The organism is Croceitalea marina (genome assembly GCF_042684265.1).
Taxonomy (GTDB): Bacteria; Bacteroidota; Bacteroidia; order Flavobacteriales; family Flavobacteriaceae; genus Croceitalea; species Croceitalea marina.
On record NZ_JBHULB010000017.1, the window covers coordinates 1 to 57,125 of the forward strand.

Below are 57,125 nucleotides of genomic sequence, written 5' to 3' on the forward strand. Positions count from 1 at the left end.
TCTTTAAAATGTAATCTACAGGCCTCCTCGTCCCCGAAATGAGCACTAAACGTAAATAAATTCATAAGCCAAGTGATTTAGGTTCAGTCAAATATAATAAATTATGAGTAATTACGGATATTCAATTTTTAGTTTTCATAAACCAGAAACAATTGCAGAATGGTTAAAAAAAGGAAAAAGTCTTCGAGAAAGACTTTTAACAATTCCTGCACTAGATGGAACAGGACTTCGTCCTGCTCAAATCGTTGCAGTTAATAATCTGGAACACTCTTTTAAAAAGAACAGACCAAAAGCCTTGATTCAAATGGCGACAGGTGCCGGAAAAACATTTACAGCCGCAACTTTTGTGTATCGTTTGCTAAAACACGTAGACGCAAAACGTATTTTGTTTTTGGTTGACACCAAAAACCTTGGCGAACAAGCAGAACAGGAATTTATGACGTTTCAGCCCAATGATGATAATCGAAAATTCACAGAATTGTACAATGTTCAGCGTTTATCATCAAGTTATATTGCTTCTGATAGTCAAGTTTGTATTTCAACTATACAACGCCTCTACTCTATTTTAAAAGGTGAGGAATTAGACGAAAGTGCAGAACTAGATAATCCAAACGAAAATTCTTGGCTTCAAAACAAAATGTCCAAAAACAAAGCTGTTCCTGTTGAGTACACCCCAAAAGTGCCTATTGAGCAATTTGACTTTATTGTGATTGACGAATGCCATCGCTCAATTTATAACCTATGGAAACAGGTTTTAGATTATTTTGATGCTTTTCTAATTGGTTTAACTGCAACTCCAGACAAAAGAACCTTCGGTTTTTTCAATGAAAATGTAGTGAGCCAATATACGTATGAAGAATCAGTAACAGATGGTGTAAATGTGCCTTATGATGTGTATACTATTGAAACTGAAATTTCTCAAAAAGGAGAAACCATAAAAGCAGGTTGGTTTGTTGACAGGCGAGATAAACTCACTCGTAAAAAACGTTGGCAACAAGAAGATGAAGACACCGAATATAAACGCAACGATTTAGATAAAAAAGTCGTCAATCCTAGTCAAATTAGAAACATCATTCGTGAATATAAAAAGGCATTAAAAACGACTATTTATCCAAAGCGTGTTGATTCAACTGGTGAATACGAAGTGCCGAAAACCTTAGTATTTGCAAAAACAGATAGTCACGCAGACGATATTATAAAAATCATAAGAGAAGAATTTGACGAAGGCAATGATTTTTGTAAAAAAGTAACTTACAAAATTGAGGAAGACCCAAAATCGGTTTTGAATCGTTTTCGAAATTCTTATTATCCTAGAATAGCCGTTACGGTAGATATGATTGCTACGGGAACCGATGTAAAACCCTTAGAAGTTTTGCTGTTTATGCGCGATGTGAAAAGCATCAACTATTTCGAGCAAATGAAAGGGCGTGGTACGCGAACGATTAACAACGATTCGTTGCAAATGGTTTCTCGCACGGCGAAAAACAAAACGCATTTTGTGATTGTAGATGCTGTGGGCGCAACCAAATCTAAAAAGACGGATAGTCGACCTTTGGAAAGGCAAAAATCGGTACCCATGAAGGATTTACTAAGTGCCGTGACGATGGGTGTTGCGGATGAAGATTTGTTTCTATCCTTGGCAAACCGATTGATACGTTTGGAGAAACAGTTGACCGAAAAAGAAAAAGAAAAATTGTTGGAATATTCAGGTGGTAAGAACTTAAAACAAATGACCAAGGAATTGATTATGGCCTTCGACGCTGATGAGATAGCGACCAATGCACAAGCTGAAATCGATAAGATTCCTGTTCAAGATAGAACTCCTGCGGATATCGAGAGCAGCCGAAATGAAGCGCAACAAGAACTAATTATACAAGCGGCTACTACTTTTAACGGGCAATTAAATACCTATTTGGAAAACGTTCGCAAAGAGCACGACCAGATTATTGACAGTATCAACATTGATACTGTCACCAAAAGCGAATGGGATACCACTTCGATTGATAAGGCTACCGAAGTGGTCAAAGATTTTACGGAATACTTGGAAGCCAACAAAGATGAGATTAAAGCGCTAAGTATTTTCTATAACCAACCGTATAACCGTAGGGAGATAACTTTTAAGATGATAAAAGATGTCTTTGATAAGTTAAAACTTGAAAAACCAGTACTAGCTCCAGAAACGGTCTGGAACGCTTATGCTACTTTGGAAGAAGTAAAAAACGAACAGCCCAAAGACGAGTTAACAGCCTTGGTATCGCTTGTTCGTAGGGCCTGTGGCATTGACAAAGAACTACAACCTTTTGACAAGACCATTGAGAAGAATTTTAACGAATGGCTGTTCCAACAGCATGCCGGAAAGCACAACCGTTTTACGGAAGAACAGCTAGACTGGCTTCGAATGATTAAAGACCATGTGGTAAGCAGTTACCATATCGCTTTAGATGATTTAGATTATACCCCTTTTGATGCCCAAGGTGGAAAAGGCAAAATGTATCAGTTGTTCGGTTCCGAAATGAATAGTATTATTGAGGAACTTAATGAAGTATTGGCAGCATAATGACTGAACAAGAATTGCAACATATCATACAACAAGGTGAAGGTTTTTACACTGAATTTAAACGCAACGTAAATACCGACATCAAAAAAGAAATGGTCGCTTTCGCCAATGCATCTGGGGGCAATATTTTTATCGGAGTTGATGATGATGGAACGGTTCCAGGAGTTACGATTACTAATGCCTTACTTTCTAAAATTCAAACGTCAGCAACAGATTGCGACCCTTCGATTGCCATTGAAATCGAAAAAATTGGCAACAAAGTGCTACAGATAAAAGTACTCGAGGGCACTTCGAAACCATATCGCTGCACCACTGGCTTTCATTTACGTGTAGGTGCCAATTCTCAAAAAATGACCACGGATGCCATCATCGAATTTCTAGAAAAAGAAGGCCGTGTCCGTTTTGATGAACAGCTTCGGCAAGACGTTCCTGTGAAAGAAAACTTTGATTTTGCCAAATGGATGGACTTTGCGCAATTAGCGAAATTGGGCGAACCGACTTTGGAGCCAATGTCTGCGTTGAAAAGTTTTGGAGCGGCTAAAGAAGTGAGCGGGATTGACTATTTTACCAATGCAGGCGTATTGTTATTTGCCAAAGACACCAAGCAATTTTTACCCCAGGCAGTGGTGAGTTGTGTGCTCTATAAAGGCACGGAAAAAGTAGATATTCAAGACCGAAAGGATTTTGATGGCGATGTTATTTCAAATATCGATGCCGCCATGCAATTTGTAGAGCGACATATTAATGTTTCCGCCAAAATTGAGGATACGCAACGTCAAGATGTTTGGGAAGTCCCAAAAGTAGCCCTACGCGAGGCTATTGTCAATGCCGTAGTGCACCGGGATTATTTGGAAAAAGGCGCGCGTGTCATGGTAGAAGTTTTTGATGACCGTATCGTAATTTCCAATCCCGGGGGCTTGCCCAAGGGTTTGGCAGAAAAAGATTTTGGAAAATACAGCCTTACACGAAATTCGGTCCTGGCCAATTTGTTATTGCGTACCAATTATATTGAAAAACTAGGTACGGGAGTGGGTAGAATAAACAAGGTATTGGCTGATGCCGGACTTCCTAAAGCTACTTTTGCTTTTAATACATTTTTTACAGTAGTTTTTAGTAGAGGAAAAGGTGGTCAGAAAGGTGGTCAGAAAGGTGGTCAGAAAGGTGGTCAGAAACTTACTACTAGACAACAAGATGTACTTAATCTAATTGCTGAAAACCCTTCAGTTACTAGAGATGAACTTGCGAAAACACTTGGCATTAACACTTCGGCCATTCAAAAACATATGGAGAAATTAAAAGATAAAGGGGTAATTGTACGTGTAGGTGGAGATAAAGGTGGACATTGGAAGATAACGGAAGATTAGGACGTCAAAAACAATGATATAATGAAGATTGAAATAACAAATGTGCTGAAAGTCCCCTTTAATCTATTTGCAGTATGATAGATAAAGATTGGGTAGAGGGTACTTTAGGGGATATTTTTGAAACAGTTACCGGCAATACTCCTTCTAAAAAAGACAAGGATAATTATGGTTCTGAATTACCATTTATCAAGCCTCCTCAAATTAAAAATAATATTCTTAAAAACTACTCAGAGTTCTTAAGTAAGAAAGGAAAAATAAAAGCACGGATTCTTCCAGTCAACTCTATTTTAGTTACCTGCATCGGAAATCTAGGAAGAGTTGGAATGAATAAAATTGAGGTTGCATTCAATCAACAAATAAATGCTATTAAACCTCTAAAAGAAGTAGAACCAAAATTTACTTTTTATCAAGCTCAAAGTATTGGGTTCAAGAATCAATTAGAAAGACTTAGCACATCAACTACTGTTGCATTAGTAAATAAAACTAGTTTTAATTCTGTAAGATTCAAAATTGCTCCACTCCCTGTCCAACGGGCCATCGTTGCCAAAATAGAAGAATTGTTTAGTAGTTTGGATAGCGGTATCACCGACCTTAAAAAAGCACAAGAGCAGTTAAAAGTGTATCGGCAAGCGGTGTTAAAAAAAGCATTTGAAGGGGAGTTGACGAAAGAATGGAGGCAAGAAAACAAATTACAATTTGACTGGGAAAATACAACTACAGGAGAAGTAATGACTGATATTAGTTCTGGATCAACGCCAAAAGCAGAATTTCTATCTACAAAAGGTGAAATACAATTTTTAAAAGTTTATAATTTAAATTTCGATGGTTCTTTAAATGACCAAAAAGATCCAGCATTCATATCAAAAGAAATACATAGAACTCGTAACAAAAGAGCTATTACCAAAGCTGGAGACGTGCTAATCAATATTGTCGGACCACCGTTGGGTAAAACTTCAATGATTCCTTTGAGTTCAAAATTAGAATTCAATATTAATCAAGCTATTGTGAGATTTAGATCTAACGAAAAAATATTGCCCAAATTTCTATCTTTCTTTCTTCAAAATCCTGAAACTATTAATTGGTTAGAAGGAACTTCAAAAGCAACAGCTGGTCAGTATAACGTAAAGGTTACAACTTGTAGAGTAATTCCAATTTCATTACCAAATGTTTCGGAACAACACCAAATCGTCAAAGAAATAGAATCGCGCCTATCAGTATATGACCAAGTAGAACTCACCATCAAAGGAAGTTTGAAAAAAGCCGAAGCCTTACGGCAAAGTATTCTCAAAAAAGCTTTTGAAGGCAAATTGTTAAGTGAAGTTGAGATTGCTAAATGCAAACAGGCCAAAGATTATGAGCCGGCAAGTGTTTTGTTGCAGCGGATAAAAAAAGAAAAAAATGGATAAAAAAATTCAACGCCTAATTGACGGCTCAAGTGAACTAGCCAGACATTTTAATAGTGAAGACCCTTGGTATTGGAAATTCCCAAAAGAATACATAGATAATAACAAGCATTTAAGGTCATTTCTTGAAATCAACAAAGATGTTCAGGTAATATCATTGTTCAAAAAAAAATACCCTTCGCTTGATACTCATGGCGAAAATTACAAAGTTCCCTTAGTCAATATTTCTGACGAAGAGTTTATTGTTCATGATTCTGTTCGTTATATTCTGTACAACTATTGCATCTCATTATTACATAATGACCTAAAACAATATTGCTCAAATGTTAGAAATACACCCGGGCTAAGAAGAGATGATAATGGTAACGAAAGATATTCCTATCCGTATCCAGATGAGTTTACAGTACGAGACCTATTTTTAAACAATATTAATTGTCCCTTAGCACTCAACAATTTAATTACTAGAAATTTCAATATTCGAACCTTTTTAGGCGGGCGCCATACCATAAACCTAGGGTATATTGAAATGCTGATAAAGAATGCTGAAGAAACTTACGATTATTCCAAATTAGAATTTTAATGACAGACTCAACCATAATCTCAAAAATCTGGAACCTTGCAAATGTACTTCGTGATGATGGCGTAGGCTATGGCGATTATTTAGAACAGATTACTTATTTGCTATTTCTAAAAATGGCAGATGAATTGAACAAACCACCTTATAACAAAGGGTTGCCATTTCCAAAACTCAAAGACGTAGAAGGTAATGAAATTGAAGATGCCGACACTTGTAACTGGGAAACCCTATCAGGCAAAAGAGGTGCAGAACTAGAAGCTTTTTACAGTCAATTATTGCGTACGCTATCCACCGAAAAAGGCATCTTGGGTCAAATCTTTACCAAAAGTCAAAATAAGATTCAAGATCCTGCAAAACTTTTAAAAGTCATCAACCTCATCGACAAAGAAAACTGGTCTATGATGGGTACCGACATCAAAGGCAAGATTTATGAAGGTCTTTTGGAGAAAAACGCCGAGGACACCAAAAGTGGTGCCGGGCAATACTTTACGCCAAGGTCTTTGATTCGAACTATGGTAGCTTGCGTGCAACCCAAACCCATGAAAACCATTGCTGACCCTGCTTCCGGTACCGGTGGTTTTTTCTTGGCTGCTTATGATTGGATAGTTGCCAATCATAATTTAGACCGCCAAGAAAAAGAATTTTTAAAAAACTACACTTTTCACGGTAACGAAATTGTAGCGAGTACACGAAGAATGTGTTTAATGAACATGTACTTGCATAATATTGGCGAAATAGACGGAAACAGTTTTATAAATGCCAATGATGCATTGATTGCCGATGATGGAAATCGCTATGACTATGTTTTGGCGAATCCGCCTTTTGGCAAAAAGAGTAGTATGACTATTACCAACGAGCAGGGAGAAATCGAAAAAGAAGACCTCAGCTACAATCGCCAAGATTTCTGGGAAACCACTTCCAATAAGCAATTGAACTTTTTACAGCACATCAAAACCATGCTCAAGATTACCGGTGAGGCAGCTGTGGTGTTGCCAGACAATATTTTGTTTGAAGGAGGGGCTGGTGAAGAGGTACGTAAGCAACTCATGAAAACCACTGATTTGCATACCATTTTAAGACTTCCCACAGGTGTTTTTTATGCCCAAGGAGTCAAAGCCAATGTGCTGTTTTTTGATAACAAACCTGCCAGCAAAGAAGCATGGACCAAAGACATCTGGATTTATGACTATCGTACCAACATTCATCATACCCTAAAAAAGAAACCCATGATGATGGGCGATTTGGAAGATTTTGTGAAGTGCTACAATCCTGAAAACAGAAACAAAAGAAAAGCCACCTGGAGTGAAGAAAACCAAGACGGTAGATGGCGAAAGTATTCTTATGATGAAATTATAGCTAGGGATAAAACCAGTTTAGATATTTTTTGGTTAAAAGACAAAAGCCTGACAGATTTAGACAATCTGCCAGACCCTGATATTTTGGCTACGGAAATTATTGAGAATATTGAATCTGGGTTAAACAGTTTCAAAGAGATTATCGAAACTTTAGCTGAGTGATATTTTTGATTCAAAAAGAGAATAAGTTTTCTTTTCTTTCAATCAAATAATCACGATTTCTAAAAAAGAACTTTCTCATTCTTGTATATTGGCCAGGTGAGAAATGATTAATACAACTATCAGGATTATATCCCATTAAATTAGTAGTATCATCGGTTTTGTCATCATAAGTACATGTATCGCAGGTTACACAATCAATATCTTTTTCGCAATCATTTCCCATATTATTTATGCATTTTCCACAACCCTGAAAATGGCAGTAGCGTTGAGGTGGTGTGTCAACAACATAATCGCCTGGTGAGTTACACCCATTGTAGTTAGTATTATCACAATCTATCATTGTAGAATTACTATGAAACGTATGCAATAAACCAAAGAAATGACCCACTTCATGTACCAAAGTTTTTCCCATCATTTGATAACCAGAATCAGGATCAACCCTATTATTCAAAGAATTTTTTGTTATTAATACATGATCAAACTTTGTTAAATAGACATCGCTTTCAAAAGGTAAAGTGGCTTGGCCTAATACTTGCGTGTTTTCATTGATATAAACATGCAATGCACTTGGGTTTTCCCATTCAATAGTATTTACCATATTTTTATATATAGTATCAAAAACGGTATTTCCTTTGCTTGTACGGAAACTTTTGGCCCATTTACTATTGGTATCTCGGGAAATTGTTGATAACGTAAAGACTATATTAATTGAGCTAAAAAAATCATTTAAAATTGAAATTTGTTCTTTTAAGTTATTCTCGGTTGGTGTCCACGTATTCTTATTACTATTAATTATATGAAACTCAATTGGCACAAAGTATTTTCTTGGCAATAAATCTGGTATTTTCATTCTCGAATTAGTGGAAAAAGCCTTTAAAGCACTTGTGTCAGCGGAATCAAATGTCCCACACCTTCTTCCTTTTTTTTTGATAGTATCTAACTCGAATACCGCTGGTGTCTTTCCGAGATTAATTGTATCCAGTCTTTTTAAAGATTCAATTTCTAACTTGAAAAGTTGCGAAATCTTACTCTCATTGAGTTTTCCAAATCTCTCCTCAAGAAGTTGAGTTCCTTTATTTTGATTAGGCTCAACCCTTATTGTCGCGAGAATCTCATTTAAATCGCCACTTTTGCTCGATTCTGATATAAAATTATTAAACTCTTCTTCTGTTATTTTGCTTTCACTAGAACATGCCAAATCACAGGAAGATAAAAGAACTAATAAAAATAGTATAGTAAACTTTTTCATTTCTATTTTTTTGATAAATCAATACTTAAACCAAAATAAAACTTAGGACTGCCCGAAAATTTGAAAGAGATATCATCTTCTATTTCTGTAGTACCAGATACTTGGTCACCAACCTTCAATTCATTTAGTTCAGGAAACCAGGTAAATAGTACTCCAGTTGAGAGATTAATTCTATCAACTAAATCAATACCTATCCCGGTAAATAAAAGTGGCTTTTCTTTTGATGGCCCTACTCCTAATTGTAAAAAAACCGGTAATTCATTTAATGAGTTAAAGTGAAAATCCAGGTAGGTCGCGATACTTAATTCGCTATCATTGTCTTCTCCTTGAGTAATTATCGTATTCCCATTTTCATCCATATCGGTTCCGTATGTTGGAAAATTAAGGTCAGTAAATAAAATTCCTGAAGATACTTTTGGCACTAAAAAACTATATTTTCTAAAAATCAGCTTATAACTTTTGGTTTCCTTTTCTGACAATAATTTGGTCTTTTTATCAAAATCAAACTTTGTAAATTTTAAGATTACTTCATTTAATTTTCTTCTTTCTGGGATTTTGATATCCTCATGTGCCATTTGATTAAGGGTACTTACATTCCCAAATTCATTTTTTTTCAAAGATTTAAAAGGTTTTTCTAATAGATCATAGTGTTTTATTGAACTATCGACGGTGGACTTTATACTGTTGATTTGTGTTTCTATATTAACTAGCTTTTGCTCAATAATTGCGACAAGACTGCCATTTCTATCAGAAACTACTTTTTGGAGGCCGTATAACTCAGTCTTTAGTTTAAAAAAGGCACTATCTAAGCCCGTAATTTCTTCTTGAATTGATGTTTTAAGTTCTTTATTCAATCCTATTTTGAGTTCATTAGCATCAAAAGAATTTATTTCTAAAAGGCGGTCGAAAAGTTTATTCAATGATTCTTCCAAAGAGATAACTGTTCGCGAAATTGAAAACCCTTGCATTGCTTGTAAATATTTTTCGTTCTCGGTTTTCGTATCAAATTCAGCGTCGAATACTTTTATAAACGCAAATAATTCTGCAAGTTCCGGATTAGTAATCTTGTAATTTATTTCAGTTTGTTTATCCTCCTGTAACGGTTCACCATTTTTTGATTTTAATTTACTTTTAACAACTAAATCGGCATTTGTTTTTGCAATAGTGGCTATATCACTAAAACCAATTACGCCTGCAAAAGGAATTATCGAAGAATTTATTACTTCATCTGCTGCAGCATAATTTGGATCTTCTTTTATATTTTGCTCAACTGAAATACGATATTTCAAAGGATTTAAGAATTGCGAAGTCAACTCAATTTGATTCGTATTCTTTGCTTGAAAAAAATTAGTTTCTCCTAGAGTTTCTTTTTTCTTTGCATCAATTGCAATCTTGATTGCACCATTCTGCAAGTACACATTTAGCTCATTTTGCACCAATTTACTTTGTAATGCTTCAGTAACGGTATTTTCTTGTGCTGTAATAAAATTTAATGTTATCAATAAAAATAAAGCACAATAAAAGGTGGTTTTCATTAGTCATGGTTTAAAAAGTTATTTTGGTAAAATTAGATTGGGTTCTCTAGTAAAGTAATCCCCATACATAGGTATTTTTACCCTAAATCATTATAAATAAGACTATTGAAAAACAAAAAATGGAGCCAAAGCTCCAAGTAGATATGTAGAAGGGCAAACGGTAGCTTCGAGTAAATTTTGTAACCTTTTTTGGGAGCAAAATTTGTATCGAGAAGCCTGGGTGTTCCAAAAAGTTCTCGATACAACGTCTCTTTCAGGACGCCACTCGAACTGACAATGTGATATTAAAACTCATACTTCTTCTCCACCGCATACCTTAACAACTCCCCCGCACCACTAAGGCCCAGTTTACGAATCATGTTTTTACGGTGGGTATCTACAGTGCTTTTACCAATAAAAAGCTGGTCCGCAATTTGGTGGCTGGTATGGCCTTTGGCAATCAGTTGTAAAATTTCGCGTTCGCGTGAAGAGAGCACACTTTTAGAGCTGTTCTTTTCGGCATTTGGTAGGTGAATTTTTTTATCGTAATAGGTTTTGCCACTGGCTACCGTGCGTATGGCTTCTAAAACAATCTCAAGACTGCTGTTTTTTAAAATATAGCCCAGTGCCCCAGCGGCCAGCATCTGCTTTACGGCATCGTCTTGGTCAAACATGGTAAAGGCAACCACTTTGGTATAGGGCAGTTCTTTTAAAATAGTTTTGGTGGCCTCTATACCATCTAACTTGGGCATACGAATATCGCAAAGCACCACTTTAGGTTGTTTGAGGCGCACCAGTTTGAGTAGGGCTTCGCCATCATTGGCATGACCAATCACCGAGATATCATCTTCGTACTTTACATACGATTTAATGCCGTCTATAAGGGCTTGGTGGTCTTCGGCTATCGCTACAGTAATCATACAGGTATATCTATTAAAATGGAGGTGCCTTTGCCCAAAACACTATCCACAGTAAAGTTGCCTTCTAAATGTTCTACGCGTTTTTCAATAGTGGTCAAACCCATGCCTGTTTTGCTTGTATCTATTTTAGTACGGTCAAAACCTTTACCGTTATCTTCGATAATAATATTCAGGGTATCCTTATGTTGAGTGAGTTGAATACTTACTTTGCTCGCCTCCGCATGTTTGATGGTATTGGCTACCAGTTCTTGCACCATACGAAAGAGGTTGAGCTCTAAAGAGTTTTCTAATCGGTCACCCATGCCAAAATCTTCGACTACTACTTCTAAAGCATTGGTTTCCGTAATGACTTGAGCCATTTTTTTAATGGCGGGTAAAAGCCCTTGGTCGCTCATGACCCCTGAGTTTTTGCTGTGCGCCATACTCCGAACTTTTTGGTAGGCTTCTTCCAACAGTTTTTGGGCGTTTTGTAGTGCAGGGTCTTTTTTACTCACTTTAGAATTGTCAAAATGCAACTTTATCGTGGCCATTAAACTGCCCAAATCGTCATGCAGTTCATTGGCCACCCGCTGACGTTCTTTTTCCTGCCCGGCAATCATGGCATCAATACTAACCAACTCTTGTTCTTTGAGCAGGTTATCAACCCGTTCTTGTTTTAGAAGTGCTTCTTGCTCTGCCAATAGGCGTTTTTTAGTGGTATTTTTCTGGAATAGCACGGCTATACCAGTACCAAAAAGCAGGGCCAAACAGGCTGCAATTAACCAGTTTCGATTGGCTCTGACTTTCTGCTGTTCTTCAAGAATTTGTTTTTCTTTTTCAGCGGTTTCATATTTAGTTTGAATATCTTTTACATCCTTTGCTCTTAAAATCAAATTAAGGCTATCTTGAAGCACACTTTTCTTTTGCAGATAGTAAAGGGCGCTATCCATTACTCCTAAGTTAAAATATACGCTATAATAATTTTTATAAATCAAAATTTTATCTTGTTCATCTCTTTTTGGGATAGCTTTATGATTGATTTTATTTAAATAATCCAACGCTAAATAGAAATTTTTATCATCTAATTCGAGAGAACCTAAATTATAACTCAAATCATTTCGATTTTTTTGAGCGAAGTAATAAGGAATAGCCTTGTAATGATTTATTGCTTTTTTGTAGTAAAACCTTGCCTTTGCTTTATTATTAATTATAATATCATAATAAACTCCGATTAATTGCGATAGTCTGCCAGCTAAATAATACTTAGAATTACTTTCCGCTAGCGCTAGTGCCTTCAGAGCTTTAGGAAGCGGTTTCAAATCAAGTCTTTTAAAATCATATATTATGCCAATGGCACTTCCAAAATAATAATATTCAGCATAGAGTTTTTCATGTAAATCATAAGCTAATTCGCGATAAGTTTTAGCATAATCATGAAAAGTCATTACATCTTCTTTAGCCTTAAAGTGATATTTTAAAATTCTCTTTAGCGATTCACATTTTAAAATTATATCGTTTTTTTCATTAGCGATATGATAAGCCTTCAAGTAAGCGGCATAAGCGATAGAGTCTGATTTGATTGTCCTATTCTCTTCAATAGAAATATCACCTTTTAAAAGAAGGTAAAAGAAATCTTCTTTTGGACCATCTTTCGGATAAAGCATGTCCTCTATATAATAACTTTCACCTGCAACTAGTTGGCGAAAAGAATTTAGCAAAAAAAGCTCTCTCGATGACTTATTAAAGAACAAACTAGAATCAACTCCTCCTAAATCAAAGGTTCGTATTTTATTAAAAAGGTTATCCGCACTCTTATCAACAATTTTTTCCTGGCCAAAAAGCAGAGTCATCAGAGAAAAAAAAGTAATATGAGTAAGTAAATATTTATTTTTCAGATTATTTTCCAATGAAAGATTCACAAATTCTTGGTCTCCACAAAGGTCCATTCAAATAAGAAATATCTGTTTGAATTGTAGCATCAATACTCAAGCTCTCAATTTCATTTATTTTACCTTTATATTCAAATTCATCTCTAAATTTCCCTGGCGTTTCTATTTTTTCCAGCATTACTTTTATTATTCCAGCTTCCCTATTGGTAGTATAACCATTACCCATTTCTGTTCTGACATCTGTAATCTTAAAACTATCACCCGATAATCTTCTAATTGTCAACTTATTAATCTTTACTCCACGATAAGTATTATTATCAAATTCTTTAAAATCAAACTGTGCCGCCAAAGCAAAAGAATTGCCGCTAGAATCTCTGGGGCTTTCTACGAAAATTGTTTGGTGCTGATGAGTTCTATTTTTATCAATTGATAATGTTAAATAAAAAGTGGTTGCTTCTTCTGTCGGAGGAATATCTTTACATTTATCATTGCGGCAATTCGCAAGGTCATTCTCGCATACTTTCAATTCTTTTTCACACTTCGTACAACAACTATTTAATAAAGTTAATGAACTTAAAATGAAGCTAAATAAAAATAATCTTCCCATAATTTTTAGTTTTTTGGTTTGGTCAAATATTGGTTTTATTCAAATTCTAAAGAATACCCATTGTTAGGGATATTTAAAACTCTTCTAAAAATACCTACTTCTAGGTATTGCTATTTTTTGTTTGGCTCACGTTCTTTATCCCCACTGATCAAACAAGCTCATTAAAAGTAGCAGTGCCAAAGAATCGGGGGAATCTTTGGTTTGCGAACCTAATGGGCTTTTGAATTTAATAAATTGTACTTAAAATACTATAGAAAATGCCGTCTGATGTCAAAATTTAGGGCTGTGATTTACAAATACCGCCCTGAGCTGCCTTTTTCACAAAATCCAATTAAAAAACTATCTTACTCTAAAATTTATCTTCATGAAACCACTTTACCTATTCCTTTTAATTCTTGTTTTTAGTTGTAAAACAGAGACACCCCATACCCATGATACTCCAGAACAAAAAGTTAACCTCAGTAAAACCCATATCGACCCTCGCCAAGGATATTCAGAAGCTGTGGTTGTTGAGGCTAATGGTATAAAAACCATCTATATTTCTGGGCAAGTAGGTGAAGGCGAAGATTTTGAGGCACAGTTTAGAGATGCCATAGCCAAGCTTCAAAAAACCTTGAAGAATAGTGGTGCCAGCTTCACCGATGTGGTCAAATACAGCACCTTTGTAGTAGACTACCAACCCGAATATCTAGATACCTTTAGAGCGGTACGCAAAGAACTTCTTGGTGATAGTGATATGCCTGCCAGTACATTGGTTGGTGTACCCACTTTAGGCGCACCGAACTGGGGCGTAGAGATTGAAGCTATTGCCGTGGTAGCCAAATAAAGGAGATTCTTTACTACGTTCAGAATGACAAAAGAAGGTTTTATCATTCGTTAAACGCCACATTAAAAGCAGCATAAGCAATCTCCTTAAAATCTGAAATCACCTTATTGGCCAAGGTATAGTCTTGATTTTTTGAATGTGGACTTTTAAAAGCTACACAGTAAATACCGGCAGCATGCGCAGCTTTAATTCCGTTGGTGGAATCTTCAATAACCATACATTCTTCTTTTGCATACCCTGATGCTTCTGCGGCCTTTAGAAAAATTTCAGGGTGCGGTTTAGATGCTTTTAAATCGGCACCACTCAATTTGGCTTTAAAATACTGGTTTAAATCAAACCGCGAAAACACATTGTTTATGGTAATCATAGATGCTGAACTGGCCAAAACCAAGGTGAGTTCGTTTTTATGATAGTCCTTGATACACTCCAACACTCCCGAGATCAATTGTAAATCTGGGTCGTTGAAAAAGAGGTGCTTGAAAATACTCCGTTTGATGTTCACTAACTGCTGTGGCGATTGTCTCAGCTTAAAATGCGTCACCAGTGCTTTGCAAATGGCCAAAGTCGCCTGCCCTGTAAAGCTTTCATAGAGGGTGTCGGGCACCCTAATACCGACTTCCCTGAACATACCCTGATAAGCTTTGTGGTGAAGGGGTTCGGAATCGATAATGACCCCATCCATATCAAACAATACGGCTTTGAACATTTTTTTTTTGCGAAGATAACCACAACCTTCTACTTGAGCACGAATCAACCAAGACCAACTTTTAACTGGTACTATTTCCCTCAATCAAAAGGGTGCTTCCCTCATTATGGCTTTTTTAGAACATTGCTTCAAACTAGTTTAGTGGTAAATAAAAACCTTATGAGCTATAAGATAACCATACCGGAACCATGTTCAGAAGATTGGAACAAGATGACAGCAACCCAAAAAGGGGCTTTTTGCAAAAGCTGTGCAAAAGAAGTAATCGATTTTACCCATACACCAAAAAGTGTACTCGCTAAAAAGATTAAAACAGGGGCTAGTATATGTGGTCGATTTAAGCCAGAGCAACTAAACACCCCATTACCAACACTATCTCAAAGCCAGTTTAGACGCAATGCCGCTATGCTTGGTTTTACTTCACTCCTAGCATTGGGTACCCCTTTGGTTGCGCAGCACAGTACTAAACCCACACAAACACCACAGCATTATGTGGTAGGGCGTATTGCCCCCCAAGCTATAAAAACGGAGAAATATAGCATTACTGGGGTTGTCAAAGACCTTAATAATAAGCCTTTGCCCAATACTACAATTATATTGGAAGGAACTGCAACAGGCACAAAGACTAATATGAAAGGTGAATTCAGTATTGAAGTGCCCACTTCAAGAAATCTAGAAAAACAGGTGCTTTGGGTCTCCAATTTAGGTTTTGAAACCCAAAAAATCACTATCGACAAAAACACTAAACCACTGACCATTGAACTCGTCGAAGAGCTTGTAATTTTGGGTGAAATAGCTATTCAAGAATATCCTGAAAAGAAAAATGACACCATCACTAAAGTGAAAAAGCTATTTCGAAAAAAAGGTTCGCACTAATTACTTCTATTATCTTTTAGCTGTCAGTTTAGGCCTATTTTTACGACTTACATGTGGTAAATATGAATAGTTATGGCAATTTACAAAGAAGTAATAAAAGTTGATATAGTCTCCGATGTGGCTTGCCCATGGTGTTATGTCGGAAAAAAGCGGTTAGAAACCGCTCTAAAACAATGGAAAGGTAGCCCTGTAAAAGTAACTTGGCATCCGTATCAGCTTGACCCCAACATGCCTGCAGAAGGATTGGATAGACATACTTACCTCACCAATAAATTTGGAGATATAGAGCGTATTAAACCGATGACCGATAGACTTGTTGAAGCAGGTGAGGAAGAAGGTATTACTTTTAACTTTGGAGATAAATGGTTGGCAGTAAATACTTTGCCGCTTCATCAATTACTTCATGTGGCAGGCGAAGAAGGTTTTAAAGACCGGTTAAAAGAACGTTTTTTAAAAGCCTATTTTGATGAAAACCTTCATCTAAACAAACCTGAAGTACTTGCTTCGATTATGGCGGAATTTGGTTGGAGTATTAAAAAGACCGCTCAAATAGTAGCTGATGAAAATATAGCATATGCCGTAAAACAAGAGATTGCCCACTATCAGCAGCTTGGGGTAAGTGGAGTTCCTTTCTTCATTATCAACGATAAATACGGTATAAGCGGTGCACAACCCGCGAGTGTTTTTTTAGAGGCCTTTGCCCAGGTTTCACCTATTGAAATTATTAGTGAAGGGGATAGTTGTGACCCTGAAACGGGCTTATGCTAAATTGTTAATTAGCTATTCGGCAACATACTTATGTTCTAGTAATAGCTCAAAATCAATTAATTGTAAGGCTTTTTCGTGGGTTGCCTCAAGAACAACTTCTGGGGCCATGCCGGCCTTATAAGCCTGTTTCCATCTAGAGGCACATAAACACCATTTATCCCCAGGTTGCAGACCAGGAAACTGATATATCGGCATTGGGGTACTTAAATCGTTCCCCTGTAGTTTGGTGTATCGCAAAAAATCTTCGGTCATAATAGCACATACTACATGCGTACCAACATCTTCAGGCCCGGTTCTGCAAAAACCATCACGATAGAATCCTGTTTTTGGTTCATAACAACAGGCTTGCAATTCGGTACCTAATACATTTTTATTCACTTGACTATTTTTTAATTTAATGGGGCAAGGTCAAAAGTAACTTCATTTTTAGAAATCTCGATGCACAGCAAATTACCGGTTTCTTGCTAACTCAATGGTTTAATAGAGCTATCAGTATAATAAGATTAAGAACTAGGTAGAACAGGGCCGGTAGCGATTTCATTATTCCATCTCGTATCTTCATCCTAACTGCAAAACCAAGTACCATCAAAACTACAAGGCCAGCACTGGCAACTATCGCCCAAGACCTATGGTAAAAACCGGCCAACAGGGCCAGGGAGGCCACTATCTGTATATATCCGTTTAATATTCTAAATTTTGAAAGACCATACCGTCTAAACTCATTGACCATATATGATGTTGTCAAACAACTGACTCCAAAGCCCAAAAAAGACAAGGCTGAAAAACCGATTAACAGAGTTAAACTTGTTGAGAACTCTGAAAAATTTGCATATACCATCTATTTTGTTTAGCTTTTCGTAAATTTAATTAAACAAAATGGAATTGCTCGTTATAGGAATCAAAATTTTTATTTTCATCAGCACTTTAAATGTCTGGTTATTTCGCTTTAAGAAAAAGACACCGTATCGCGGAAGTTCGTCAAACAGCATGCGTGAAGAATTCGCCGCATACGGACTTTCAGAATCGATAATGTATTTAGTAGGTGGCCTAAAAATTGCCAGTGCATTGGGTTTAATACTCTCTATATGGTTTTCTTGGATAACGCCATATGCGGCCGGTTTGATGGCAGTTTTAATGCTCGGTGCTATCTTTATGCATTTAAAAATAAATGACCCCTTAAAAAAATCATTTCCTGCATTCTTATTTTTAGTGCTTTCTTTATTCTTAATTGTAGTGCATCTCTTTTAGAAAGTGTAATCCTTTAAATTTTATAATGAAGAACATCCCTTCTTGGCTTTTTGAAGCACGCAATAAATGGCAATTTACAGGTACAAAACGGCCAGATTTTGCCGAAGAACCTAAGAAAAATCAGGTTTCTGTTTGGGATTTTCCGAGGCCACCAGCTTTAGTGCAAGTGCAAGAAGAAGTTCGTGTTTTTGCAGGTGAGACTTGTATCGTTAAAAGTAAAAATGCCCTTGCCGTTTGCGAAACGGCAAGTCCGCCAACCTATTACATACCGCCTGAAGAAGTTCATTTGGAGTTACTTGTGCCTATTCCTAAGAAAAAATCACTTTGCGAATGGAAAGGCACCGCTAAATATTGGGCACTTAAGACTTCACCCAACAAAGGTATTGGATGGAGCTATAAGAATCCGTTCTCACCATTTGAAGCGTTAAAAGACTATATCGCATTTTATCCACAAACGCTCGACTGTTTCATCGGAGACGAAAAAGTGCGCCCGCAACCTGGAACGTTTTATGCCGGATGGATAACGGACCATTTAGCAGGGCCTTTTAAAGGTGACCCGGGAACCGGACATTGGTAATTCTAGATTTAAAATTCTCGGAGTTATGTAACTTCTTCGATAGTTTGCATACCTATGCATTGAAAACTTCATAGTTTTTAGTAGCTTTAAAAACACTTAAGAAAAACACGATTCCATGGATATTTTTAGCAAAATCAAAGAAAAACTAAGTCATGAGTTTATAGACATTGTCGAATGGCTAGACTACACAGATGACACCATAGCACACCGTTTTGAGCGTTACCAAAACGAGATTAAAAACGGGGCGAAATTGATTGTTCGTGAAGGGCAAACCGCAGTTTTTGTAAATGAAGGGCAACTTGCAGATGTCTTTACGCCAGGCACTTATGATTTGACCACACAAAACCTGCCTATTTTAGCAACCCTTAAAGGATGGAAGTATGGATTTAATTCTCCCTTTAAAGCAGAGGTATATTTTGTAAACACCCATTTGTTTACCGATGAAAAATGGGGCACCAAAAACCCGATTACTTTAAGTGATGAGCGTTTCGGATTGGTAGAAATTCGCGCTTTTGGTACTTACGCTTTTAAAATTTCCGATGCCGGAAAATTTATTGTTGATATTGTTGGTACCGATAACAACTTCACCAGCTTTGAAATCAATGAACACCTTAAAAGCCTTATAGCGACACGTTTTACAGATACCGTTGGCGAAGCCAACCTACCTATAGAGCTATACGCCGCCAATACTTCTGAACTTTCGGATACCTGCCAAGAGGTTATGAAACCAGAGTTCTTATCCGTTGGTATTTCCCTGGAAAAGTTCTACATCGAAAATGTTTCGATGCCCGAAGACCTCAAAAAAGAGATCTTTGAATACAGTCGTATCGATAAGCTTGATTTGGATAAATTGACCAAATTTAAAACCGCTAAAGCCATTGAAGCTGCGGCTAAAAACGAAGGCGGAACCGCTGGTGCCGGTATGGGCATGGGTATGGGCTTTGTACTTGCACAACAAATGGGTGGGCTAATGAGCCCACAAATGGGCGGTCAGCAACCTGCTGCCCAAGTAGGCGGGGCAATGCCACCACCAATGCCCGTTGCCGTGCAATATTTTTATGCTGTAAACGGAGCACAACAAGGTCCGGTAGGTATTGACCAACTTAAGGCACTTTTTGCAAACAGAACTATTAACAAAGAGAGCTTGGTCTGGAAACAAGGCATGGCCAACTGGGCTGCTTTGCAAGAGGTGGAAGAATTAAAATCCTTTTTAGGCGGCAATACCCCACCACCATTGCCTAATAATTAATCCTATTGTCATTTCGAACCGAATAAAATGAGCGTGAGAAATCTAGATTTCTCAGTCGCTTACTCCTTCGAAATGACCAGTTTTAGTTGAATTCTTGGAAGAACAAAAAACACAACATACCGAACTCAAAAAACCGTGCATTAATTGTGGGGCAGAACTAAAGTACCAGCCCGGCACCAAAAATGTGAGTTGTGACTATTGTGGGCATAAAGAAGAAATAAGCCTTGATGAAAATGGGTTTGAAGAGCTTGAACTTTACCCCTATCTCAAAGAAATGGGGGCGCAAAAGCATAGTGAGGAAATTTCTATGCTCCATTGTAAAAATTGTGGCGCCAATCAGCATGTAGAGGAAAACTACAAATCGCTTCATTGTGTGTACTGCAGCATGCCCTTAATTTTAGAGGATGCCTATAAAGAAGATTGGATTTTGCCTGGCGCGGTACTTCCTTTTCAGATAAATCAAAAAAAATCATTTCAAATTTTCAAGAAATGGGTGAACAGCCTTTGGTTTGCACCCAACAATCTTAAGAAAGCGGCACTGGACCCTCAATTTACCAAAGGGCTGTATTTGCCTTATTGGACTTTCGATGCCCAGTTGAAAGCATCCTATTCTGGTCAGCGTGGCGAATATTATTATCAAACTAAACGTGTGAGAAACGCCCAAGGTAAAACAGTGACCAAACGTGTTCGAAAAACACGATGGTATCCTGCCTCGGGTAATATTGCTGGTTTTGTAGATGATACCTTGGTCGAAGCATCTAAACAAAAAAAGGGGCGTATTCCAAACAAAATTGCGCGGTGGAATTTAAAGCTGCTGCAACCTTTTAGCTCTAGCTTTTTGAGGGGCTTTGTTACCGAAAAATATACTATTCCCCTAAAACAAGGGCATTTATCTGCAAAAGGCGAAGCACAACGCATCGCCGAACGTTGGTGCAGACAAGATATCGGGGGCGATACCCAAAGGGTAACCAGTATGAACATGAAGTTATCTCAAGAAACCTTTAAACATATTTTGTTGCCTGTTTACATAAGTGCCTATCGATTTAATGGCAAAGAATATAATTTCTTTATCAATGGCGAAAACGGCACCATATCTGGTACCCGACCTTATAGCTTTTGGAAAATTTTCTTCGCCGTTATTTTTGGATTGATCGCGATAGGATTGCTTATTTTCTTTTCACAGGGCTAGCCAAAATTGTGACCTCTAATCTAAAACGGTGTCATAAACGTATATACTTAATAACCAATAATTTATTATGATGCATACAAAAAAGTTAAACCTGATTTTGGCATTGGTCATTTTATGCCTAAGCTTTAGTTATTCTTGTAAAGACAATAAAGCTGAGCAAGAGGCCTTAGATAACGAGCTAGAACAAATAGAAGCTGTTGAGCAGACTATTGATTCTACTGTCACCACTGTTCATGCAAAAGCTGAAGAGGTAAAAGAATTATTAAAAGAATTAGATAGTATTTAAAAACAAACAAAAATGAAAAATAATTTAAAAACAATCTTATTAGCAGTGCTCTTGATCGGTTTTGTTGGAGCCGCAAATGCCCAAGGTAAATCTAAAGATAAAGCCAAAGGGAAGGATAAAGTTGAAAAAGTAAAGAAGGTAAAAGACGAGGTTGAAGAAGAAGCCGAAGAAGTGCAGGAAGAAGTTAAAAAGGCAAAGGGCAAGGGAAAAGAAATGAAAGAGAAAGCCGAAAAAATGAAAGAAAAAGGCAAAGAAAAATCTGAAGAAATGCTAGATGATGATGTAGATGTAAATGAGGATGAAATTAAAGAAAAGATTAAAAAAGAAAAAGAAGAAAAAACAAATAAAGGAAATGCTTACGGTAAGAACAAGGGTGATATGTCGGGCAAAGAATTTGGGCAATACAGAGCTTCTCAGGTAAAGGAAAAAATTGAGAAGTCAGAACAATTGCTTGATGAAGATGAAGACACCTTAAAAAGAGGCAGACGCCAAGTTGAAGAAGCCCGTGAAAGACTTGAAAAAGCAAAGAAAGAAAAATCACTTGAACCAGAAATCATCTCTAAAAAAGAGGAAAGCTTAAATAAAGTAACCCAGAAATTGGATGAATTGGAAGTCTCTATAAAAAAAGGGAAAGAAAAATTAAAAGGAAAAGCAGAAGAACTTAAAAAAGTAGGTGAAAACCAAATGTAGGCCTTCTACTGATTAATAAACGTAAAGCCATTACTAGAATTCTAGTAATGGCTTTCTTTTTTGCTATTTTTAAAATCAATTTCAATAATCAAATTATGTATAAAGTCCTTTTTTTGTTCCTTTTTTTAGCTTTGCCAACCATTGCCCAAGAGGCACAAGAGACTGATGATAAAAAAGCTATAACTGCTGTTTTAACTGCGCAACAAGAGGCTTGGAATAATTATGATATTAAAACTTTTATGAAAGGCTACTGGAAGTCTGAGGAACTAAAATTTTATGGCGCCGGTGGCGTGGTAAAAGGGTGGCAAAGTACCTTGGAACGCTACCAAAAGAGTTACCCTAGTAAAGCGCATTTTGGAAAACTTCGTTTTGTATTGAACGATATTTCAAAAATCAATGAAGGGGCATATTCGGTAATGGGGGAGTATTATCTCACCCGAAAAGTGGGTAACACCAATGGCATCTTTATGCTCATCTTAAAGAAAATGGAGGGCGAATGGAAAATTATTGCAGATACCTCGGCAAAAGTAAATTGACCCACAAAAAACTAGTATGAATTACGAATACCTTATGTATGCACATCTTGTTACCGTAGTGCCGTGCATTTTTATTGGGGCATATGTGCTGTTAGCAAAAAAAGGAACCTTAATTCATAGAAAGCTTGGTAAGGTGTACATGGCCTTAATGCTATTTACAGCAGTTGTCACCCTTTTTATGCCTGCGGCCGTTGGGGCACGTTTGCTTAATCATTTCGGTTGGATACATCTGTTTAGTTTCTTAACCCTCTGGACCGTTCCCACAGCTTACACTGCAATACGAAAAGGAAATATAAGGGCACATAAGCGCAAAATGATTCTACTCTATTTTGGTGCAATCGTGATTGCCGGTGGTTTTACTTTGGCCCCAGGCAGATATTTACACGAGTTATTTTTTGGGTAGTTTATTAGTCGGTGAACACCAAACATACCGGACTTGGCACTTTGTATTCTTTCAAAAATTCTAAAGTACCTTTCTCTAAGTCTCTTTTAAAAACAGCAATATTATCGCTTTTTTGATTGCCGACTAATACGAATTTTCCACTTGGGTCCAACGTGAAATTACGAGGAGAATTCCCTTTTGTAGATTCGCTCCCCACCAAAATTATCTTGCCATTTTCAGTATCTACAGAAAAAATGACGATAGTATTTTTACCACGATTAGAGCTATATAAAAACTTACCGTCAGCTGATAAATGAATATCCGCGCACCATTTTGGGTCGTCGTTGGTGGACTCCGTTTGAATTTGATTATAACTGCCTTCGTCATCTCTTTTTAAAACAGAAATTGTGGCATTAAGTTCGTTAAGCACATATAAGTAATTTCTGTTTTCGCTAAAAACAAAATGACGTGGGCCAGAACCCTTGCCCATAGCAATCGTATTTTGATGTGCAGGTACCCAACCATATGTTTGTTTTGAATAGCGCTTTAAGGCATCCAATCCCAAGTCGGCAACAAAGAGTCCGTCTTCATTAAAATGTGCCTTATGAACATGTGGCTTTGCCAAAGTATCCGCAGTTCTGTGGTATATAATTTGCCTATCCCCCAAACTTCCATCTTCTTGCAAATCGAAAATTGCAAGATTACCGCCAGAATAGTTGGAAACTGCTATCTGGCCATCTTCAGAAATAGCGACGTGGCAAGGATGAGCCCCAGCCGAACCTTTGCTATTCAAGACTTTTAATTCTCCTTTATCAATAGAAAAAGAGGTCACACCACCCCCTAAGGAATCATAATGTGCTGTTTCTTGTACAGCAAACAAATTCTTTTTATCCTTTGAGATTGCCAAAAAAGAAGGATTAGGCAGTTTTGCCTTTAATTCTAAGGAGTCTAGTTCACCTGTTTCAGGGTTAAACTGTAAAGTGTAAATACCTTCGCTTGAACCATCGGTATACGTGCCAACAAATAAGGTTTGTGTTTGTGTTGGTTTATTATTTTCAGAGCAGCCCATAACAAATACAAATATTATTAGTACTATAAAAAACTTTTTCATTCTTCGTTTTAATTTGGAAATATTAAAAATAAAGAAACTTAAACTAAAGTGGCTTTAATTTCCTTTCTAAGATAAAGTCCTGTAACAATGGTCGCCAAAACATCGGCAATGGGGAAGGAAAGCCAAATACCAAGTTCCCCAAAATAATTGGGTAGAATTAGTATTAAAGGAATAAAAAAGAAGCCCTGTCTGGTGAGGGTCAAAAGTAATGCCGGTATCGCCTTACCGATTGCTTGAAAATACGCTGCGCCAATGAGTTGCAAAGCGATGATAGGTGTAGCTGCAAACACCCATCTTATGGCATTTGGAGTGTGTTCTAGAACAAAGGTGTTCACTAATTTATCTTCCGCTGGCAAATCAGCCCGGTTGCTTAAAAAAAGTGAGGTCAGTGCTTCCGGGAAAATCAATAAGCCAAGAAACACGATACTGCCCAAAACGGAAGCATATTTTATGGCGGTGTAAATAGTCTCTTTTACCCTATCGTATTTTTCAGCACCATAATTGAACCCTGCAATAGGTAAAAACCCTTGTGTAATACCAAACACAGGAAATAAGGCGAACATTAAAATACGCCCGATAATGGCATAGACCGCTATCATTGCTTCTCCACCTAAGTTGAATAGAATGTTATTCATTAACAGATAGGTAAAACTAATTACGGCTTGCCTTGCTAAAGTGACAAATCCGAGAGAGCCTATTTCTTTCAGAATGGGTATATTAAAACCTAAATGCCCCCAATTGATCTTTAACTCAGAATTTTTAGAGAGAAAGAAGTACAGCACATAGCTAAAAGACATAAAATACGCTGTTGTAGTGGCCCATGCAGCCCCTGCCATACCCATATCAAAAACATAAATGAGCAAATAGTCCATAAAAAGGTTGGCCACAGAAGGGATTATCATGGCATTCATGGCAAATTTAGGTTTACCTTCTGCCCGCATCACATTATTGCCCATCATGGTATAGGCCAAAAATGGAACGCCGTATAAAATAATGATGTAGTAAATTTTTGCAGGTTCAAAAATGCTTCCTTTCGCCCCGAAAATCGGTATCAAATCATTTACATAAATCAACCCAAGAATCACCATACTTATGGTCATTACAAAAGTCAGCGTAATTTGATTGCCAAAGGTTTTTAATGCTTTTTCACGATCAGCTGCCCCCAAGGCACGAGAAATGATACTAGATCCCCCGACACCAATCGACATTCCTAAAGCCGCAATAAAAAAGGTAATTGGCAGCACCACACTAATGGCGGCAATGGCAATGGAACCTATCCATTTGCCTACAAAAACAGAATCAATCAGCACATTCAATGACATTACCAAAATACCGATGGCTGCTGGCACCGATTGTTTTACCAAAAGTTTACCAATGGGTTGTATGCCAAGTTCGTCTGAAGAGATGTTTGCCAAAAGAGCCGCTTTTTAAAGTAACAAAAGTAGCCTAAAAGCCATGACTCTGCTAATTGAAGTTTGAAAGCTTACTCTATCTTTTTCCCATTTATGGATTGCCCATTTTGGTTTAAAGTTAATGCCGCTATTTTTCCATCGGCATCTGCATTAAATTCAATGTTCGCATCAACCACTTTTAAAAAGAACACTGTTTCTGAAGATGGATAGACTCTGAATTTTGGTTGATTGGTTGCTTGTAAAAATAACTTGTTTTCCTTTCGAGTAATAGTTATCTTAAATGTCGGAGCCAATTCATAAACACCAACATATTTTTCTAAAATAGCATCTGACACAGCTACTTCTTCTGGCCTATCTTTTTGATTAGATGCTTTTAAATTTTTAGAACCTCCCAATAAGTATATCCCTAAATCATCGACACTTTCGGTACTATTGGTTAAAACAACCACGCCTGTATTTTTCTCAGAATTGAAGCCAGCAAAAGACTTGTAACCACCTGTTCCTCCATTATGCCATAGAATTTCTCCATTACCAGCATAATGCCATCCTAAACCAATTGAAAAATCACCTGTTTTAGATTTAAAAGCAGTTATATGACTTAATTGCATAGCTGATGACAGTCCCGTACTTGTTCCCATATTGGCTTTAATAAATTTAGCCATGTCTTTTGCTGTGGAACGGATTCCTCCAGCGCCAGCCAAACTAATAATATCCCAATTCTTTACTTCTTCACCGAAAGCATGCCCTTTTGCCAAATGTGCCAACATATTATCCGAAAATGTACGACGTGTATTGTCCATCTCAAGTTCTTTCGCAATCTTTTTTACAACCAGTTCCTCATAAGACTTGCCGGAATGCAATTCTAAAATATGTCCTAAAAGTCCCATTCCGTAGTTCGAATATTCATAAGCTTCACCAATGTCTCTAGTCAGCTGATATGAAGAAAGAAAATCATAAACCTGTTGGATGGAATAATCCTTAAAGGGATTTTCGGCATCTGCAGGAGTAAAATTGTTTGGCATTCTTGGCAATGCCGAAGTATGAGTGGCCAGGTCTATTAATGTTATTTGTTTTTCACCTCTTTCAGGTATTTTAAGTGTATCGGGCAAATATTTAGAAATAGGGTCTTCTAAAGCCATGTTCCCCTTTATAATCTCGTCTGCCAATAAAATGGTGGTGAACACTTTTGATATCGATCCAATTTCATAAACTGTATTCTCGTTTACTCGAGTGCCATTTTCTAGAGCAGTTTTGCCATAACTAAAGAAGTCTACTTTTTCATCTTCGATGAAAGCGACTACGATACTTACATTGTCACCATCATCAACTCTTTTCACTATGCTTTCTTTTACCTCTTTTGAAATTTGTGCAGAGACTCTGCTGCCACAGACAAGAAAGCCTAGAGTTACAAAAAATGATATTCGATATCTCATTGTTTTCAATTTAGTGTTATCAATGAGTAGGTGTTCTTCAGAAAATGTTACATAGACGAGTAATAAAGAACTACGGATGTTATATTGGCAAGGTTTCTTTAGCTTCCCATTCGTTGATCCATTTTGCCATTAAAGCTACCCAGGCATCGCCATCGTTTAGGCAAGAGATATGTTTATAATGTTCCCCACCGGCCTCTTCAAATTGCTCCTTACCTTCCATGGCGATTTCTTCTAAAGTTTCAAGGCAGTCGCTCACAAAAGCAGGTGTGATCACCGCCAAACGTTTTTTACCTTCTTTGGCAAAACGTTCAAACTCATAATCGGTGTAGGGTTTTAACCATGGGTCGCCAGCCAATCTGGACTGAAAAGATGAACTTACTTTATCTTCTGGCAATCCCAAATATGCTTTTACCAATTCGGTAGTATCATAGCATTGATGACGGTAACAAGTGTGGTGTGCCACCGAATTTATACTACAACAAGAACCATCTATCTTACAATGAAATTTTGTTGGATCTGATTTACGTATGTGGCGCTCAGGGATACCATGATATGAAAACAAAACATGGTCGTATTCAAAATCTTTTAAACCTTCTGCGATACTTTCTGATAGCACTTTTATGTAGTCATCGTTACTGTAGAAAGCGGGCATTGTCGTGATTTTCATCTCTGGAAAATACTTTTGCTGATCTTCCATAGCCTTTACCACTACCGTTTCATAAGAAGACATCGCGTAATGTGGATATAATGGCACTAAAAGTACTTCATCAACATTTTGATTTTTGAGGTCTTGAAGACCTTCTTTAATGCTCATAGAGCCATAACGCATGCCTAAAGCAACCGGCATCTCTGTATGTTCCCTTACTTTCTTTGCAAAGCGTTTAGAAATTACGATCAAAGGTGAACCTTCATCCCACCAAATTTTTGAATAGGCCTTAGCTGATTTTTTTGGTCTAGTTTGCAGAATGATACCACGGACCAATAAATTACGCAATAACGGTGGAACGTCTATAACACGTTCATCCATTAAAAACTCATCTAAATAGGGCTTAACATCTTTTGGCGTAGGGCTGTCAGGCGAACCTAAATTGACCAATAAAACTCCTTTCATCAGTATTTTTTTAAAACCTTAAAAATACAACAGCAACTTGATTTTATATTTAAAAGCATAAATAAGTTTTGTTATTGCCGCATAGAGAAAGCCAATCATCGCTTTTGATGTATTTTAGTAGTATGATTCGGAATTTTCTTTTAGTCCTTTTTTTTGGAATTTTCACCATTTCTTTTGCCCAAATAACGTGTTCACCAGCAGATAGGGCCCTTTTCAATATCAAGATGGAAAGCCTAGAAGATATCGAAGCAACTACTTTAGGCGATAGTATTGTTAAAATCGGGAGGTCTTTTTTGGGGACACCTTATGTGGAAAAAACACTTGAAATAGGTGCTATAGAAACCCTGGTTATAAACCTTAGAGGCTTAGATTGTACCACATTTGTGGAAAATGTTTTAGCCTTTACAGCAACCCTTAATACTAATGAAAAACTATTTACAGATTTTGCCAAAAATCTAGAAACCATTCGGTACAGAAATGGAGATTTAGATGGTTATCCTTCTCGTTTGCATTACTTTACAGATTGGATACGAGACAATGAAAAAATAGGTTTGGTAAAAGATATTACCACAGATTTAGGTGGCATTAAACTAGAAAAACCTATTAATTTTATGGGGACACATCGTGATTTATATCCTTTCTTAAAAGACGATGAAAATTTTAAACGAATACAAGAAACCGAAGCGGAACTAGCGAAAGAAGTTCTTTGTTATTTACCCCAAAACGAAATTCAAAATCAAGAACATCAAATTCAGTCCGGTGATATAATTGCACTAGCAACGTCTATAAAAGGATTAGATGTTACACATACGGGATTTGCTATAAAACAACCAAATGGTAGAATTCATTTGTTACATGCTTCAAGTTCTGGAGAAGTAAAAATCACTAAAGAACCTTTAGCGGATTACCTGAAAAATATTAAAAGTAATATTGGTATTCTCGTTGCAAGACCCTTATAAAAATTACCTGTCTAAAATAAACTCGAAGGCATTCTTCATCAATTGCACAAATTCCGCATCTGAATACTTATTTTTTGAATGCCCCATACTGGTGTAAAAACTGATTCCGCCATCTGGCCTTTCCCAATAGTGGGCGGTCATTCTAGCATCGTCATACGAATTGTCACCTGTATCGGAAACACGCAGCAATTCTGTAAAAGAGCTATTGAGATAACCCCCTTCCCAATAATACCATTCCTCATTATCATCCCAAGGAAAAGAAATCATTTTGGTCAGGTCAGTGTTTTCATTTTGAATGGTTACGGTTGCGCCAAAATTATTTGCAGTATGGTTGGGGCCGTTTCTTACGCTACAACCTGTAACATGCTCAGCGTACCAATCCCATTCGCCTTTTCCGCCTCCATTAACCGTTCCGGCCGTGCTGTGTCCATAGGAGTCACTTGCCGCGTGATTGGAAATGAAATGTCCTCCTTGTGCTGCATAAGCCTCTACCACATTTCGTTGAGCGCTATTTAAGGTATTCCCTGAAGTATTGGTAAAGAAAATAACATCAAAATTATTGACGCTTTCCTGGTCGTCAAAAATAGAAGCATTGTCACTAACCTCAACATCAAAACTGAGATCCGTGGCTATTTGGTTAACCATTGCTACAGATTCTTCTTTTGTATTGTGATTAAAGCCCGAGGTTTTCGTGAAAACCAAAATTTTAGCGTTATCCGTTGAATCGTCATCATTAACGGGGTCATCCCCTGACTGTTCTTCATTATCCTCTTCAGCTATGGTCATTTCAGCATCTGAACAGGAAAAGAATAAGAAGAAAATCAATAGATACTTTAGGGGTAAATAGGTAGATTTCATAATGTGGGGCTTTTCTACTAATAGATACGTTAGCACCCGATCACTTGGTCTATATTACCCGTAAAAATTGTGAAATCTACTTTCCCAATCCGCTATGAACGCTTTAAACACCAAGATATGGCACCTAAAAGATGCTGCCTAAAGTCAGGCTCAGCATATGATTCGTTGGTATGTCCTCCACCGGTATAATAAGCGCGCCCTCCGTCAAATTCATGATACCATGCTATCGGATGATTTTCACCATTGGTGCCTCCCTCATAACTGGTTTCGTCCAGATTCATTACAACGGTAACATTAGGATTCAAGTTTTTAAAATTATACCACTCATCCGTACGCTTTATGGCATCATCAAGGTGCGCTGTTGAGCTATGCGCTTTAGTCAAAACATCGATCTTGGCTTCTCTAACATTTGGGTTATTTGGGTGACCGCTAAAGTAACCCCCTACTAACTTTCCGTACCAAGGCCAATCATATTCCGTATCCGTAGCGGCATGAATACCAAGAAAACTACCACCAGCTTTTATATAATTCTCAAAAGCAGTTTGCTCGGTTTCATCCAAAACATCCATAGTAGTACTTAAGAATACCACCAGTTGGTAGTTCGCTAAATTTTCTGGATTAAAGTCTTCTGAACTTTCTGTGCGTAGCACGATAAAATTATTTTTACGGCCCATTTCGCGCAAGGCTTTCACCCCCGTTGAAATACTTTCGTGCCTATAGCCTTTGGTCTTCGTAAATACTAATACCAAATCTGGCTTTTTTGGTGGAGTTTCATTCTTAGTTTCTTGTCCGCTTACGGTCATAACAACACAAAAGATTGCTATAACGATTGATTTGATGAATTTCATTTTCTTAAAAGTGTTTATGTGGTTGAAGTTAAATATTTTTTAGGTGTGGTTCCGTATTTCTTTTTGAAGGATGCTATAAAATGACTTGCCGTACTATAGCCTATTTTTAGGCCTACCTCATTCACATTATACCTTCCGGTTTCTAACATTTTACGGGCATATTCCATCTTATAATCAAAAAGGAAGCCAAAAACCGAATCTCCATAAATTTGTTTAAAACCTTCCTTTAATTTTTTCAAGCTTAGACCGATTTCTTCAGAAAGTTCCGTCAAAGTCGGTGGTTCAGACATTCGCGCAATCATGATTTCTTTTGCCTGCCGTATGCGCCGTACATTGTCTTCATCTGCCAAATAAGGGCACTGCTCTAAATCTGCATCTTCTGTCTTATTAAAATACAACGATATTAATTCGTAAACCTTGCCTTTTACGTATAAACTTTTTATCGAAGGATGAAGACTGTAATTCATCAGTTGACTTAAAACAACAGCCATTGCAGGGGTAAGAACCTCTTGAGAATAATACTTCTTTTCACTGTTATCATCGCTTAAAAAGGGAATATAATCGGCCTCTGAAGAAAAAAGGGAATGAAATTTTCGAATCGTCATCACTACGGAGAGCAACCATGAATCTGGTTCTAAAACCACGTTTAAAGGCAAATCTTTCTGTGTGTTATAAAGCAACAAAGAGTTTTCTTCAGAAACCTCAAGGGCATAGGCACTATCGTTAAATAAAAATTTAGCGTGTCCTTTTAATGAAAAGTGAAACTGAATAAAGGTACTGTCTATACCTCTCTCGATTCGCTTTAATTGGGTTGTATCATTCTGAATTTTAAGCACATAGAAGTCTTGGTCAATTAAAACTTCATCATAAGAACCTTGAGCGATATTTTCTTTCATTTTTTAATCTTCAAAGCACAAATATAGCTATTTAGAATTACTCTAAACAGTAGAATTCTTTAATATTTTTGTCAATAAACACAGTGTTTCACAAAGAATTGGCCCAAAAATACCTCTAAAACTCCTTTTGTTGTTATTTATAGTACCGCTAGCGTTATTTTTTGATTATAGGTGATCGTACTTTTGCAACGCTGTTTCAGTACAATGAAGAATTACCATCTTTCAAAACATAGTTCTTTTTACGCAATTGGCTTAAGCTATAAAAAAGCAGATGCCGAAGTTCGCGGCAAGTTCAGCTTAGATGTACCCAAGATAGATGCTATAACCCTTGATGCCAAGAAAGAAGGTGCTGAAGGCCTAATGGCAATTTCCACTTGTAACCGCACTGAATTGTTCGGTTTTGCGCAGCACCCTTTTCAATTGATCCAGTTACTATGTAAGCATACCAAAGGCACGGTTGAAGAATTTCAAGAAGTGGCCTACGTGTACAAAAATCATGATGCTTTTAATCATTTATTTCATGTTGGCACTGGACTGGACAGCCAAATTCTTGGAGATTTTGAAATCATAAGCCAAATAAAGCAAAGCTTTTATAGATCCAAAAAACACGGGATGTCAAATCCGTTTTTAGAACGGTTGTGTAATTCGGTTATACAGGCAAGCAAACGTATTAAGAACGAAACCGAGCTATCTAGTGGGGCGACTTCTGTTGCCTTTGCATCGGTAAAATATATCTTGAATACCATTCCTGATATTTCAGAAAAGAACATTTTACTTTTTGGCACTGGAAAAATAGGTAGAAATACCTGTGAAAATCTCGTTAAGCATACTGACAATTCACATATTACCTTAATCAACAGAACCAAAGAAAAGGCGGAGGCAGTTGCAGGTAAATTTCAATTGGTGGTAAAAGACTATGGTGATTTACAAACAGAGATCCGTAAGTCTGATATTTTAGTGGTGGCCACTGGAGCGCAGCTACCAACGATATCAAAAGCCGTTATACACTCGAAAAAGCCGTTATTGATTTTAGATTTATCAGTTCCTAAAAATGTGCATGATGATGTCATGGAACTGGACAATGTCACTCTGGTGCATTTAGATCAGTTATCGCAAATTACTGATGAGACCCTGGCCAATAGAAAGGCATACATTCCTAAAGCACATGCCATAATCGACGAGGTAAAAACCGAGTTCATCAAATGGCTAGAAACGCGAAAGTTCGCCCCAGTAATTAATGCATTAAAAGAGAAGTTAATGATGATGAAAGAGGAAGAATTGGACTTTCACTCTAAAAAACTTACCAATTTTAATCAAGAACAGGCAGAATTGGTCTCAGAACGCATCATTCAAAAAATTACCAAGCAATTTGCCAATCACCTCAAAAAACCCGAGGTAGATACCGATGACAGTTTAGCGCTAATTCAAAAAGTGTTTCAGCTTGAAATAGATTCCAAATGAGCAAAGTAATTCGTATTGGAACTCGCGATAGCGAATTAGCACTTTGGCAAGCCACAACCGTACAGCAAAAATTAGATGAACTGGGCTTGAACACCCAATTGGTACCGGTAAAATCCACCGGAGATTTGGTGCTAGACAAACCACTCTATGAATTGGGTATTACCGGAATTTTCACAAAAACCCTCGATGTCGCTTTATTGAAAGGTGACATTGACATTGCGGTACACTCCATGAAAGATGTGCCTACGCAGCTACCAAAGGGTATTGTTAAGGCGGCAGTTCTTGAAAGAGCCGCCACCCAAGACATTCTGGTACATCTGGGTACGGACTTTTTGAAAGGAAAAGGCACCATAGCCACAGGGAGTCTGCGAAGAAAAGCCCAGTGGTTACATCGATATCCTGACCACTCCGTTGTCGATTTACGAGGTAATGTAAACAGTCGCCTTTTAAAACTCATTGAAAATGGATGGAACGGGGCAATATTCGCTAAAGCTGGTCTTGAACGCATAAAGCTATTGCCAAAAGATGCGGTGCTTTTAGATTGGATGACTCCTGCCCCTGCACAAGGGGCAATGCTGATTGTTGGGCTTGAAAAAGAAAAAGAAATACTAGCACAAATTGAACCGTTAAATCACCACAAAACTGATATATGCACTTCAATTGAACGAGAATTTTTGAGAACTTTAGAAGGCGGTTGTACCGCGCCCATCGGAGCTTTAGCCGAAATTAAAGACCAAACAGTATATTTTAAAGGTTGTTTACACTCTTTAGATGGCCAACAACAGTTAGAAACCTTGAAAGAGTGCACTATTGAGCTAGTAAAGGACTTTGGCAAACAATGTGCCTTAGAGATTTTAGAGAACGGCGGTAAAGCCTTGATGGAAAGCATAAAAGATGAGCTCAATACTATCCACTAGACTATTGTCACCTTCCCAGAAAGAGTTGTTGCTTAATGCAAAGCAAAATTTCGTGGACTATAGTGCCATATCCATTGAGTATTTACCTGTTGAAATTGACGAAGAATTCAACAACTATATCTTCACTAGCCAAAATGGTGTAAAAGCTTTTCTTAAAAGTATGCACCACCCTGATATTTATACTAAAAATGTGTTTTGTGTAGGCGAGAAGACAAAATTATTGTTGAAGGAAAACAACCTAAAAGTACTTGAAACGGCAGAAAATGCCTCAAAATTGAGCAAAATTATAGTCCAAAAATATAAAAACAACTCTTTTTTCATTTTGTCTGGCAATTTAAGACGGCCAGAGCTATCCGAAGCATTCAAAAATAATAACGTTCGGTATAAAGAAGTGATTTGCTATAATACTACTCTAAATTACAAGCGTTTTGACAGCACTTTTGACGGCATTCTATTTTTTAGTCCGAGTGGTGTGCTAAGTTTTACCAAAGAAAACAGTTTAACCCCTAGCTGGGCTTTTTGTATTGGAGAAACGACCGCCGAAGAAGCTAAAAAACATACCGACCAGGTGGTTATTGCCAACAAACCAACTATAGAAAATGTATTGGTACAAGCCATTAAACACTTTAATTCCCCCTTATTCATGGGAATTTAAACAAGTAACAAACTATGATCAAAAATGATTTATTTTTAAAAGCCTTAAAAGGAGAAACCGTAGATAGACCTCCGGTATGGATGATGCGCCAAGCGGGACGTTACCTACCGGAATTTATGGCAATTAAAAAGAAATACGATTTCTTTACACGATGCCAAACCCCAGAACTGGCCTCTGAAATCACGGTGCAGCCTATTAAACGCTATGGTATGGACGCGGCAATTCTTTTCAGTGACATTCTGGTAATTCCGCAAGCCATGAATATTGAGGTAGAAATGAAACCTAATTTTGGGCCCTATTTACCAAATCCAATACGAAAGCCTAAAGACTTAGATAGTGTTATTGTGCCAGACATTGAAGACACTTTGGGCTACGTCATGGATGCTATAAAAATGACCAAGGAAAAGTTGAATTATGAAATTCCACTTATTGGTTTTGCAGGTTCACCATGGACTATTTTGTGCTACTGCATTCAGGGGCAAGGAAGCAAGAATTTTGATCTGGCAAAGGGATTCTGCTTTACACAACCCGCAGCTGCACACCAACTACTTCAAAAAATCACCGATACCACTATAGCCTATTTAAAGGAAAAAGTAAAAGCCGGGGTCAATGCCGTTCAAGTATTTGATTCTTGGGGGGGAATGTTGTCTCCGACGGATTATCAAGAATTCTCCTTTCAATACATTCAACAGATAATTGATGCCTTAAAGGATGAAGCCCCTGTAATAGTTTTTGGTAAAGGCTGTTGGTTTGCTCTAAATGATATGGCTAAATCTGGTGCTTCCGCATTAGGTGTCGACTGGACCTGTTCCGCTAGAAACGCGCGCCATCTCAGTGGTGGTAAAATTACATTACAGGGCAACTTTGATCCCTCAAGGTTGTTGTCGCCACCATCGGAAATAAAAAGAATGGTACATCAAATGATAAATGAATTCGGAAAAGACAACTATATCGTGAACCTTGGTCATGGTATTTTACCGAATATTCCCCTAGAAAATGCAGGTGCCTTTGTAGAGGCGGTTAAAGAATATACCGTTTAAGATATTTATGCAAATAGACTTCGATAATTACAGCATTTCTCCCATCCATATCAAGGATGCATGGCGTTTGTGCGATTTAATGGTGTCGAATGCAGATCGGTTTGCCAACTACTTTCCAGGCACCTTAAAAGAAAATCTTAATCCTACGCTTTCAAAATTGTTTGTTGAGAAAAAGGTAAAACAATTTGAGTCAAAAGAAGAATACCTCTTTACTATAAAAGAAAATACCGATAGGACTATTATTGGCTTAATCTATGTAAAAGAGCTTCTAAAAAAAGAAGGACAGGGCGAACTGGCCTATTGCATCGGTTACCAATATGCCGGAAAAGGAATCATCACAAAATCGGTTAGTAAAATTATCGATTGGGCTTTTAAAGAGGCAGGGCTATGCACCTTACAGGTAATCGCAAATCAGAACAATATTGCAAGCACAAGGGTCGCAGAAAAGAACGGTTTTACCTGGCAAAGAACTTTTCCAAAGAACTTTCAATTGCCAAATGGAGAATTCGTTGATATGGAACTTTATGAACTTTATAAAGAGGGAACTGCATGAACCTTTTTAAGACTATAAAGCGAATTAATTTTAAAAGCTTTTGGCAGCTTGTGCTGCTAGGTATTAAAAATCCGTTCTTTATTTATCCTACTTTGAACGCAACAAGAGAATGCCTGGCAGTTTCTACTAAACATTATGGTAGGTTGCATTACCAAAATACCCCGGCAAATGCTTTCAGACATGCATTCTGGAATTATTTAATAGCCAAGAAATGTACCAAATGGTCAGAAAAGACAGATTACATTCTCAACTGGGTTAAAAACATTACCGATTGGCACGAAAACGCATTTAGGAATAGGGAAATGGCCCGAAAAATGGATTTACACAATAACCATGTTGGGCGTTGGCTTTTTAATAAACATAAAGACAAGAAGATTGAAGAAGTAATTCAAATTGTGTTGGAGTTGACCAAAAAGTCCATTAAAATTACCAAACAGGTTTCTTTGGAAAAACATCAATTTTCATTGGTTCATCTAACGGATTAATTATGAAGGATAAATTCTATAATTACATACAACAACTTCAGAACACCATCACTTCTAAGCTTGAAGAAATTGACGGTGCAGCCAAGTTTCAAGAAGATATTTGGAAGAGACCGGAAGGTGGCGGGGGAAGAACACGTGTTATTGAAAACGGTGCCGTTTTTGAAAAAGGAGGCGTAAACATCTCTGCAGTACATGGTGCCTTACCTGAAAGCATGCAAAATTATTTTGGGGTAAAAGATGCCGACTTTTTTGCTTGTGGTTTAAGTCTAGTTTTGCATCCCAAAAATCCAATGGTACCCACAGTTCATGCAAATTGGCGCTATTTTGAAATGTATGATAAATCAGGGAAGTTGGTCGATCAATGGTTCGGTGGCGGGCAAGACCTTACCCCTTACTATCTTTTTGAAGAAGATGCCATTCACTTTCATACTATTTGTAAAGAAGCCTGCGATAAGCATAATGCCGAATTTTACAACAAGTATAAAAAACGCTGTGATACGTATTTTTGGAATGCTCACCGCAATGAGGCTAGAGGCATCGGCGGTTTATTTTTTGATTACTGCAAACCAAATAAAGAAATGGACATTGAAAGATNCATACAAGGAATCTCAGCTTGATTGGCAGGAAATTAGGCGCGGGCGTTACGTAGAATTTAATTTGGTTCACGATAAAGGCACTTTATTTGGATTAAAGACCAATGGCCGTATAGAGAGTATTTTAATGAGTCTTCCGCCCCATGTGCAATGGAAATACGACCATCACCCCCAGAAAGGCAGTGAAGAAGAAAAGTTGGTTGCGGTATTAAAAGAACCCAAAGAATGGGTTTAAACCTGTAATTTTAAGAAAAATTAAAAGATGAAAAAAGCAGTTCACATTCTAGGTCTTCTATTGCCCATTGTTCTTTTTTACGCTTGTAATGAAATTACCGCCGATGATTTCGTGCTAACCGACCACAATACCCCTTTGCATAACATAAGCTACAAGTACTGGTATCCTAAAACTGGTAAAACACTTAAAAAGGATGAAGTATTCGTGGTAAAAGCAGCCAAGAAAGGTGACCAGAAAAAATTATGGATAGTTACCTCTTACGGCAACACTTCAAAAAAAGCCGAACCTATCTATTTAAGGAGGAAAAAAATGGAAAACGGCAATTTTGTTTTTCAAGTCACTTCTTGGGATACAGGCAAAAACATATCGCTCTTTTTAGGAAATATGGTTAATGATTCTACGATACATTTCTTTGGATATACGGACGCGGCCATGGAGTATGCCGCAAAAAGCAATCTTTTAAATGATTTTAAGGGGCATGTTCTTGTCAAAAAGGATAAAATTAGTTTCGATTCGATAGCGGCAAACGACCATAAAGCAGCAATTTTAGACTTTATTACTTCTCTTAGTGATGCCACGTATGAAGAAGATATCATTGTATTCACAGGTACTAATAATGAGCGAAAAATAACATCATTAATCAGCCAATGAAATTAAAAATTTACCAAATAGATGCTTTTACCGATTATGTTTTTGGTGGTAACCCTGCTGCCGTTTGCATTTTAGATGAATGGTTAGATGCTAAAATGATGCAAGCCATTGCGCAAGAGAATAATTTAGCTGAGACCGCGTTTATTGTACAAAGAAATGCAACATATGAACTGCGCTGGTTTACTCCAGAAATTGAAGTAGATCTATGTGGACATGCCACTTTAGCTTCGGCATATGTACTTTATAACTATCATGGCCATTTAGAAAATACCATTCGTTTTTATTCTCATCGTAGTGGTGAGCTACTTGTGCAAAAAGCGAATGATAATTATATGGTTATGGATTTTCCTTCGGACAAAATAGTTGCTATTCAAGGTAATACAGAGATTAATAAAGCTATAGGTTTAACACCTGAACGAACCATAAAAGGTAAGACCGACTACCTTTTGATATACAATTCGCAGCAAGAAATAGAAGAAATTGAACCAGATTTCACATTATTGAACAAATTAGATTGCCGTGGAGTCATTGTTTCGGCCCCTGGTGATAAAGTGGACTTTGTTTCCAGGTTTTTTGCTCCTCAATGTGGTGTGCCTGAAGACCCCGTAACAGGTTCTGCACACACAACCATGACCCCTTACTGGTCAAAAGTTTTTGGAAAAACAGAAATGACAGCTAAACAACTTTCTAAAAGAGGTGGAGATTTGGTTTGTGAGTATTTAGGAGAGCGCGTTAAAATTGCAGGGAAAGCTGTTCCTTATTTAATTGGGGAAATTAATATAAAGCTATAAGATGTAAGATGTAAGATGTAAGATGTAAGATGTAAGATGTAAGATGTAAGATGTAAGATAACGAAATAAGAATCACTTTAAAGCTTTAAGCTTTTCACTAAAAACTTAAGAAATGTACCCACTTATAAGAAATAGACGATTACGAACATCAGACGCAATTCGTCACCTCGTTCGTGAAACCATTATTACCCCCAGCGACTTTTTAGTTCCTATTTTCATTGTGGAAGGAAAAGGTGTTAAAGAAGAAATCGCTTCAATGCCCAATTACTATCGCATGAGCCTTGATGTTCTTGAAAAAGAAGTTAAAGAATTATGGCAAATGGGGCTTTGTGCTGTTTTACTTTTTGTAAAAGTTGATGACCAGCTAAAAGACAATAAGGGCACTGAAGCCTTGAATCCTGATGGACTAATGCAACGCGCCATTAAAACGGTTAAGAATACCTGCCCTGAAATGTTGGTCATGACCGATGTTGCCCTGGATCCCTTTTCTTCTTACGGGCATGACGGTATTGTGGCAGAAGGACAAATATTAAATGACGAGACCTGTGAAATACTGGCCGAGATGAGTGTTTCCCATGCATCAGCTGGGGCAGACTTTGTAGCACCAAGTGATATGATGGACGGTCGTATACTTACCATTCGTGAAGCCCTCGAAGATGAGGGCTTTCAAGATACCGGAATTATGAGCTACTCCGCTAAATATGCCAGTGCTTTTTACGGTCCATTTAGAGATGCTTTAGATTCAGCACCAGTAGATATAAAAGATGTCCCTAAGGACAAGAAAACCTATCAAATGGATTCTGCAAATCGGTTTGAAGCTATAAAAGAAACGCAACAAGATATTGACGAAGGTGCCGATATTGTTATGGTAAAACCAGGGCTTTGTTATTTAGATATCGTACGTGAAATAAAAAATGAAGTTGATGTGCCAGTAGCAGTTTATCAAGTTTCAGGTGAATATGCCATGGTCAAAGCAGCGGCCGAGAAAGGGTGGTTAGACCATGATTCCGTGATGATGGAACAACTAATTGCCATCAAAAGGGCAGGCGCTAATATTATTGCCAGTTACTTTGCAAAAGACGCCGTCAAATTAATGTAGCCAGATTTCCTTAAAATTTGACTACTTTTAAATTGAATACAACTAGCTTATGGGTCTCCTCGTTTTTTACGCTTTTATTTCTATTTTCTTTTCTTTTCTATGCTCTATTCTTGAGGCTGTTCTTCTGAGCATTACACCAACTTTTTTAAATGTAAAAAAGCAAGAAGGTAAAGCTTATGCCAAAGCCTTGGAAGAGATGAAAAAAGATGTCGACAAGCCTTTAATCGCTATTCTTACGCTAAACACCATTGCCCACACTGTTGGTGCTATTTTAGTTGGTGTTCAGGCTAAAGTAGCCTATACAGAACTCTATGGAAGCACAACAAGATCCATTTTTGGAATCGAGTTTACCGAAGACCTAATGGTGGGTGTCGTTTCTACGATAATGACCATTCTAATTTTAGTCGCTTCGGAAATTATACCAAAAACCATCGGGGCAACCTATTGGAAACAGCTCGCCAATTTCACCTCAAAGGCCCTAAAGGCAATGGTCTTTTTTATGAAATGGACCGGCTTACTTTGGGTCCTGCAGCTTTTCACCAAATTAGTTGGGGGCAAAGGACATCATGGAAGTGTTTTTAGCAAGGAAGATTTTACGGCAATGACAGATATTGCAGAAGAAGAAGGTGTTTTTCAAGAATCGGAATCGACTGTTATTAGAAATCTTTTGACCTTTAATGAAATTCAGGCAAAGGATATCATGACCCCAAGAACAGTAATGAAAATTGCCTCGGAAGACACCACTATTCAAGATTTTTTTGACAATAACCGCCCATTTCGTTTTTCGAGAATACCAGTTTTTAAAGATCGTGCAGATAATATCACCGGATTTTTCCTGAAAGATGAGTTGTTGGAAGCCATCATCAATAAAAGTGGAAATAAAACGCTTGGAACTATAAAAAGAGAAATTTTGATTACCAATCGGGATAAACCAATCCCTGAATTGTTTGAAAAATTTGTAGAGAAGAAAGAGCATATTTCTTTGGTTGTAGATGAGTACGGTTCGGTAAGTGGTATCGTTACCATGGAAGATGTTATTGAGACCCTGCTAGGTCTTGAAATTATGGATGAGAGCGATAATGTAGAAGATTTACAGGTTCTGGCCAGAAAAAACTGGGAAGCAAGGGCAAAACGTTTGGGTATTATTGAAGGTTCAAACGAAGTGGAGTAATGGAGACGGCCTATCTACAAACTCCTATAGGCTATGCAGAGCTAAGAGGTGATGAAAACGGATTGGCATCAATAACCGTTTTTGATGGAGATAGCCCCAATGAGATCATACCAGAAGTATTGGAAGATGCCGTGTATCAATTTTCAGAATACTTTGATGGCAAACGGACTGTTTTTGACCTAAAACTAAACCCTGAAGGTACCGATTTTCAAAAAAGAGTTTGGGACGCACTTCTTAGAATTCCCTATGGAAAAACAGTTTCTTACCTAGAACTTTCAAAGAATTTAGGTGATGTAAAAGCCATTCGAGCTGTAGCCGCCGCTAACGGCAAAAACCCATTATGGATAGTGGTGCCCTGCCATCGTGTTATTGGAAGTAATGGAGATTTAACCGGGTATGCAGGCGGGCTTCATCGTAAAAAATGGTTGTTGGAACATGAAAGCCCGGCCAAGCAGCAAAGTCTATTTTAATCCTTCAAAAAATACATCGGTGCAAAAGGTACCGAAACATTTTCTATAAGTTCTCCACCTTCAGAAATTACTAAAACACCGCCGTCGTTCAACTGCCCATCATCAGAAATATAGCCTACGTAAAACTGCTTTTTTACTTTACTATATCCTTGTACGGTTAAAATAAATTGTTTTTGTGCTACCGCCTCCGCTTGCTCAAGAATTGACCTCATATCTATTCTTTCTTCTTCATTTCTGTCAATATCATAAATCGCCGGACCAAAATTTACTGTTGAAGGTTGTGCATATTGAAAGGAATAATAAAGTTTTCCCTCCACTAAATCTACATCGAGCTCACCAGGGCTGAAAAAACGTTCAAGTTGAATCGGTGTCGATTCTAGAAGTGATAAGGTGTCAAAATCATATATCTCTAATTGTGTGTCAATGCCCAAATGGCTCTTGATAACCGCTAGGTTTTTCTCTTCATTGATCAAAAGACTTGGTGAAAATTCGCCGAAGTTTAGCGAGGCCAAAAAGTTTTTAGTGTCTAGATTGTATACCTGTACTTTATATTGATCGCTAACATCTTTATAGGCGATAAATAATTTTCTATCATAGTACAAGGGCTGGTATAAGTTTTCTACATTAAAATCTATCTGTAGGTCAGTGCTTTCAAAACTCGGTATATCGATATTTTTTAATCCTACATTTGTCGAGCCAGACGGATTGTAAAAACCTAAATGAACGGTTTCTTTACTGTTTGTTCCCCAAACAATGGAATTTTCTATGGAATTGGTAAAAAATCTAGGGAACAAATCAACTTTACCTGTATTCATATCTTTAAAGGCGAGTGAAAAATCTCCCCCTGAAAAAGAATAATATGACATTGTATTTTCTACCTGTCTTAAAGTCAAAAAGGTTCCTTCTATACCTAATTCAGAGGATAAATTAACAACATCCAAAGGTGCGGAACCTGAATTATAACGATACTCAAAAAGATTTTCTGCATTCTGACCAATAACCGTAAAGTTAACTGATTCGCTTACCGGTTCTTCAACAAAATTTTCATCTTTCGAGCATCCGATCATCAATATAATCGTCACTAATAGAAAAAAGATTTTCAATTTCATAGCAAGAAATTTAAGCTTTCAATATACAATTAAATGGACGCATAAATTTCTAATTCAGCTCATTTTACTATTTTAAACCTATGTTTTACAAAATAAATTTAGAGAACATTCTATTTCTTGATATCGAAACCGTTCCAGAGAATGCAACTTTTGAAGAACTGTCGGAAGAAAAACAGTTGCTATGGGAACAAAAATCGAAATACCAACGAAAAGACGAGTTTACACCAGAAGAGTTTTACGATAGAGCAGGAATTTGGGCAGAATTCGGTAAAATCATCTGTATCTCGGCAGGTTATTTTATTGATAAAGGAAACGATAAAAATTTTAGGGTGACCTCTTTTTATGGAGATGAGATAAAACTATTAAAAGACTTTAAAAACCTACTTCAAGAACATTTTAACCAAGCCAAACATCTGCTCTGTGGTCATAACGGAAAGGAATTCGACTTTCCTTACATTGCCAGAAGAATGCTAATAAATGGAATTCGACTTCCTTATAAGCTGGATTTATTCGGAAAAAAACCATGGGAAATTCCGCATTTAGACACGATGGAATTATGGAAGTTTGGTGACTATAAACACTTCACATCTTTAAAATTAATGGCCAATGTTCTTGGTATTCCTTCACCCAAAGATGATATGGATGGTAGTATGGTTCGAGATGTGTACTATGCCAAAAATGACCTAGACCGTATTATTACCTATTGCGAGTTGGATGTGGTTACTACGGCACAAGTTTTTCTGCGCCTACGCGGAGATGAGCTTCTTGAAGAAGAGCAAGTGAAAAAAGTATGAACACCGAACTTGATAAAATTATCCCCGTATTGCCGTCTCAAGACATTAAAAGAGACATCGCTTGGTATAAAGAACATACCGGTTTTGAAGTTCTTTTTGAAGATGAGATGTATGCCTGTTTAAAGCGCGAAGGGCTTTCTATTCATTTACAGTGGCATGCAGATACTGAAGATGACCCACTATTAGGGGGTTCTGTGATTCGAGTATTCGTAAAGAATATTCAGCCTATTTTTAAAGAATTCATAGGAAGAGGTACTGTAAATGAAGATAAGCTTCATTTGAATACCCCCTGGGGGACCCATGAATTCGGATTCTATGATTTAAATAATAATGCCATTTTTATTGTAGAGGGAATTAGCTCTTAAAAAATTTAGTGCTCTTTATACCTGAATAATCCTGCACAGTAAGAATATAAAGTCCGGATTTTAAATTCGAAACATTGATTTGCTCGTTGGCCTTGCCTCTCTTTATAGTATTACCAGAAGATGTTGAAATCATATAAACAGCATCTGATGAGGTTTTTGCATCAATATTAATTTGAGAAATAGCTGGGTTCGGATATACAGAAATAGTAAGTTCATCAGTAAAAATTGACACCGCTTCTTTTATTAATTGGGTTGTTACTCCGTTGAATACAAATTCTATTGTCTCACTAAATTCAGAGCTTAAATTGGCAGAACATACCGAACGTAAACGAACTTGATATGTTTTACCTTCTTCTAAACCTGAAATATGCATAGCACTATCCCATGTAAGCTCCGTATTCCAATTTGAGTTATTTTCTTCTTTAAACTGAACTTCATATAAGGTTTCTTCAACGGCGCCCCATGACCATGATGTGCTATTTTCATCCGCCTTATCCAGCTCAATATTTTTTGGGGCCTTCAATTCACATTGAGTCAAAGCTATACCGGAAACTATAAGCGAAAAATCTTGTGCTTCATTTGTAAGTGTTCCTTTATGTGTTATGGTTATGGTATATTCTCCTTTTGCATCTAAAATATCTACCCTTTCAAAAGGATCAACAAAGTTGTTTCCTTTAACTGCATTTGCGTTTGCTTCCGCAGCATTCATTTTCCAAGGAAAATAAGTCTTACCGTCTTTTATGATTCTAATATCTAGGTCGTTTATCAATGCTGCTGTTGGGTTATTTAAATCACCATGGTTGATAAACTGCCCTTCAGGGTCGGTCCAAGAAATAGAGGCTTTTAACGGCTCTGTCTCGTTGGCCCTTACCGTTATTGAATATGATTGCCCGTGTTCTAAACGTTCTTCAGATACTATGGTAGCATATTCATTATTGGTTAAAACCTCGGCAGCTTTTTTAGTGTTTAATATGCCCCAGCCCATCTTATAATCCGGCCCCGCTTCTTGAACGTCATCTGCGGTATGTAAAGCAAGCCCTTTGAGCGTTGCTGCCTTCATATATCCACCATTTAATTCGCCGTAGTATTCTTGAAGTAACAATAAAGATGCGGTAACACCAGGTGCTGCCATTGAAGTGCCCATAGAACTATTATAGCTCTGATTATTTTGTGAGTAGGTTGAATATATAGATGTTCCGTCGCCGGCCAAATCTGGCTTAATACGCCCATCATCAATAGGGCCAAAACTACTATAACCAGAAACGGAAGCGTCTTTTAAATCTCCTTCGCCATCTATTCTTACATCTGCACCGGCGACAACCAATCCGTTTTTTGAGGTAGTGAAACCTAACAATAAATCAAAGCCATCTTGAGATTTTCCATAAATCGGGGCGTTGTTATCTTGTTTGGTCTGCGAGTTTCCAGCTGCGACTACCATTAAATAGTAAGGCGCGTTATACATTATCTTGTCCCAATCTTGAGATACTTTTATATATGATCCAAAATACCAATCTGCAACTCTGCTTGTGTTAATACCATAAGAATGGTTCGATAATAACAATCCATTGGCCGCTGCTTCGGTTACCTCAATCTTATCCCTAGTCCAATCGTGCGTTAATGCCGTAGCTCTATAAGCTACGCCCTTTGCGTTTTGCTTTACTCCCGATGAAACCATTGTACCGGTTACCATCGTGGCATGTGCGCCCAATTCACCACCATTTGAATCTGAATTGATTACCCTTCCATCAAATTCTTGATGGGTCGTCAAGGCTACACCGGCATCCCAAACACCTACCTGCATATCCAAACCGTTAAGGTCTAAATCTAAAGCTCCTCCTTTGTGCAAGGAGTTTGCTCTAGAGACTTTGCTACTCGGCATATTAAGAGTTGTATAAAATAAAGGGGAACCATCGGTGCCAAACTCTGTTAACTCGGTAATTGTTCCGTCATCTGATTTGGTCATGAAATCAAAGTTTTGTGACCTTGACATTTTGTTAATTTGATTCAAAGATGATTTAAATTCACTCTCAAAACTTGAAATTAAAGTAGAAAGTTTCTCTTTATCATAATTGGAAGTGATGACATCTCTCTCGTTCTTAGATTGTGCGAAAAGTGCAGAAAAGCTTAAAACTGCTACTGCAAAGGGAAGTGGATTTTTCGTTTTGGCAACAAATTTGAAATAGTCCATAACTTTAAAATAGGTAAGAATTGGACTACAAATATATTTTTAAAAGTACTTTCTATAGACAAAGAGCAGGAAAATTTCGATGAAACACATGTTCTTTGGCGTTAAGCTGTTGTGAAATGTTTAAAAATTGTGGTGAAAATTCTTACAAATTATTTTTTAGAATGATATAGACCGGAAAGTGATCACTATATCCTCCCAAATACTTTTTACCGGCAAATGTTCTAAAAGGGTTTCCTTTATACTTCCCTTTCCATTCTTTTAAAAATTTAGGGGCATATATCTCCGCTTTTTTAAAACTATGGGTTCCTTTTTCATAGTTCAGAAAGCTATGTGAAATCAAGATTTGATCAAAAAGGCTCCATTCACCTTTATAATTTGCGCTACCACTTGCAGGTGAGAGCAATTGCTGCATTGGATTAATAAACCGATCGGATTCCATCAGCCTTTTAATACTATCGGAATTCGGGTCGTCATTAAAATCGCCCATGACGATAACGTTTGTTATGTCCGTAGTGGCAGATAACTCATCAAGCTTTCTTAAAATGGTATTTGCGGCGGCTACCCTTTTATATGAAGTTAAATCCGCACCATCTCTTCTAGACGGCCAATGATTAACAAACACATGTACTACCTCTTCATGTAATTGTCCCTGCACATATAAAATATCCCTTGTAAAATCTCTTAATCCGTTTTCATTGGTTATTAATAAAGGAATAGTCTGCGCTTCTATTACCCTAAAATGATCTTTATGATAAATTAAGGCGGTATCAATGCCCCTTTCGTCAGGAGAGTCAAAATGAACAAAACCATAGTTCATACCCTTTAACTTACCAGTTCTCAAGAGAGTTGCAATTACATCGTTATTTTCAACTTCCGCTATACCAATTAATACTGGTGGTGTATCAGAGTCGTCCGTACCTATTTGAGCAATTGTTTTCGCAATCTTCTTCGCCTTGATACCAAATTTTCGGTCATCCCATCGTTTAAATCCGTCAGGTGTAAAATCATCATCTAGGGTTCCATTATCATTGACCGTATCAAAAAAGTTCTCAAGGTTATAAAAGGCAATGGTATAGCTGTCATTCATTCTATTTTTAATTTAAATCTACAAGTACCTTGTCGATTACAATTCTAATTTTTTCATTTTCCGTATTCGATATCTATGATAAAGTGGAAGTAAAATAGGTATAAGTGTATATGCGCCTCCAGCATAACCCGCTGCCCTGCCGCCAAAAAAAAGTACTATTAAAATTGATAACACACAAACCGACATTAGCAATAAATATTCATGAATAAAAGTTTTGGTGATATATCTTTCCTTGTCACTAAGCTCAAGTTCATCAGCCTTTTTATTGGCATTTAAATGCATTAAAACTAGAATAAGATAAATTAGCAATAAACCTAATCCAAAACGTATTATAAGATCTTTCCATTGTAATACATTTAAATCGGCAGCGGCTAAATCTCTCCATGCAACTTTTAACGCCTCGGAATTATCGCCTAAATTTCTTTTTAGGGTGGCATAAATTGCCGTGCCAATATAGGAAAAGAGATATTTTAAAGGGTATATGTAAAACAGCAGCATAAAAATGAATAGTGCATTGAGTGCTTTTGTGGTTTTATCATGTAATCCATAATACAAGAAAAAATTACTGTGGTTGTTCCATAAACCTAATAATAGCATCGTACAGAAAATAAAACCTATAAAGCTATACATAGAGGCTTGTAATTCAATATAGGTAGTTGGTACCTGAGAAGAAATTACCAATAGCGTGATAGAGAAACCGAAAACTGCATCCGTCAGGTTTTCTAACCTAGAACTACTTAAGCCTCTATATCGAAACCCATCACTTGAAATTTTCTCTCTTTCTACAAAAAACTTCTTAGCCATAATATTTTTAGCTTTTACCTGGTAAGAACTGGAAAATACGAAAAAGCTATTACAAACATTGTTTAGCTTTGCACTTTACTTGATTTATGCTAGAGAAGAAATCCATAGAGTACGAAAAAGCGGTTTTGATCGGAATTATAAACAAATCTCAAAATGAAGAAAAGGTAACCGAGTATTTAGATGAGCTAGAGTTCTTGACCTACACTGCTGGTGGAGAGGTGACCAAGCGCTTTGTGCAACGTATGGATATCCCTAATCCAAAAACCTTAATTGGTAGCGGAAAGATGGAAGAAGTGCAGACCTACGTTAAAGCAAACGATATTGGCTCCGTTATTTTTGATGATGAGTTGACCCCGGCGCAACAGCGAAATATCGAAAAACTTTTGCGCTGTAAAATTATAGATCGCACCAGCCTTATTTTAGACATTTTTGCACAAAGGGCCCAGACTAGTTATGCACGCACCCAGGTAGAATTGGCGCAATATCAGTATTTGTTGCCACGCTTAACCGGACTCTGGACGCACTTAGAGCGCCAAAAAGGGGGTATTGGTATGCGTGGACCCGGAGAAACAGAGATCGAAACCGATAGACGTATTGTACGCGACCGAATTTCTTTACTTAAGAAGAAACTGGGCAAGATTGACCGTCAAATGGAAACACAACGCGGCAATAGAGGAGCACTCGTAAGAGTTGCCTTAATCGGATATACCAATGTTGGCAAGTCCACTTTAATGAATGTTGTTAGTAAAAGTGATGTTTTTGCCGAGAATAAACTATTCGCAACCTTAGATACTACCGTACGGAAAGTAGTTATCGGTAATTTACCATTTTTACTAAGCGACACTGTAGGCTTTATAAGAAAGCTCCCTACGCAATTGGTAGAAAGTTTTAAAAGCACATTAGATGAGGTACGAGAAGCTGATTTGCTCTTGCATATAGTAGATATATCGCACCCTAACTTTGAAGAACATATTGATTCTGTACATAAAATTCTTGATGAAATAAAAAGTGCGGATAAGAAAACCATTATGGTGTTCAATAAAATAGATCAATATGCTCCTGAAATTATTGAAGAAGATGATTTGGTAACCGAGAAGACCAGCATACATTTTACTTTGGAAGAGTGGAAAAAAACTTGGTACAGTAAAATTGGAGATAGAGCCCTTTTTATTTCAGCCTTGAATAAAGAGAATTTAGATTCATTTCGAAAAAGAGTTTATGACGAAGTAAGAGAAATTCATGTCACCCGTTTCCCTTACAACAACTTTTTATACCCAGAAAATCTCGATGAGTTTTAAGCGGATTACCGTTCGTCGATGCGGTTCATCGATCAAACCTAACCTTTCATTTTCAAGACCACGTTTTAGACCTAATTGACAACATATATTTTTAATTCGATATGCTTGAGCGTAGATTTGAAGTGTTGAATTATTAGTGTTGTTCCCAAATCTTTCACTCCTAATTTGACCATTAAAAGAATTTAATGCCCCAATTTTATACCTACTTAAATAAAAAAGCCTCAACAAATGTTGAGGCTTTTTTGATTTATGTATTTATTATTCTTTTTAGAAGGAATAACTCAACCCAACTGTGTAAAATGATTGTAATTCATTGTCTAAAGTGTCAAAAGTAACAGCATTACCCAATGTGTTTACTTGATAGTTTAAAGCTTCTTGTTTGTTATTACGCAAACCAAAATCAAAACCTACGCCTATCCCTTTCCATAAAGTGTACGAAAAATTGTTTGTCCATGTCCAGTTGCTTAAATCACTAGTTTCATAGCTTGAGAAAATAGACAGATTAGATTTAAATCCGATTGCTCCAATTTTGCGAGTGTAATCCGCTACAATTTTAGCACCTAAAGAAGAGTTAAAAATAGTGTCATCATCTGCAAATACAAAATTGTAGTTTAAGGGATGGATTACAACTATTAGATTTTCTATTGGCGTCCATGTACCACCAACACCTAAATCTAAATACCCTGGATCATTAAAATTGTTCAATAAAGTTGTTCGATACTCTCCCAAAGCGGAAACAGCAAATGTTTTACTTATATTTCTACCATATAAGGACGTCAATTGAAAAACATCTGTAAGTGCTTCAAAATCTTCAGAATCCGTATCGATGTCTTTGTTGTCTAATTTTACCCAACCTAGGTTAAGGTTTAATGAGTTGTTCCAGAAAAACTTCTCTTGCTTTAAGTTCGCAAAAGCGTTACCTGTAATACCTATATTACCTGAACTGTTGTTTGGTGTTCCTTGCGCAAACCAATTGTTGAAATTGGACAAGCTGCCCCCAATAGTTCCGAAAGCACCTTTTCGCCATCCGGGCATACCATCGATTTGGGCTTGAAGTGCATCTACACGACCTTGTATCGGCCCTGTTAAAGCCGCTATTGAATCTTTCTTGGAAGCAATCTGAGCCTCTAGCTCCTCTTTTGTCTGTGCATTTATTAATGCAACTGTAAAAACCATAGCTATGGCCAAAATTGTTTTTTTCATAATGTAAGTGTTTTGTTCATTAGAAACGCAAAAGTAAGAATTGTCACATTCTTTTTAGATATAGGCTCTACTTTCTCTTAAAAAGAGGTACCGAAGAGCAGGCTTCGCCATACATAACACTTTTCGCTACAGTTTGTATTTTGGCAGTTGCCAAAATATAGGCATTTTTGGGTACAGGTTTATTGGAACATCCCTTAATGATAACGGGTTTGTCTTTAAACGTGGTAAGATCTAAATCTTTGAGAATAGTTAGATAAATTGAAGATTCTAAATGTTCTAAATCGCCCACAACTATATTCTTGGCATACGGCCCCAATTTAGAAGCTATAAGCATATAGGCCCACCCGGGAATAATAGCATCGCTTGAACAGGTCAGTGCAATATGGTCACCTTGGTACTGCGTCCAATTATGCTCTTCAACGAAAGCCCTAAATTCTTTTTCACGAAGAATCAGTTCCTCGTACAACCAATCTTTGATATCAAATAGAACACGTTTACCTTCAGGATATAGCTCTTCTAAATCAAAGGTGATCAGTTTGCTTTGGGCAACTCTATTTATGATTTCTTTTTCCATTTCCGGTCATTCCCGCGAAGGCGGGAATTTTTATTTTTTACAGATTCCCGCCTTCGCGGGAATGACAAATCTATAATAACCCCAACTCTAATTTAGCCTCTTCACTCATTAATTCTTGGGTCCATGGCGGATCAAATGTTATTTCTACCTCAACATCTTTAAGTTCGTCTAAAGACTTTACCTTTTCCTCTATTTCGACAGGTAAAGATTCTGCAACAGGGCAGTTAGGCGAGGTAAGGGTCATTAGAATTTTGGCATCATATTCTTCGTTGATAAAAACGTCATAAATCAGGCCCAGTTCATATATATCAACCGGTATCTCTGGATCATAAATTGTTTTTAAAACCCTAACTATCTTTTCGCCTAATTCGGTAGTATCTATTGTAGTTTCTTCGCTCATTTTAATTCAATTGTGTTTGGTAGGCAATTGCGTATAACTTCAATTGTTTTATCATACTTACCAAACCGTTTGCTCTTGTGGGGGATAAATGTTCCTTTAAACCAATCTCGTCTATAAAATCGGTGTTTGCATCTATAATATCTTGTGGTTTTTGATTGCTATAAGCTCTGATAAGGATCGCAATAATACCTTTTGTAATTATCGCATCACTATCAGCAGTGAAAACGAGTTTGTCATCTTCCAATTCTGCATGCACCCATACTTTACTTTGACAGCCTTTGATAATATTATCATCGGTCTTATAGCGCTCCTCTATTAAAGGCAGTGACTTGCCCAAATCTATCATATACTCATAGCGCTGCATCCAGTCTTCAAACATTGAAAACTCATCAACTATTTCTTCTTGAATGGTCTGAATGCTCATTTTCATCTATCTTTTGCTTGCAAAATTAATACATCTGAACGCCTTACTCAACTATTTGAGAAAGTGTTAAGATTTTAGATATAAAAGCTTCTAATTCTTTAGGAGGATAACCATGATCAAAGTCATAATCATATTGACTTTCTTCAACTACAAAACTCGCTGTTGCCATAGGTGCGGCATCATAAGAACTTTTTGATTCATTTGAAAGAACAACATTTTCAAAATCAATCTGATTGAAAATAGCGGTTAGCTCAGTTTGTTGTACTTCCGAAAGATTAAGTTCTCTTTCTTTACCACCCCGCTGTTCAACTACAGATAAGACATTATTTCCTATTGAAATGGCCAGATAAAACCCTCTTGTTTGGGCAACGTAGTCGAATTCAAAATCCCTTTCTTGACAATTGCTAAAACTTAGCATAAATAATAAGGAACCGATAAGTGTTTTCATAGAATTTAAAGCTACAAAAAAGGCATCCAAATGGATGCCTTTTTACTACTTAAATGTATCTAATTATGGTAAAATACTTTCTCTTGCTCCACCTGCGGCAAACAAGGCTCGCATTCTTTCCGATTGACCATTGGTAAACATATACATACATCTATCATCAACATAATCCATATAATTCATAGTCATATCCGTTGTTCTACATTTTGTTGTTGGAAAACTAGGACAACCGTAGTTTGGACTATCTGAAGATGGTGTATCTGCCACGAAATCGTCTCTTTTACATCTACCATCTCCCCATATATGTCTAAGGTTTAACCAGTGACCTACTTCATGGGTCATTGTTCTACCACCATCAAAAGGTGCTGTTGCAGTTCCAGTAGTTCCAAAAAATGCCGTGCCAACTACAACGCCATCGGTAGCAGCATTGCCTCCAGGAAATTGTGCATAGCCCAAAATTCCACCACCAATATCACCTACCCACATATTTAAATGCGTGCTTGGTGTTACTACATCTGAACCGCCTTGAGCATCGAACTTAATCGCATCATTGGTGCCAAATGAAGTTCTAGTGGTCGATTTGCGAATTACCCTATCCAAGGTAAACTGAATATTTACATCACCAACATTAGCTGAAAATAAAGAAGGTACTTGGTTAATATCGTTATTCGTTGCGCTAAAGTCATCATTTAAAACCGCAATCTGACTTGCTATTTGCTGATCACTTATATTCTCTGTGGCGTTATTGTACAATACGTGAACAATAACAGGTATAGTAATTGTACCAAGATTATCATCTACAGGTGGTTCAGGGTCACCGCCTCCACCTCCGTTGCCGTTTCCTGGCTTATCCGGTTTTTTCGAAGCAATAAATTTTCGAACCTGGTATTCAACATCAAACATCTTCTTCTCAAGGCCAGGATTTTCTTTTAATTTTTGATTTAAAACTTTCATCGTGTGACATCCTCTACCTTCATTTCCTTTTCCTGCGGTTGAAGTTTCGTCAGCTTCGTCCGTGTAAACGAAAAAGTCGCTCATGTCGACTTGCACCTCTTGAAAGTCATTAATTTCGGGGGATTGTTCCTTTTCACAAGAAACAGCTACAACAGCACAAAATGCCATTGTAAAAACTACTTTTTTCATAAAATATATAGTTATAATGGTTAATAATGGGCCAGAAGATACTATTATTTAACAATTTGCCAATAAATTGTTAAAAAAAATCGATAAAGTGTAAAAACTATGTTAAGGAGTTGTGGACTACGAAAGCATCATTTTAGCACGTTTTACGCCTTCTACCAATACATTGACCTCGTCTAAGGTGTTATAGAAACTAAAGCTCGCGCGAACGGTACCAGGAATTTTATAAAAATCCATAATCGGTTGTGCGCAATGGTGGCCTGTGCGCACTGCAATGCCCAATTTATCCAATATACTGCCAATATCGTAAGGGTGTATTCCTTCAATATTAAATGAAATTACCGAAGTCTTCTCTTTAGCGGTACCATATATTTTGAGTCCTTCTATTTGTAATAACTTTTGCGTAGCATATTCTAATAGCTCGTGCTCACAACTGGCAATTGCATCAAAACCAATACCGTTCATATAATCCAAGGCAGCACCAAAAGCAATTCCTCCACAAATATTAGGCGTGCCTGCCTCAAATTTATGGGGTAGATCTGCATAAGTAGTTTTTTCAAAAGTTACTTCCGCTATCATTTCCCCACCTCCTTGGTATGGTGGCAATTTATTGAGCCACTCTTCTTTACCGAAAAGCATTCCAACTCCTGTAGGGCCGCAAACTTTATGGGCAGAAACGGTGTAGAAATCAACATCCAATTTTTGAACATCAGCTACTAAATGAGGGGCAGCTTGAGCTCCATCAATTAAAACTGCAGCACCTACCGTATGTGCTTTTTCAATAATTTCTTCAATAGGATTAATCGTGCCTAGAGCATTGGAAATATGGTTGCAGAAAACAAGTTTGGTCTGGTTTGTAAGTAACTCACTGTAAACATCCATAAGCAATTCACCATCTTGGTTCATGGGAATCACTTTTAATTCGGCTCCAGTGCGTTCGCATAACATTTGCCATGGAACAATATTGGAATGGTGTTCCATAGCCGAAACCAAAATTTCATCTCCTTTCTTTATAAGCGATGAAAATCCGTTTGCCACAATGTTAATACTATGGGTAGTACCCGAAGTAAAAATTATCTCATGAGATTTTGCCGCATTAAAATGTTTTTGGATTTTTATTCTTGCTTGCTCGTACTTATCGGTAGCTTCTTGAGACAAGGCATGTACCCCACGGTGAATATTGGCATTATAATTTTGGTAATACGCTGTAATTACATCTATTACCTGTTGTGGTGTTTGTGAGGTAGCTGCATTGTCTAAATATACCAAAGGTTTTCCGTTTACCTCACGCTTAAGAATGGGGAAGTCTTTTCTTAATTTAAGTACGTCTAGCATAGTGTTAAAAATAGAAAACAAAGATACTTGTTCTCGCTCTCAAAATAGTCAGACAGTCCGTATTTTAATAGTTATTTAAGTAGCGTCAAAATTTAAATCCTACTCCAATTCTTATAGTATTATATCCTTCTCCTGAGTTTATTGATTTCAAATCTATAAAATCATATTGGGCTTGTATAAACCATTTATCAGAAATATCATAGATAATCCCGAAATTAAAATTGAATCCGTGAGCTGCATCTGGAGTAAATGATATTCCACTGAGATAACTATAACCTACACCCAAACTAGGTCTTAATTTATCAGAAAAAGGTAGATTAAACTCCGTAAACAATCTGGGCTGGAAGATAAAAATGTTATCATCAGAATTTGCCATCGAAAAAGAGGTATTATCAGTTAAATAGCCAACATTCATTCCGAGTCCTAGACTTAAAAGATCGGTGTTTAGAAATTTATATTTTATGCCCAAATCAATAACAATATCTGATTGGCCTAACCCATTTGCCGGAATTAAGGAAAAATTAGACTCTACATTCCAATTTCTTTCTTGTTGCGCGAAGGTGTTTACAGATACCAGGAATACGGTTGCTAGAAGTAACTTTTTTACCATGTTTTTGATTGTTTTTAGTTAAGACTCCCTAAACTAATCCAATCAATATTTGAAAAAATCTAACGCCTCGTTAAAGCTATCACAAGTAAGCGTTAATAGTAGCACAAGGAATTCTTAAATCAACTAGAAGATGTAATACCCCAAAGAAAGTTGAAAAACCGAGTTGTTGTTTTTAACATCTCCTATACCTCCTCGAGAGATGTTCGAAAAACCTCTGAAATATCCCAATTCTATAAAAATACCCTCTGATATATCATAAGATACGCCTAAGACATCACCATAGTCTAACTCAAAGTCACCACTACCAGAAAGCTTATCTTCTTCTACTGAACCATCTTCATTAGTAACTTTAGAATTTGTTACCCTATTTAAAAGAAACCCAAATTGTGGCCCAAAATTTAGCCCTATTTTATTATCAATCGAAAAACCAAATATTAGCGGTACATTAAGGTAATTTAACTTGTTATTACTTTTAAAACTGAAAGAAGAAAATTCAGAATCAAAATTCCTTATTTCTGAACTGTTAGCTTTTTGCCTATATCCTTGAGAAGAAAATATTAATCTAGGAGAAAAATTAACTCTATCAGATAATTGAAATTTTGAAGTTTATCCCGCATGAAAAGAAATCATATATTTTGGGGGAAAAGTACCATTCTTTCTAAAATCTCCATAAAGACTTGTATAATTTACTCCTCCAATAAAACCTATTTTTTTATCCTGAGCAACTATAAGTTGTGTTGATAGAATAAAAACTAAAAGCAATGGCAAAATCTTAGATTCGCTTATTTTCATTTTTGATTGGTCTATTTTTTAGGAGATTCCTGCTTGCGCAGGAATGACAGTTAATTACAAATCAAACCCAAGATTGACCCCGAGCTTTTTGGCAATTAGTTTGTTGATTCTACCTTTTAATTCAGGAATACGTACGCTTTCCAATACATTATTTGCAAAGGCGTACATTAATAAAGCTCTGGCTTCTTTTTTCGGAATTCCGCGAGATTGTAAATAAAACAAGGCGTCTTCATCTAACTGACCAATAGTGCACCCATGCGAACATTTTACATCATCTGCAAAAATCTCTAACTGTGGTTTTGTATTGATGGTAGCTTTATCACTAACCAAAATATTATTGTTTTGCTGAAATGCATTGGTTTTTTGGGCTATCTTATCTACGATGATCTTACCATTAAAAACCCCCGTCGAATTCTCGCCGTAGATGCCTTTATAGTCTTGGTGACTTTCACAATTCGGTTGAATATGATGTACCAAGGTATGATGGTCTACATGCTGCTTTTCGCCCAGAATAGTAACTCCTTTCATGGTAGAGTCCATATACTCCCCATTTTGGTAAAAGTTTAGGTTATTACGGGTGAGTTTTCCTCCAAAAGAAAAAGTATGCACATTCACATTACTCTTACTTTTTTGGTTGATGTAGGTGTTATCTATTAATGAAGCTGTTCCTGCATCATTCTGAATTTTATAATAATCTACAATCGCATTTTCAGCTGCAAATAGCTCTGTCACTGAATTCGTTAAAACCTCATTTGGGGTAAGACTCTGATGACGCTCTATAATCTGCACCTCGGCATTCTCTTCAACAATGACCAAATTTCTCGGCTGCAAAAGCAAAGAGGCTTCATTACCGGTAGAAAAGTGTAGTATTTCCACAGGTTTTTTAGGCATCTTGTTCTTTG

60 protein-coding genes and 2 pseudogenes (1 of these 62 running past the window's edge) are annotated in these 57,125 nt (G+C 37.1%); 32 read left to right on the forward strand and 30 right to left on the reverse strand.

What is annotated here, in order from left to right:
* Positions 1-103: 103 nt before the first annotated feature.
* The 5 genes from ACFSQJ_RS13025 (at position 104) to ACFSQJ_RS13045 (ending at position 7,418) form a co-directional block, all read left to right on the forward strand.
* Entirely contained in the window at positions 104-2,557 is a 2,454-nt protein-coding gene (locus ACFSQJ_RS13025; RefSeq protein WP_377767388.1) for a type I restriction endonuclease subunit R, read from the forward strand.
* A complete protein-coding gene (locus ACFSQJ_RS13030) occupies positions 2,557-3,921 on the forward strand; it encodes an ATP-binding protein (protein WP_377767389.1) in 1,365 nt (454 codons plus the stop codon). The genes ACFSQJ_RS13025 and ACFSQJ_RS13030 overlap by 1 nt, the downstream gene beginning before the upstream one ends.
* 74 nt (positions 3,922-3,995) lie before the next feature.
* The gene (locus tag ACFSQJ_RS13035) at positions 3,996-5,327 is read left to right on the forward strand and encodes a restriction endonuclease subunit S (RefSeq protein ID WP_377767390.1); all 1,332 of its coding nucleotides are present in this window, start codon (positions 3,996-3,998) and stop codon (positions 5,325-5,327) included.
* Positions 5,320-5,904, forward strand: coding sequence for a hypothetical protein (locus tag ACFSQJ_RS13040; protein ID WP_377767392.1), 585 nt, complete (start codon positions 5,320-5,322; stop codon positions 5,902-5,904). Before ACFSQJ_RS13035 ends, ACFSQJ_RS13040 begins: the two co-directional genes overlap by 8 nt.
* The gene (locus ACFSQJ_RS13045; protein ID WP_377767394.1) at positions 5,904-7,418 is read left to right on the forward strand and encodes a class I SAM-dependent DNA methyltransferase; all 1,515 of its coding nucleotides are present in this window, start codon (positions 5,904-5,906) and stop codon (positions 7,416-7,418) included. Before ACFSQJ_RS13040 ends, ACFSQJ_RS13045 begins: the two co-directional genes overlap by 1 nt.
* Positions 7,419-7,428: 10 nt before the next feature.
* Here the strand turns inward: ACFSQJ_RS13045 and ACFSQJ_RS13050 are convergent, their stop codons facing one another.
* The 5 genes from ACFSQJ_RS13050 to ACFSQJ_RS13070 all read right to left on the reverse strand — a co-directional run bounded on the left by ACFSQJ_RS13050 (position 7,429) and on the right by ACFSQJ_RS13070 (position 13,576).
* The gene (locus ACFSQJ_RS13050; protein ID WP_377767396.1) at positions 7,429-8,667 is read right to left on the reverse strand and encodes a M43 family zinc metalloprotease; all 1,239 of its coding nucleotides are present in this window, start codon (positions 8,665-8,667) and stop codon (positions 7,429-7,431) included.
* Positions 8,668-8,669: 2 nt separating this feature from the next.
* On the reverse strand, positions 8,670-10,202 hold the full coding sequence (locus tag ACFSQJ_RS13055) for a hypothetical protein (RefSeq protein WP_377767398.1): 1,533 nt from the start codon (positions 10,200-10,202) through the stop codon (positions 8,670-8,672).
* A gap of 284 nt (positions 10,203-10,486) precedes the next feature.
* A complete protein-coding gene (locus tag ACFSQJ_RS13060) occupies positions 10,487-11,101 on the reverse strand; it encodes a response regulator (protein ID WP_377767400.1) in 615 nt (204 codons plus the stop codon).
* Positions 11,098-12,930 (reverse strand): sensor histidine kinase, encoded by a 1,833-nt coding sequence (locus ACFSQJ_RS13065; RefSeq protein ID WP_377767402.1) that lies wholly within the window; start codon positions 12,928-12,930, stop codon positions 11,098-11,100. The genes ACFSQJ_RS13060 and ACFSQJ_RS13065 overlap by 4 nt, the downstream gene beginning before the upstream one ends.
* Positions 12,931-12,976: 46 nt before the next feature.
* A complete protein-coding gene (locus tag ACFSQJ_RS13070) occupies positions 12,977-13,576 on the reverse strand; it encodes a hypothetical protein (RefSeq protein ID WP_377767403.1) in 600 nt (199 codons plus the stop codon).
* A gap of 364 nt (positions 13,577-13,940) precedes the next feature.
* Here ACFSQJ_RS13070 and ACFSQJ_RS13075 point away from each other — a divergent pair, with 364 nt between their 5' ends.
* A complete protein-coding gene (locus ACFSQJ_RS13075; RefSeq protein ID WP_377767404.1) occupies positions 13,941-14,402 on the forward strand; it encodes a RidA family protein in 462 nt (153 codons plus the stop codon).
* A gap of 43 nt (positions 14,403-14,445) precedes the next feature.
* Here the strand turns inward: ACFSQJ_RS13075 and ACFSQJ_RS13080 are convergent, their stop codons facing one another.
* On the reverse strand, positions 14,446-15,108 hold the full coding sequence (locus ACFSQJ_RS13080; protein ID WP_377767405.1) for an HAD family hydrolase: 663 nt from the start codon (positions 15,106-15,108) through the stop codon (positions 14,446-14,448).
* 159 nt (positions 15,109-15,267) lie between these two features.
* Here ACFSQJ_RS13080 and ACFSQJ_RS13085 point away from each other — a divergent pair, with 159 nt between their 5' ends.
* Entirely contained in the window at positions 15,268-15,981 is a 714-nt protein-coding gene (locus tag ACFSQJ_RS13085) for a carboxypeptidase-like regulatory domain-containing protein (protein WP_377767407.1), read from the forward strand.
* 72 nt (positions 15,982-16,053) lie between these two features.
* The gene (locus ACFSQJ_RS13090) at positions 16,054-16,749 is read left to right on the forward strand and encodes a DsbA family oxidoreductase (RefSeq protein WP_377767408.1); all 696 of its coding nucleotides are present in this window, start codon (positions 16,054-16,056) and stop codon (positions 16,747-16,749) included.
* A 12-nt stretch (positions 16,750-16,761) separates the two neighbouring features.
* On the opposite strand, the gene ACFSQJ_RS13095 is transcribed toward ACFSQJ_RS13090, so the two are convergent.
* Both ACFSQJ_RS13095 and ACFSQJ_RS13100 read right to left on the reverse strand, forming a co-directional pair.
* Positions 16,762-17,127, reverse strand: a complete 366-nt coding sequence (locus tag ACFSQJ_RS13095; protein WP_377767410.1) for a DUF2237 family protein — start codon at positions 17,125-17,127, stop codon at positions 16,762-16,764.
* A 91-nt stretch (positions 17,128-17,218) separates the two neighbouring features.
* Positions 17,219-17,587, reverse strand: a complete 369-nt coding sequence (locus ACFSQJ_RS13100; protein WP_377767411.1) for a DoxX family protein — start codon at positions 17,585-17,587, stop codon at positions 17,219-17,221.
* Positions 17,588-17,625: 38 nt separating this feature from the next.
* Between ACFSQJ_RS13100 and ACFSQJ_RS13105 the strand changes: the two genes are divergently transcribed.
* From ACFSQJ_RS13105 to ACFSQJ_RS13140, 8 genes are all read left to right on the forward strand, one after another.
* On the forward strand, positions 17,626-17,997 hold the full coding sequence (locus ACFSQJ_RS13105; protein ID WP_377767412.1) for a DoxX family protein: 372 nt from the start codon (positions 17,626-17,628) through the stop codon (positions 17,995-17,997).
* Positions 17,998-18,022: 25 nt separating this feature from the next.
* Positions 18,023-18,574 (forward strand): DUF427 domain-containing protein, encoded by a 552-nt coding sequence (locus ACFSQJ_RS13110; protein WP_377767414.1) that lies wholly within the window; start codon positions 18,023-18,025, stop codon positions 18,572-18,574.
* Between the two features lie 115 nt (positions 18,575-18,689).
* Entirely contained in the window at positions 18,690-19,823 is a 1,134-nt protein-coding gene (locus tag ACFSQJ_RS13115) for an SPFH domain-containing protein (protein ID WP_377767416.1), read from the forward strand.
* 94 nt (positions 19,824-19,917) lie between these two features.
* On the forward strand, positions 19,918-21,012 hold the full coding sequence (locus tag ACFSQJ_RS13120; RefSeq protein WP_377767417.1) for a DNA helicase PriA: 1,095 nt from the start codon (positions 19,918-19,920) through the stop codon (positions 21,010-21,012).
* A gap of 67 nt (positions 21,013-21,079) precedes the next feature.
* Complete coding sequence (locus tag ACFSQJ_RS13125; RefSeq protein ID WP_377767418.1) at positions 21,080-21,298, forward strand: hypothetical protein; 219 nt, start codon at positions 21,080-21,082, stop codon at positions 21,296-21,298.
* A gap of 12 nt (positions 21,299-21,310) precedes the next feature.
* Positions 21,311-21,988, forward strand: a complete 678-nt coding sequence (locus ACFSQJ_RS13130) for a hypothetical protein (RefSeq protein ID WP_377767419.1) — start codon at positions 21,311-21,313, stop codon at positions 21,986-21,988.
* Between the two features lie 95 nt (positions 21,989-22,083).
* Entirely contained in the window at positions 22,084-22,524 is a 441-nt protein-coding gene (locus ACFSQJ_RS13135; protein WP_377767420.1) for a YybH family protein, read from the forward strand.
* Between the two features lie 16 nt (positions 22,525-22,540).
* Positions 22,541-22,927, forward strand: a complete 387-nt coding sequence (locus tag ACFSQJ_RS13140) for a DUF2306 domain-containing protein (RefSeq protein WP_377767421.1) — start codon at positions 22,541-22,543, stop codon at positions 22,925-22,927.
* Positions 22,928-22,931: 4 nt separating this feature from the next.
* Here ACFSQJ_RS13140 and ACFSQJ_RS13145 read toward each other — a convergent pair whose 3' ends face one another.
* From ACFSQJ_RS13145 to hemH, 4 genes are all read right to left on the reverse strand, one after another.
* Complete coding sequence (locus ACFSQJ_RS13145; RefSeq protein WP_377767423.1) at positions 22,932-24,017, reverse strand: lactonase family protein; 1,086 nt, start codon at positions 24,015-24,017, stop codon at positions 22,932-22,934.
* 38 nt (positions 24,018-24,055) lie between these two features.
* Complete coding sequence (locus ACFSQJ_RS13150) at positions 24,056-25,432, reverse strand: MATE family efflux transporter (RefSeq protein WP_377767425.1); 1,377 nt, start codon at positions 25,430-25,432, stop codon at positions 24,056-24,058.
* Between the two features lie 68 nt (positions 25,433-25,500).
* Complete coding sequence (locus ACFSQJ_RS13155) at positions 25,501-26,862, reverse strand: serine hydrolase (RefSeq protein WP_377767426.1); 1,362 nt, start codon at positions 26,860-26,862, stop codon at positions 25,501-25,503.
* A gap of 79 nt (positions 26,863-26,941) precedes the next feature.
* On the reverse strand, positions 26,942-27,973 hold the full coding sequence (gene hemH / locus ACFSQJ_RS13160) for a ferrochelatase (protein WP_377767427.1): 1,032 nt from the start codon (positions 27,971-27,973) through the stop codon (positions 26,942-26,944).
* A gap of 224 nt (positions 27,974-28,197) precedes the next feature.
* Between hemH and ACFSQJ_RS13165 the strand changes: the two genes are divergently transcribed.
* Positions 28,198-28,932 carry an N-acetylmuramoyl-L-alanine amidase-like domain-containing protein gene (locus ACFSQJ_RS13165; protein ID WP_377767429.1) on the forward strand — a complete coding sequence of 245 codons (735 nt, stop codon included), beginning with the start codon at positions 28,198-28,200 and terminating at the stop codon, positions 28,930-28,932.
* Between the two features lie 3 nt (positions 28,933-28,935).
* Here ACFSQJ_RS13165 and ACFSQJ_RS13170 read toward each other — a convergent pair whose 3' ends face one another.
* The 3 genes from ACFSQJ_RS13170 to ACFSQJ_RS13180 all read right to left on the reverse strand — a co-directional run bounded on the left by ACFSQJ_RS13170 (position 28,936) and on the right by ACFSQJ_RS13180 (position 31,534).
* Positions 28,936-29,790, reverse strand: coding sequence for a ThuA domain-containing protein (locus ACFSQJ_RS13170; RefSeq protein WP_377767430.1), 855 nt, complete (start codon positions 29,788-29,790; stop codon positions 28,936-28,938).
* Between the two features lie 92 nt (positions 29,791-29,882).
* Complete coding sequence (locus tag ACFSQJ_RS13175) at positions 29,883-30,638, reverse strand: ThuA domain-containing protein (RefSeq protein WP_377767431.1); 756 nt, start codon at positions 30,636-30,638, stop codon at positions 29,883-29,885.
* Positions 30,639-30,652: 14 nt separating this feature from the next.
* Positions 30,653-31,534 (reverse strand): AraC family transcriptional regulator, encoded by an 882-nt coding sequence (locus ACFSQJ_RS13180; RefSeq protein ID WP_377767432.1) that lies wholly within the window; start codon positions 31,532-31,534, stop codon positions 30,653-30,655.
* A gap of 204 nt (positions 31,535-31,738) precedes the next feature.
* Here ACFSQJ_RS13180 and hemA point away from each other — a divergent pair, with 204 nt between their 5' ends.
* From hemA to ACFSQJ_RS13240, 12 genes and pseudogenes are all read left to right on the forward strand, one after another.
* Entirely contained in the window at positions 31,739-32,995 is a 1,257-nt protein-coding gene (hemA, locus tag ACFSQJ_RS13185; protein WP_377767434.1) for a glutamyl-tRNA reductase, read from the forward strand.
* The gene (hemC, locus tag ACFSQJ_RS13190; protein ID WP_377767436.1) at positions 32,992-33,912 is read left to right on the forward strand and encodes a hydroxymethylbilane synthase; all 921 of its coding nucleotides are present in this window, start codon (positions 32,992-32,994) and stop codon (positions 33,910-33,912) included. Before hemA ends, hemC begins: the two co-directional genes overlap by 4 nt.
* Positions 33,890-34,567: a uroporphyrinogen-III synthase gene (locus ACFSQJ_RS13195; RefSeq protein ID WP_377767438.1), complete on the forward strand. Its 678-nt coding sequence runs from the start codon at positions 33,890-33,892 to the stop codon at positions 34,565-34,567. The genes hemC and ACFSQJ_RS13195 overlap by 23 nt, the downstream gene beginning before the upstream one ends.
* A gap of 14 nt (positions 34,568-34,581) precedes the next feature.
* Positions 34,582-35,607, forward strand: a complete 1,026-nt coding sequence (gene hemE, locus ACFSQJ_RS13200) for a uroporphyrinogen decarboxylase (protein WP_377767440.1) — start codon at positions 34,582-34,584, stop codon at positions 35,605-35,607.
* A gap of 7 nt (positions 35,608-35,614) precedes the next feature.
* Positions 35,615-36,160 carry a GNAT family N-acetyltransferase gene (locus tag ACFSQJ_RS13205; protein ID WP_377767441.1) on the forward strand — a complete coding sequence of 182 codons (546 nt, stop codon included), beginning with the start codon at positions 35,615-35,617 and terminating at the stop codon, positions 36,158-36,160.
* Positions 36,157-36,645, forward strand: a complete 489-nt coding sequence (locus ACFSQJ_RS13210) for a DUF6973 domain-containing protein (RefSeq protein WP_377767442.1) — start codon at positions 36,157-36,159, stop codon at positions 36,643-36,645. The genes ACFSQJ_RS13205 and ACFSQJ_RS13210 overlap by 4 nt, the downstream gene beginning before the upstream one ends.
* 2 nt (positions 36,646-36,647) lie before the next feature.
* Positions 36,648-37,473, forward strand: a pseudogene (locus ACFSQJ_RS13215) (coproporphyrinogen III oxidase).
* Positions 37,474-37,500: 27 nt separating this feature from the next.
* A complete protein-coding gene (locus ACFSQJ_RS13220; protein WP_377767443.1) occupies positions 37,501-38,124 on the forward strand; it encodes a hypothetical protein in 624 nt (207 codons plus the stop codon).
* Entirely contained in the window at positions 38,121-38,915 is a 795-nt protein-coding gene (locus ACFSQJ_RS13225; protein ID WP_377767444.1) for a PhzF family phenazine biosynthesis protein, read from the forward strand. The genes ACFSQJ_RS13220 and ACFSQJ_RS13225 overlap by 4 nt, the downstream gene beginning before the upstream one ends.
* Positions 38,916-39,027: 112 nt before the next feature.
* Positions 39,028-40,014 carry a porphobilinogen synthase gene (hemB, locus tag ACFSQJ_RS13230; RefSeq protein ID WP_377767445.1) on the forward strand — a complete coding sequence of 329 codons (987 nt, stop codon included), beginning with the start codon at positions 39,028-39,030 and terminating at the stop codon, positions 40,012-40,014.
* A 49-nt stretch (positions 40,015-40,063) separates the two neighbouring features.
* Positions 40,064-41,185, forward strand: coding sequence for a CNNM domain-containing protein (locus ACFSQJ_RS13235; protein ID WP_377767446.1), 1,122 nt, complete (start codon positions 40,064-40,066; stop codon positions 41,183-41,185).
* Positions 41,185-41,655: a methylated-DNA--[protein]-cysteine S-methyltransferase gene (locus ACFSQJ_RS13240; protein ID WP_377767447.1), complete on the forward strand. Its 471-nt coding sequence runs from the start codon at positions 41,185-41,187 to the stop codon at positions 41,653-41,655. Before ACFSQJ_RS13235 ends, ACFSQJ_RS13240 begins: the two co-directional genes overlap by 1 nt.
* On the opposite strand, the gene ACFSQJ_RS13245 is transcribed toward ACFSQJ_RS13240, so the two are convergent.
* Positions 41,652-42,764, reverse strand: a complete 1,113-nt coding sequence (locus tag ACFSQJ_RS13245; RefSeq protein WP_377767448.1) for a hypothetical protein — start codon at positions 42,762-42,764, stop codon at positions 41,652-41,654. The genes ACFSQJ_RS13240 and ACFSQJ_RS13245 overlap by 4 nt on opposite strands.
* An 80-nt stretch (positions 42,765-42,844) precedes the next feature.
* Between ACFSQJ_RS13245 and ACFSQJ_RS13250 the strand changes: the two genes are divergently transcribed.
* Both ACFSQJ_RS13250 and ACFSQJ_RS13255 read left to right on the forward strand, forming a co-directional pair.
* Positions 42,845-43,558 (forward strand): 3'-5' exonuclease, encoded by a 714-nt coding sequence (locus ACFSQJ_RS13250; protein ID WP_377767449.1) that lies wholly within the window; start codon positions 42,845-42,847, stop codon positions 43,556-43,558.
* Positions 43,555-43,923: a glyoxalase/bleomycin resistance/extradiol dioxygenase family protein gene (locus tag ACFSQJ_RS13255; RefSeq protein WP_377767450.1), complete on the forward strand. Its 369-nt coding sequence runs from the start codon at positions 43,555-43,557 to the stop codon at positions 43,921-43,923. The genes ACFSQJ_RS13250 and ACFSQJ_RS13255 overlap by 4 nt, the downstream gene beginning before the upstream one ends.
* Here the strand turns inward: ACFSQJ_RS13255 and ACFSQJ_RS13260 are convergent.
* The 3 genes from ACFSQJ_RS13260 to ACFSQJ_RS13270 all read right to left on the reverse strand — a co-directional run bounded on the left by ACFSQJ_RS13260 (position 43,913) and on the right by ACFSQJ_RS13270 (position 48,002).
* Positions 43,913-46,111 (reverse strand): S8 family serine peptidase, encoded by a 2,199-nt coding sequence (locus tag ACFSQJ_RS13260; protein ID WP_377767451.1) that lies wholly within the window; start codon positions 46,109-46,111, stop codon positions 43,913-43,915. The genes ACFSQJ_RS13255 and ACFSQJ_RS13260 overlap by 11 nt on opposite strands.
* A 142-nt stretch (positions 46,112-46,253) precedes the next feature.
* The gene (locus ACFSQJ_RS13265) at positions 46,254-47,198 is read right to left on the reverse strand and encodes an endonuclease/exonuclease/phosphatase family protein (protein WP_377767452.1); all 945 of its coding nucleotides are present in this window, start codon (positions 47,196-47,198) and stop codon (positions 46,254-46,256) included.
* Between the two features lie 36 nt (positions 47,199-47,234).
* Positions 47,235-48,002, reverse strand: coding sequence for a TMEM175 family protein (locus ACFSQJ_RS13270; RefSeq protein WP_377767453.1), 768 nt, complete (start codon positions 48,000-48,002; stop codon positions 47,235-47,237).
* Positions 48,003-48,088: 86 nt separating this feature from the next.
* On the opposite strand from ACFSQJ_RS13270, the gene hflX reads away from it, so the two are divergent.
* Entirely contained in the window at positions 48,089-49,300 is a 1,212-nt protein-coding gene (hflX, locus tag ACFSQJ_RS13275; RefSeq protein ID WP_377767454.1) for a GTPase HflX, read from the forward strand.
* A 267-nt stretch (positions 49,301-49,567) separates the two neighbouring features.
* Here hflX and ACFSQJ_RS13280 read toward each other — a convergent pair whose 3' ends face one another.
* The 11 genes and pseudogenes from ACFSQJ_RS13280 to sufD form a co-directional block, all read right to left on the reverse strand.
* Positions 49,568-50,503 (reverse strand): DUF3078 domain-containing protein, encoded by a 936-nt coding sequence (locus ACFSQJ_RS13280; protein ID WP_377767455.1) that lies wholly within the window; start codon positions 50,501-50,503, stop codon positions 49,568-49,570.
* A 67-nt stretch (positions 50,504-50,570) separates the two neighbouring features.
* Positions 50,571-51,077, reverse strand: coding sequence for a DUF2480 family protein (locus tag ACFSQJ_RS13285; protein ID WP_377767456.1), 507 nt, complete (start codon positions 51,075-51,077; stop codon positions 50,571-50,573).
* Positions 51,078-51,147: 70 nt separating this feature from the next.
* Complete coding sequence (locus ACFSQJ_RS13290) at positions 51,148-51,477, reverse strand: iron-sulfur cluster assembly protein (protein ID WP_377767457.1); 330 nt, start codon at positions 51,475-51,477, stop codon at positions 51,148-51,150.
* 1 nt (position 51,478) lies between these two features.
* Complete coding sequence (locus tag ACFSQJ_RS13295) at positions 51,479-51,901, reverse strand: SufE family protein (protein ID WP_377767458.1); 423 nt, start codon at positions 51,899-51,901, stop codon at positions 51,479-51,481.
* A gap of 43 nt (positions 51,902-51,944) precedes the next feature.
* Positions 51,945-52,349, reverse strand: a complete 405-nt coding sequence (locus ACFSQJ_RS13300) for a hypothetical protein (RefSeq protein WP_377767459.1) — start codon at positions 52,347-52,349, stop codon at positions 51,945-51,947.
* A gap of 63 nt (positions 52,350-52,412) precedes the next feature.
* A complete protein-coding gene (locus ACFSQJ_RS13305; RefSeq protein ID WP_377767460.1) occupies positions 52,413-53,489 on the reverse strand; it encodes a zinc metalloprotease in 1,077 nt (358 codons plus the stop codon).
* Between the two features lie 117 nt (positions 53,490-53,606).
* The gene (locus ACFSQJ_RS13310) at positions 53,607-54,821 is read right to left on the reverse strand and encodes an aminotransferase class V-fold PLP-dependent enzyme (protein ID WP_377767461.1); all 1,215 of its coding nucleotides are present in this window, start codon (positions 54,819-54,821) and stop codon (positions 53,607-53,609) included.
* An 85-nt stretch (positions 54,822-54,906) separates the two neighbouring features.
* Complete coding sequence (locus ACFSQJ_RS13315; protein ID WP_377767462.1) at positions 54,907-55,431, reverse strand: outer membrane beta-barrel protein; 525 nt, start codon at positions 55,429-55,431, stop codon at positions 54,907-54,909.
* 123 nt (positions 55,432-55,554) lie between these two features.
* Positions 55,555-56,019: pseudogene (locus tag ACFSQJ_RS13320) on the reverse strand (outer membrane beta-barrel protein); the annotation flags it as partial.
* Positions 56,020-56,037: 18 nt separating this feature from the next.
* The gene (locus tag ACFSQJ_RS13325; protein WP_377767463.1) at positions 56,038-56,223 is read right to left on the reverse strand and encodes a hypothetical protein; all 186 of its coding nucleotides are present in this window, start codon (positions 56,221-56,223) and stop codon (positions 56,038-56,040) included.
* 54 nt (positions 56,224-56,277) lie between these two features.
* Positions 56,278-57,125 carry the 3' portion of a Fe-S cluster assembly protein SufD gene (gene sufD / locus ACFSQJ_RS13330; RefSeq protein ID WP_377767464.1) on the reverse strand. It continues 469 nt past the right edge of the window, so only the last 848 of its 1,317 coding nucleotides appear in the window; its start codon lies beyond the right edge, outside the window — the gene reads right to left on this strand; its stop codon occupies positions 56,278-56,280.

Bases quoted from the DNA above. Each gene is read 5' to 3' on its own strand.
- ACFSQJ_RS13025 (WP_377767388.1), top strand. From the start codon at position 104: ATGAGTAATTACGGATATTCAATTTTTAGTTTTCATAAACCAGAAACA.
- ACFSQJ_RS13030 (WP_377767389.1), top strand. From the start codon at position 2,557: ATGACTGAACAAGAATTGCAACATATCATACAACAAGGTGAAGGTTTT.
- ACFSQJ_RS13035 (WP_377767390.1), top strand. From the start codon at position 3,996: ATGATAGATAAAGATTGGGTAGAGGGTACTTTAGGGGATATTTTTGAA.
- ACFSQJ_RS13040 (WP_377767392.1), top strand. From the start codon at position 5,320: ATGGATAAAAAAATTCAACGCCTAATTGACGGCTCAAGTGAACTAGCC.
- ACFSQJ_RS13045 (WP_377767394.1), top strand. From the start codon at position 5,904: ATGACAGACTCAACCATAATCTCAAAAATCTGGAACCTTGCAAATGTA.
- ACFSQJ_RS13050 (WP_377767396.1), bottom strand. From the start codon at position 8,667: ATGAAAAAGTTTACTATACTATTTTTATTAGTTCTTTTATCTTCCTGT.
- ACFSQJ_RS13055 (WP_377767398.1), bottom strand. From the start codon at position 10,202: ATGAAAACCACCTTTTATTGTGCTTTATTTTTATTGATAACATTAAAT.
- ACFSQJ_RS13060 (WP_377767400.1), bottom strand. From the start codon at position 11,101: ATGATTACTGTAGCGATAGCCGAAGACCACCAAGCCCTTATAGACGGC.
- ACFSQJ_RS13065 (WP_377767402.1), bottom strand. From the start codon at position 12,930: ATGACTCTGCTTTTTGGCCAGGAAAAAATTGTTGATAAGAGTGCGGAT.
- ACFSQJ_RS13070 (WP_377767403.1), bottom strand. From the start codon at position 13,576: ATGGGAAGATTATTTTTATTTAGCTTCATTTTAAGTTCATTAACTTTA.
- ACFSQJ_RS13075 (WP_377767404.1), top strand. From the start codon at position 13,941: ATGAAACCACTTTACCTATTCCTTTTAATTCTTGTTTTTAGTTGTAAA.
- ACFSQJ_RS13080 (WP_377767405.1), bottom strand. From the start codon at position 15,108: ATGTTCAAAGCCGTATTGTTTGATATGGATGGGGTCATTATCGATTCC.
- ACFSQJ_RS13085 (WP_377767407.1), top strand. From the start codon at position 15,268: ATGAGCTATAAGATAACCATACCGGAACCATGTTCAGAAGATTGGAAC.
- ACFSQJ_RS13090 (WP_377767408.1), top strand. From the start codon at position 16,054: ATGGCAATTTACAAAGAAGTAATAAAAGTTGATATAGTCTCCGATGTG.
- ACFSQJ_RS13100 (WP_377767411.1), bottom strand. From the start codon at position 17,587: ATGGTATATGCAAATTTTTCAGAGTTCTCAACAAGTTTAACTCTGTTA.
- ACFSQJ_RS13105 (WP_377767412.1), top strand. From the start codon at position 17,626: ATGGAATTGCTCGTTATAGGAATCAAAATTTTTATTTTCATCAGCACT.
- ACFSQJ_RS13110 (WP_377767414.1), top strand. From the start codon at position 18,023: ATGAAGAACATCCCTTCTTGGCTTTTTGAAGCACGCAATAAATGGCAA.
- ACFSQJ_RS13115 (WP_377767416.1), top strand. From the start codon at position 18,690: ATGGATATTTTTAGCAAAATCAAAGAAAAACTAAGTCATGAGTTTATA.
- ACFSQJ_RS13125 (WP_377767418.1), top strand. From the start codon at position 21,080: ATGATGCATACAAAAAAGTTAAACCTGATTTTGGCATTGGTCATTTTA.
- ACFSQJ_RS13130 (WP_377767419.1), top strand. From the start codon at position 21,311: ATGAAAAATAATTTAAAAACAATCTTATTAGCAGTGCTCTTGATCGGT.
- ACFSQJ_RS13135 (WP_377767420.1), top strand. From the start codon at position 22,084: ATGTATAAAGTCCTTTTTTTGTTCCTTTTTTTAGCTTTGCCAACCATT.
- ACFSQJ_RS13140 (WP_377767421.1), top strand. From the start codon at position 22,541: ATGAATTACGAATACCTTATGTATGCACATCTTGTTACCGTAGTGCCG.
- ACFSQJ_RS13145 (WP_377767423.1), bottom strand. From the start codon at position 24,017: ATGAAAAAGTTTTTTATAGTACTAATAATATTTGTATTTGTTATGGGC.
- ACFSQJ_RS13155 (WP_377767426.1), bottom strand. From the start codon at position 26,862: ATGAGATATCGAATATCATTTTTTGTAACTCTAGGCTTTCTTGTCTGT.
- hemH (WP_377767427.1), bottom strand. From the start codon at position 27,973: ATGAAAGGAGTTTTATTGGTCAATTTAGGTTCGCCTGACAGCCCTACG.
- ACFSQJ_RS13165 (WP_377767429.1), top strand. From the start codon at position 28,198: ATGGAAAGCCTAGAAGATATCGAAGCAACTACTTTAGGCGATAGTATT.
- ACFSQJ_RS13170 (WP_377767430.1), bottom strand. From the start codon at position 29,790: ATGAAATCTACCTATTTACCCCTAAAGTATCTATTGATTTTCTTCTTA.
- ACFSQJ_RS13175 (WP_377767431.1), bottom strand. From the start codon at position 30,638: ATGAAATTCATCAAATCAATCGTTATAGCAATCTTTTGTGTTGTTATG.
- ACFSQJ_RS13180 (WP_377767432.1), bottom strand. From the start codon at position 31,534: ATGAAAGAAAATATCGCTCAAGGTTCTTATGATGAAGTTTTAATTGAC.
- hemA (WP_377767434.1), top strand. From the start codon at position 31,739: ATGAAGAATTACCATCTTTCAAAACATAGTTCTTTTTACGCAATTGGC.
- hemC (WP_377767436.1), top strand. From the start codon at position 32,992: ATGAGCAAAGTAATTCGTATTGGAACTCGCGATAGCGAATTAGCACTT.
- ACFSQJ_RS13195 (WP_377767438.1), top strand. From the start codon at position 33,890: ATGAGCTCAATACTATCCACTAGACTATTGTCACCTTCCCAGAAAGAG.
- hemE (WP_377767440.1), top strand. From the start codon at position 34,582: ATGATCAAAAATGATTTATTTTTAAAAGCCTTAAAAGGAGAAACCGTA.
- ACFSQJ_RS13205 (WP_377767441.1), top strand. From the start codon at position 35,615: ATGCAAATAGACTTCGATAATTACAGCATTTCTCCCATCCATATCAAG.
- ACFSQJ_RS13210 (WP_377767442.1), top strand. From the start codon at position 36,157: ATGAACCTTTTTAAGACTATAAAGCGAATTAATTTTAAAAGCTTTTGG.
- ACFSQJ_RS13220 (WP_377767443.1), top strand. From the start codon at position 37,501: ATGAAAAAAGCAGTTCACATTCTAGGTCTTCTATTGCCCATTGTTCTT.
- ACFSQJ_RS13225 (WP_377767444.1), top strand. From the start codon at position 38,121: ATGAAATTAAAAATTTACCAAATAGATGCTTTTACCGATTATGTTTTT.
- hemB (WP_377767445.1), top strand. From the start codon at position 39,028: ATGTACCCACTTATAAGAAATAGACGATTACGAACATCAGACGCAATT.
- ACFSQJ_RS13235 (WP_377767446.1), top strand. From the start codon at position 40,064: ATGGGTCTCCTCGTTTTTTACGCTTTTATTTCTATTTTCTTTTCTTTT.
- ACFSQJ_RS13240 (WP_377767447.1), top strand. From the start codon at position 41,185: ATGGAGACGGCCTATCTACAAACTCCTATAGGCTATGCAGAGCTAAGA.
- ACFSQJ_RS13245 (WP_377767448.1), bottom strand. From the start codon at position 42,764: ATGAAATTGAAAATCTTTTTTCTATTAGTGACGATTATATTGATGATC.
- ACFSQJ_RS13250 (WP_377767449.1), top strand. From the start codon at position 42,845: ATGTTTTACAAAATAAATTTAGAGAACATTCTATTTCTTGATATCGAA.
- ACFSQJ_RS13255 (WP_377767450.1), top strand. From the start codon at position 43,555: ATGAACACCGAACTTGATAAAATTATCCCCGTATTGCCGTCTCAAGAC.
- ACFSQJ_RS13260 (WP_377767451.1), bottom strand. From the start codon at position 46,111: ATGGACTATTTCAAATTTGTTGCCAAAACGAAAAATCCACTTCCCTTT.
- ACFSQJ_RS13265 (WP_377767452.1), bottom strand. From the start codon at position 47,198: ATGAATGACAGCTATACCATTGCCTTTTATAACCTTGAGAACTTTTTT.
- ACFSQJ_RS13270 (WP_377767453.1), bottom strand. From the start codon at position 48,002: ATGGCTAAGAAGTTTTTTGTAGAAAGAGAGAAAATTTCAAGTGATGGG.
- hflX (WP_377767454.1), top strand. From the start codon at position 48,089: ATGCTAGAGAAGAAATCCATAGAGTACGAAAAAGCGGTTTTGATCGGA.
- ACFSQJ_RS13280 (WP_377767455.1), bottom strand. From the start codon at position 50,503: ATGAAAAAAACAATTTTGGCCATAGCTATGGTTTTTACAGTTGCATTA.
- ACFSQJ_RS13285 (WP_377767456.1), bottom strand. From the start codon at position 51,077: ATGGAAAAAGAAATCATAAATAGAGTTGCCCAAAGCAAACTGATCACC.
- ACFSQJ_RS13290 (WP_377767457.1), bottom strand. From the start codon at position 51,477: ATGAGCGAAGAAACTACAATAGATACTACCGAATTAGGCGAAAAGATA.
- ACFSQJ_RS13295 (WP_377767458.1), bottom strand. From the start codon at position 51,901: ATGAGCATTCAGACCATTCAAGAAGAAATAGTTGATGAGTTTTCAATG.
- ACFSQJ_RS13300 (WP_377767459.1), bottom strand. From the start codon at position 52,349: ATGAAAACACTTATCGGTTCCTTATTATTTATGCTAAGTTTTAGCAAT.
- ACFSQJ_RS13305 (WP_377767460.1), bottom strand. From the start codon at position 53,489: ATGAAAAAAGTAGTTTTTACAATGGCATTTTGTGCTGTTGTAGCTGTT.
- ACFSQJ_RS13310 (WP_377767461.1), bottom strand. From the start codon at position 54,821: ATGCTAGACGTACTTAAATTAAGAAAAGACTTCCCCATTCTTAAGCGT.
- ACFSQJ_RS13315 (WP_377767462.1), bottom strand. From the start codon at position 55,431: ATGGTAAAAAAGTTACTTCTAGCAACCGTATTCCTGGTATCTGTAAAC.
- ACFSQJ_RS13325 (WP_377767463.1), bottom strand. From the start codon at position 56,223: ATGAAAATAAGCGAATCTAAGATTTTGCCATTGCTTTTAGTTTTTATT.